This window comes from Amycolatopsis xylanica (genome assembly GCF_900107045.1).
In the GTDB taxonomy this organism is placed as follows: domain Bacteria; phylum Actinomycetota; class Actinomycetes; order Mycobacteriales; family Pseudonocardiaceae; genus Amycolatopsis; species Amycolatopsis xylanica.
In genome coordinates this window covers 1-57251 of record NZ_FNON01000005.1, presented here as the reverse complement: position 1 = coordinate 57251, position 57251 = coordinate 1, and the positions used below count along the sequence as shown (strand labels likewise).

General features: G+C 69.2%; 50 protein-coding genes (1 of these 50 running past the window's edge). 19 read left to right on the top strand and 31 right to left on the bottom strand.

The annotated features are described in order from the left end of the window. A protein-coding gene (locus BLV57_RS23200; protein ID WP_091292095.1) for an FAD-binding protein crosses the window boundary here: on the bottom strand, positions 1-973 show its 5' portion. Its footprint begins 623 nt before the window's first position; the window shows 973 of its 1596 coding nt (coding positions 1-973); its start codon is at positions 971-973; its stop codon lies off the left edge, out of view. A gap of 100 nt (positions 974-1073) precedes the next feature. On the opposite strand from BLV57_RS23200, the gene kstD reads away from it, so the two are divergent. The 5 genes from kstD to BLV57_RS23175 are packed head-to-tail and all read left to right on the top strand — an operon-like array spanning position 1074 to position 5978. Beyond that, positions 1074-2723, top strand: coding sequence for a 3-oxosteroid 1-dehydrogenase (gene kstD, locus BLV57_RS23195; RefSeq protein ID WP_091292093.1), 1650 nt, complete (start codon positions 1074-1076; stop codon positions 2721-2723). Continuing rightward, a complete protein-coding gene (locus tag BLV57_RS23190; protein ID WP_091292092.1) occupies positions 2716-3834 on the top strand; it encodes a 3-ketosteroid-9-alpha-monooxygenase, oxygenase component in 1119 nt (372 codons plus the stop codon). Before kstD ends, BLV57_RS23190 begins: the two co-directional genes overlap by 8 nt. After that, complete coding sequence (locus tag BLV57_RS23185) at positions 3831-4094, top strand: hypothetical protein (protein ID WP_091292090.1); 264 nt, start codon at positions 3831-3833, stop codon at positions 4092-4094. The genes BLV57_RS23190 and BLV57_RS23185 overlap by 4 nt, the downstream gene beginning before the upstream one ends. Then, positions 4087-5100: a ferredoxin--NADP reductase gene (locus tag BLV57_RS23180; RefSeq protein WP_091292089.1), complete on the top strand. Its 1014-nt coding sequence runs from the start codon at positions 4087-4089 to the stop codon at positions 5098-5100. The genes BLV57_RS23185 and BLV57_RS23180 overlap by 8 nt, the downstream gene beginning before the upstream one ends. Positions 5101-5108: 8 nt before the next feature. Beyond that, positions 5109-5978: a MaoC/PaaZ C-terminal domain-containing protein gene (locus tag BLV57_RS23175; protein WP_091292087.1), complete on the top strand. Its 870-nt coding sequence runs from the start codon at positions 5109-5111 to the stop codon at positions 5976-5978. Between the two features lie 265 nt (positions 5979-6243). Here the strand turns inward: BLV57_RS23175 and BLV57_RS23170 are convergent, their stop codons facing one another. From BLV57_RS23170 to BLV57_RS23135, 8 genes are all read right to left on the bottom strand, one after another. Continuing rightward, entirely contained in the window at positions 6244-6783 is a 540-nt protein-coding gene (locus BLV57_RS23170) for a DUF5134 domain-containing protein (protein ID WP_091292086.1), read from the bottom strand. A 15-nt stretch (positions 6784-6798) separates the two neighbouring features. Continuing rightward, positions 6799-7023, bottom strand: coding sequence for a hypothetical protein (locus tag BLV57_RS23165; RefSeq protein WP_091292084.1), 225 nt, complete (start codon positions 7021-7023; stop codon positions 6799-6801). Between the two features lie 135 nt (positions 7024-7158). Continuing rightward, complete coding sequence (locus tag BLV57_RS23160) at positions 7159-8328, bottom strand: lipid-transfer protein (RefSeq protein ID WP_091292083.1); 1170 nt, start codon at positions 8326-8328, stop codon at positions 7159-7161. After that, positions 8325-8723, bottom strand: coding sequence for a MaoC family dehydratase (locus BLV57_RS23155; RefSeq protein WP_091292081.1), 399 nt, complete (start codon positions 8721-8723; stop codon positions 8325-8327). The genes BLV57_RS23160 and BLV57_RS23155 overlap by 4 nt, the downstream gene beginning before the upstream one ends. Then, entirely contained in the window at positions 8720-9622 is a 903-nt protein-coding gene (locus BLV57_RS23150) for a bifunctional MaoC family dehydratase N-terminal/OB-fold nucleic acid binding domain-containing protein (protein ID WP_091292080.1), read from the bottom strand. Before BLV57_RS23150 ends, BLV57_RS23155 begins: the two co-directional genes overlap by 4 nt. Further along, a complete protein-coding gene (locus tag BLV57_RS23145; RefSeq protein ID WP_091293127.1) occupies positions 9619-10791 on the bottom strand; it encodes an acyl-CoA dehydrogenase family protein in 1173 nt (390 codons plus the stop codon). Before BLV57_RS23145 ends, BLV57_RS23150 begins: the two co-directional genes overlap by 4 nt. Before the next feature lie 2 nt (positions 10792-10793). Beyond that, positions 10794-11837, bottom strand: coding sequence for an acyl-CoA dehydrogenase family protein (locus tag BLV57_RS23140; RefSeq protein ID WP_091292078.1), 1044 nt, complete (start codon positions 11835-11837; stop codon positions 10794-10796). A 74-nt stretch (positions 11838-11911) separates the two neighbouring features. Then, complete coding sequence (locus BLV57_RS23135) at positions 11912-13309, bottom strand: WS/DGAT/MGAT family O-acyltransferase (RefSeq protein WP_091292076.1); 1398 nt, start codon at positions 13307-13309, stop codon at positions 11912-11914. Between the two features lie 160 nt (positions 13310-13469). Between BLV57_RS23135 and BLV57_RS23130 the strand changes: the two genes are divergently transcribed. Further along, the gene (locus BLV57_RS23130) at positions 13470-14702 is read left to right on the top strand and encodes an alpha/beta hydrolase (protein WP_091292075.1); all 1233 of its coding nucleotides are present in this window, start codon (positions 13470-13472) and stop codon (positions 14700-14702) included. 62 nt (positions 14703-14764) lie between these two features. On the opposite strand, the gene BLV57_RS23125 is transcribed toward BLV57_RS23130, so the two are convergent. Beyond that, positions 14765-17425 carry a DEAD/DEAH box helicase gene (locus BLV57_RS23125; protein WP_091292073.1) on the bottom strand — a complete coding sequence of 887 codons (2661 nt, stop codon included), beginning with the start codon at positions 17423-17425 and terminating at the stop codon, positions 14765-14767. A 41-nt stretch (positions 17426-17466) separates the two neighbouring features. Continuing rightward, positions 17467-19482, bottom strand: a complete 2016-nt coding sequence (locus BLV57_RS23120; RefSeq protein ID WP_091292072.1) for an acyl-CoA dehydrogenase family protein — start codon at positions 19480-19482, stop codon at positions 17467-17469. Between the two features lie 144 nt (positions 19483-19626). Here BLV57_RS23120 and kstR point away from each other — a divergent pair, with 144 nt between their 5' ends. After that, positions 19627-20271 carry a cholesterol catabolism transcriptional regulator KstR gene (gene kstR / locus BLV57_RS23115; protein WP_176968767.1) on the top strand — a complete coding sequence of 215 codons (645 nt, stop codon included), beginning with the start codon at positions 19627-19629 and terminating at the stop codon, positions 20269-20271. A gap of 49 nt (positions 20272-20320) precedes the next feature. Here the strand turns inward: kstR and BLV57_RS23110 are convergent, their stop codons facing one another. The 3 genes from BLV57_RS23110 to BLV57_RS23100 all read right to left on the bottom strand — a co-directional run bounded on the left by BLV57_RS23110 (position 20321) and on the right by BLV57_RS23100 (position 25785). Beyond that, positions 20321-20659 carry a hypothetical protein gene (locus BLV57_RS23110; protein ID WP_143047127.1) on the bottom strand — a complete coding sequence of 113 codons (339 nt, stop codon included), beginning with the start codon at positions 20657-20659 and terminating at the stop codon, positions 20321-20323. A gap of 32 nt (positions 20660-20691) precedes the next feature. After that, positions 20692-24732 carry a polymorphic toxin-type HINT domain-containing protein gene (locus tag BLV57_RS23105; RefSeq protein ID WP_245757477.1) on the bottom strand — a complete coding sequence of 1347 codons (4041 nt, stop codon included), beginning with the start codon at positions 24730-24732 and terminating at the stop codon, positions 20692-20694. A 270-nt stretch (positions 24733-25002) separates the two neighbouring features. Further along, the gene (locus BLV57_RS23100; RefSeq protein ID WP_176968766.1) at positions 25003-25785 is read right to left on the bottom strand and encodes a winged helix-turn-helix transcriptional regulator; all 783 of its coding nucleotides are present in this window, start codon (positions 25783-25785) and stop codon (positions 25003-25005) included. Between the two features lie 131 nt (positions 25786-25916). Here BLV57_RS23100 and BLV57_RS23095 point away from each other — a divergent pair, with 131 nt between their 5' ends. Both BLV57_RS23095 and BLV57_RS42925 read left to right on the top strand, forming a co-directional pair. Continuing rightward, entirely contained in the window at positions 25917-26723 is an 807-nt protein-coding gene (locus BLV57_RS23095; RefSeq protein ID WP_176968815.1) for an alpha/beta fold hydrolase, read from the top strand. 100 nt (positions 26724-26823) lie between these two features. Then, entirely contained in the window at positions 26824-27141 is a 318-nt protein-coding gene (locus tag BLV57_RS42925) for a hypothetical protein (protein WP_143047126.1), read from the top strand. 65 nt (positions 27142-27206) lie between these two features. On the opposite strand, the gene BLV57_RS23090 is transcribed toward BLV57_RS42925, so the two are convergent. Next, entirely contained in the window at positions 27207-27827 is a 621-nt protein-coding gene (locus BLV57_RS23090) for an RICIN domain-containing protein (protein WP_091292066.1), read from the bottom strand. Between the two features lie 186 nt (positions 27828-28013). On the opposite strand from BLV57_RS23090, the gene BLV57_RS23085 reads away from it, so the two are divergent. Further along, the gene (locus BLV57_RS23085) at positions 28014-28919 is read left to right on the top strand and encodes an ArsR/SmtB family transcription factor (protein ID WP_245757476.1); all 906 of its coding nucleotides are present in this window, start codon (positions 28014-28016) and stop codon (positions 28917-28919) included. Here BLV57_RS23085 and BLV57_RS23080 read toward each other — a convergent pair. Both BLV57_RS23080 and BLV57_RS23075 read right to left on the bottom strand, forming a co-directional pair. Then, a complete protein-coding gene (locus BLV57_RS23080) occupies positions 28908-29900 on the bottom strand; it encodes a TIGR03557 family F420-dependent LLM class oxidoreductase (RefSeq protein ID WP_091292063.1) in 993 nt (330 codons plus the stop codon). The genes BLV57_RS23085 and BLV57_RS23080 overlap by 12 nt on opposite strands. A gap of 10 nt (positions 29901-29910) precedes the next feature. Next, positions 29911-30741 (bottom strand): LLM class F420-dependent oxidoreductase, encoded by an 831-nt coding sequence (locus BLV57_RS23075; RefSeq protein ID WP_091292061.1) that lies wholly within the window; start codon positions 30739-30741, stop codon positions 29911-29913. 76 nt (positions 30742-30817) lie between these two features. Between BLV57_RS23075 and BLV57_RS23070 the strand changes: the two genes are divergently transcribed. Further along, entirely contained in the window at positions 30818-31498 is a 681-nt protein-coding gene (locus BLV57_RS23070) for a class I SAM-dependent methyltransferase (protein WP_091292059.1), read from the top strand. On the opposite strand, the gene icmF is transcribed toward BLV57_RS23070, so the two are convergent. The 3 genes from icmF to BLV57_RS43390 form a co-directional block, all read right to left on the bottom strand. After that, entirely contained in the window at positions 31495-34731 is a 3237-nt protein-coding gene (gene icmF / locus BLV57_RS23065) for a fused isobutyryl-CoA mutase/GTPase IcmF (RefSeq protein WP_091292057.1), read from the bottom strand. The genes BLV57_RS23070 and icmF overlap by 4 nt on opposite strands. Positions 34732-34806: 75 nt before the next feature. Beyond that, positions 34807-35847 (bottom strand): DUF6183 family protein, encoded by a 1041-nt coding sequence (locus BLV57_RS23060; protein WP_143047125.1) that lies wholly within the window; start codon positions 35845-35847, stop codon positions 34807-34809. 64 nt (positions 35848-35911) lie between these two features. Continuing rightward, positions 35912-40060 (bottom strand): polymorphic toxin-type HINT domain-containing protein, encoded by a 4149-nt coding sequence (locus BLV57_RS43390; protein ID WP_091292053.1) that lies wholly within the window; start codon positions 40058-40060, stop codon positions 35912-35914. A 317-nt stretch (positions 40061-40377) separates the two neighbouring features. On the opposite strand from BLV57_RS43390, the gene BLV57_RS23050 reads away from it, so the two are divergent. Then, positions 40378-40842, top strand: coding sequence for a GatB/YqeY domain-containing protein (locus BLV57_RS23050; RefSeq protein WP_091292052.1), 465 nt, complete (start codon positions 40378-40380; stop codon positions 40840-40842). A gap of 252 nt (positions 40843-41094) precedes the next feature. Here the strand turns inward: BLV57_RS23050 and BLV57_RS23045 are convergent, their stop codons facing one another. Beyond that, positions 41095-41679 carry a nitroreductase family protein gene (locus BLV57_RS23045; protein WP_091292050.1) on the bottom strand — a complete coding sequence of 195 codons (585 nt, stop codon included), beginning with the start codon at positions 41677-41679 and terminating at the stop codon, positions 41095-41097. Positions 41680-41731: 52 nt separating this feature from the next. Between BLV57_RS23045 and BLV57_RS23040 the strand changes: the two genes are divergently transcribed. After that, positions 41732-41941, top strand: a complete 210-nt coding sequence (locus BLV57_RS23040) for a hypothetical protein (RefSeq protein ID WP_091292048.1) — start codon at positions 41732-41734, stop codon at positions 41939-41941. A 371-nt stretch (positions 41942-42312) separates the two neighbouring features. On the opposite strand, the gene BLV57_RS23035 is transcribed toward BLV57_RS23040, so the two are convergent. Genes BLV57_RS23035 through BLV57_RS23020 form a run of 4 tightly spaced genes read right to left on the bottom strand, consistent with a single transcriptional unit; the run spans position 42313 to position 47278 of the window. Next, positions 42313-42924 carry a GTP-binding protein gene (locus BLV57_RS23035; RefSeq protein ID WP_176968765.1) on the bottom strand — a complete coding sequence of 204 codons (612 nt, stop codon included), beginning with the start codon at positions 42922-42924 and terminating at the stop codon, positions 42313-42315. Next, positions 42905-43561, bottom strand: a complete 657-nt coding sequence (locus BLV57_RS23030) for a DUF742 domain-containing protein (RefSeq protein WP_245757475.1) — start codon at positions 43559-43561, stop codon at positions 42905-42907. The genes BLV57_RS23035 and BLV57_RS23030 overlap by 20 nt, the downstream gene beginning before the upstream one ends. A 7-nt stretch (positions 43562-43568) precedes the next feature. Beyond that, complete coding sequence (locus BLV57_RS23025) at positions 43569-44021, bottom strand: roadblock/LC7 domain-containing protein (protein ID WP_091292047.1); 453 nt, start codon at positions 44019-44021, stop codon at positions 43569-43571. Beyond that, positions 44018-47278, bottom strand: coding sequence for a nitrate- and nitrite sensing domain-containing protein (locus BLV57_RS23020; RefSeq protein WP_091292045.1), 3261 nt, complete (start codon positions 47276-47278; stop codon positions 44018-44020). The genes BLV57_RS23025 and BLV57_RS23020 overlap by 4 nt, the downstream gene beginning before the upstream one ends. 998 nt (positions 47279-48276) lie before the next feature. On the opposite strand from BLV57_RS23020, the gene BLV57_RS23015 reads away from it, so the two are divergent. Beyond that, positions 48277-48705, top strand: coding sequence for a DUF485 domain-containing protein (locus BLV57_RS23015; RefSeq protein ID WP_218134868.1), 429 nt, complete (start codon positions 48277-48279; stop codon positions 48703-48705). Beyond that, positions 48702-50312 (top strand): solute symporter family protein, encoded by a 1611-nt coding sequence (locus BLV57_RS23010; RefSeq protein ID WP_091292044.1) that lies wholly within the window; start codon positions 48702-48704, stop codon positions 50310-50312. Before BLV57_RS23015 ends, BLV57_RS23010 begins: the two co-directional genes overlap by 4 nt. A 48-nt stretch (positions 50313-50360) precedes the next feature. On the opposite strand, the gene BLV57_RS23005 is transcribed toward BLV57_RS23010, so the two are convergent. Beyond that, the gene (locus BLV57_RS23005) at positions 50361-50936 is read right to left on the bottom strand and encodes a TetR/AcrR family transcriptional regulator (protein WP_091292042.1); all 576 of its coding nucleotides are present in this window, start codon (positions 50934-50936) and stop codon (positions 50361-50363) included. A 148-nt stretch (positions 50937-51084) separates the two neighbouring features. Between BLV57_RS23005 and BLV57_RS23000 the strand changes: the two genes are divergently transcribed. Further along, entirely contained in the window at positions 51085-52503 is a 1419-nt protein-coding gene (locus tag BLV57_RS23000) for an MFS transporter (protein WP_091292040.1), read from the top strand. On the opposite strand, the gene BLV57_RS22995 is transcribed toward BLV57_RS23000, so the two are convergent. The 5 genes from BLV57_RS22995 to BLV57_RS43385 form a co-directional block, all read right to left on the bottom strand. Further along, positions 52481-52822: a DUF3817 domain-containing protein gene (locus BLV57_RS22995; RefSeq protein ID WP_091292039.1), complete on the bottom strand. Its 342-nt coding sequence runs from the start codon at positions 52820-52822 to the stop codon at positions 52481-52483. The two genes, BLV57_RS23000 and BLV57_RS22995, sit on opposite strands and share 23 nt — an antisense overlap. Next, the gene (locus BLV57_RS22990) at positions 52819-53196 is read right to left on the bottom strand and encodes a hypothetical protein (RefSeq protein WP_091293115.1); all 378 of its coding nucleotides are present in this window, start codon (positions 53194-53196) and stop codon (positions 52819-52821) included. Before BLV57_RS22990 ends, BLV57_RS22995 begins: the two co-directional genes overlap by 4 nt. A gap of 84 nt (positions 53197-53280) precedes the next feature. Then, positions 53281-54123 carry a lysozyme family protein gene (locus BLV57_RS22985; protein WP_091292037.1) on the bottom strand — a complete coding sequence of 281 codons (843 nt, stop codon included), beginning with the start codon at positions 54121-54123 and terminating at the stop codon, positions 53281-53283. Positions 54124-54244: 121 nt separating this feature from the next. Beyond that, positions 54245-54727, bottom strand: coding sequence for a transcriptional regulator (locus BLV57_RS22980; protein WP_091292036.1), 483 nt, complete (start codon positions 54725-54727; stop codon positions 54245-54247). A gap of 338 nt (positions 54728-55065) precedes the next feature. Then, a complete protein-coding gene (locus BLV57_RS43385) occupies positions 55066-55233 on the bottom strand; it encodes a hypothetical protein (protein WP_176968764.1) in 168 nt (55 codons plus the stop codon). Between the two features lie 131 nt (positions 55234-55364). On the opposite strand from BLV57_RS43385, the gene BLV57_RS22975 reads away from it, so the two are divergent. From BLV57_RS22975 to BLV57_RS44420, 3 genes are all read left to right on the top strand, one after another. Next, positions 55365-56144 (top strand): crotonase/enoyl-CoA hydratase family protein, encoded by a 780-nt coding sequence (locus BLV57_RS22975; RefSeq protein ID WP_091292034.1) that lies wholly within the window; start codon positions 55365-55367, stop codon positions 56142-56144. Positions 56145-56373: 229 nt separating this feature from the next. Continuing rightward, positions 56374-56889: a GNAT family N-acetyltransferase gene (locus tag BLV57_RS22970; protein ID WP_091292032.1), complete on the top strand. Its 516-nt coding sequence runs from the start codon at positions 56374-56376 to the stop codon at positions 56887-56889. A gap of 112 nt (positions 56890-57001) precedes the next feature. Next, positions 57002-57251, top strand: a 250-nt coding sequence (locus BLV57_RS44420; protein WP_143047124.1) for a helix-turn-helix domain-containing protein, incomplete at its 3' end; no start/stop codon positions are given.

The window sequence follows — 57251 nt, the reverse complement described above, 5'->3', positions numbered from 1 at the left end:
GTATCCCGCCGAGGAACGCGCTCGGCGGCGTCACGAACCGCCACGCCGAGATCCGGTCCAGCCACGCTGTCGACCCGCCCGCCTCGACGCCGAGCCGGATCCCCGACCCGTCGTCCGCCGAGGTCCCGAGCGCCAGCCCGCCCCGGTACAGCGGCGCGTGCTCCCGCACCATCTCCCGGTTCGCGATGAACCCGCCCGCCGCCAGCACCACGCCGCGCCGCGCGTGGACCCGCACCGACCTGGCATAACGCCGCTCCAGCGCGACCGCGCGCCGATGCAGCGCCTTCCGCAGGGCGGGCACGTACAGCCCCGGCTTGGCCGAGTACTTCCCGAACAGCCGATGCGCGCGCCGCACCCACGCGGGCGCGTCACGCAGCGTCGACACGACCACCCCGACGACGACCCCGTCCTCGACCAGCAGCTCGCGCGCCTCCGACTGCGCCAGCACCTGGATACCCTTGCGTCGCGCGGACTGAGCGAGCCGCGCGTACAGCAGCTTCCCCGAGGTCCCGGGCCCCTTGGCCCGATGCCCGCGCGGTGCGGGCTTCGCCGCGTCGCGGAAACCACCCGCGGCCTCACTGCCCGAGTAGTAGAGGTAGAAGTCGTCGCTCGGGTAAGACGTCTTGTACGGGCAGAGGCTGCCCTCGAACGGCACGCCGTTCTGCTCCAACCAGGTGATCATGCCGGCGCTCTGCGCGCAGAACCGGCGTAGCGTCGCCTCGGACACCACGTCCCCGACTTCCAGCCGGAGGTAGTCGTACATCGCCTCGACGGAATCCTCGACACCGGCGTCTCGCTGCTGGGCCGTGCCGCCGCCCGCGTAGACCACGCCGCCGCTGACCGCGCTGGCGCCGCCGCCGGAGAACCGGTCGAGCACCAGCACCTCGGCGCCTGCGTCGGCGGCCTCGATGGCCGCGCAGGCGCCCGCGGCACCGAATCCGACAATGACCACGTCAGCGCTCAAGTCAGCCACAGCCGCCAGCCTAGAACTGAAACACGTTCTCGTCTATGGTGGCTCGCATGAGTGTCACGCTGCAGAGTTACCTACTGCAACGCGTTCCAGGATGGCCCGCATGAACGTCGATGTGATCGTCGTCGGCAGCGGTGCGGCGGGGATGACCGCCGCGCTCACCGCCGCGCGGCTCGGCCTCGACGTCATCGTGCTGGAGAAGGCGGCGAAGTTCGGCGGCTCGACGGCGCGCTCCGGCGGCGGTGTCTGGATTCCCGGCAACGAGGCGTTGACGAAGCCGGACACGCCCGAGGACGCTCGCGCCTACCTCGAGGCGATCGTCGGCGACGTCGTCCCGGCGGAGCGCCGCGAAACGTTCCTCGAACGTGGGCCCGAGGTCGTCCGGTTCCTCCACGAGCACACCCCGCTGCGGCTGCGGTGGGTGCCGGACTACTGCGACTATCACCCCGAAGCACCCGGCGGCCGGGCGCACGGGCGATCCGCCGAGCCCATCCCCCTCGACGGCCACGTCCTCGGCGCCGAACTGGCGAATCTCGAGCCGCCGTACAGCGCCGCTCCATTAGGTGTGCCCATCACCCAGGCCGACTTCCGCTGGCTGAGCCTCATCGCGCGGCATCCGCGTGGTGTGCTCCGGCTGTTCTCCCTCGCTTGGCGCGGACTGGTCGGCCGGGTGCGCGGACAGCGGCTGTTGTCGATGGGGCAAGCGCTTGCGGCGGGCTTGCGCGCGGGTTTGCAACGCGCGGACGTCCCGGTCCGGCTCAACACTCCGCTCACCGATCTGCTGGTCGAAGACGGCCGGGTCGTCGGGGTGCTCACCGGTGACGAGGAGATCCGCGCGCGGCGGGGCGTCATCCTCGCCAGCGGCGGTTTCGAGCACAACGAGGAGATGCGGACCAAGTACCAGCGCGCGCCGATCGGCACCGAGTGGACGGTCGGCGCGAAGGCCAACACCGGCGACGGCATCAACGCCGGGCTCAAGCTCGGCGCGGCCGTCGACCTGATGGACGACGCCTGGTGGGGCCCGTCGATCCCGCTGCCGAGCGGCCCGTGGTTCGCGCTGGCCGAGCGGTCGCGGCCCGGTTCGCTGATGGTCGACGGGCACGGCGTGCGGTTCGTCAACGAGTCGGCGCCGTACGTCGAGGCCGTGCACGCGATGTACGGCGAAGGTGACGGCCCCGGCGAGCACGTGCCCGCGTGGCTGGTGTTCGACCAGCGCTACCTCAACCGGTACATGTTCACCGGCATCGGCCCCCGCCAGCCGCTGCCCGGCCGCTGGTTCAAGGCGGGCATCGTCGCGAAGTCGGGCACGATCGCCGGGCTCGCCGAGCGCATCGACGTGCCGGCCACGGCGCTGGCCGCGACCGTCAACCGCTTCAACGCGTTCGCCCGCGAAGGCGTTGACAAGGACTTTCACCGCGGCCGCAGCGCCTACGACCACTACTACGGCGATCCGCGGAACAAGCCCAACCCAAGCCTCGGGCCGCTGGAGGTCGCGCCGTTCTACGCGGTCAAGATCGTGCCGGGCGACCTCGGCACCAAGGGCGGGCTGCGCACGGACATCCAGGCACGCGTGCTGCGCGAGGACGGCACCGTGATCGAAGGCCTGTACGCGGCGGGCAACGCGAGCGCGCCGGTGATGGGCCGCACCTACGCGGGTCCCGGCGCGACGCTCGGGCCCGCCATGGTGTTCGGCTACCTTGCGGCCGAGCACCTCGCGCACCAAGATCGGAGCTCGGAGGTCACCGATGACTGAAGTCCGCATGATCGACGCAGGCGCTCCCCCGGCGCGGTTCGCGCGCGGCTGGCACTGCCTGGGGCTCGCGGACACCTTCAAGGACGGGAAACCGCACGCGGTCACCGCCTTCGGCACCAAGCTCGTGGTGTTCCAGAGCTCCGACGGGAAGCTGAACGTGCTCGACGGGTACTGCCGTCACATGGGCGGCGACCTCACCCAGGGCACGATCAAGGGCGACGAGGTCGCCTGCCCGTTCCACGACTGGCGCTGGAACGGCAAGGGCAAGTGCGCCTCGATCCCTTACGCCAAGCGGGTTCCGCTGCGCGCGCGGACCAAGGCGTGGCTGAGCATGGAGGAGAACAAGCAGCTCTTCGTGTGGAACGACCCCGAGGGCAACCCGCCCGGCGAGGGTGTCGTGATCCCGCGGATCGACGGGATCTTCACCGACGAGTGGAGCAACTGGACCTGGGACACGGTGCTGATCGAGGGCTCCAACTGCCGCGAGATCATCGACAACATGGTCGACATGGCGCACTTCTACTACGTGCACCTGGCCTTCCCGACCTATTTCAAGAACATCTTCGAAGGTCACATCGCGACGCAGTACCTCAACACCAAGGGCCGCCCGGATGTCGGCGTCCAGTCGAACTACGGCGGCGAGGAGAACCTGCTGCGCTCGGAGGCCTCGTACTTCGGCCCCGCGTACATGATCAATACGCTGGTGAACAACTTCAAGGGCTACGAGGTCGAGAACGTCCTGATCAACTGCCACTACCCCGTCACCGAGAATTCCTTTGTGCTGCAATGGGGTGTGAGCGTCAAGAAGCTGCCAGGCCTCACCGACGAGCAGGCCGACAAGCTCGCGGGCAAGTTCGCGAAAAGCATCGGCGGCGGATTCCTGCAGGACGTGGAGATCTGGCGCAACAAGACTCGCATCGACAATCCCTTGCTGTGCGAGGAAGACGGCCCGGTGTATCAGCTGCGCCGCTGGTACGAGCAGTTCTATGTGGACGTCGCGGACATCAGCGAGGACATGACGCGCCGCTTCGAGTTCGAAGTGGACACCACCAAGGCGAACGAGGTCTGGGAGAAGGAAGTCGCCGAGAACCTGGCTAGGCAGCGGGCGTGACCACCGAGGCGCGGGAGTTCCTGACGGCCGGGCTGCGCCCGGTCGACTGCGACACATGCGGAACCTGTGTGCTGGTCAAGAAGAACAGCGCCCAGCACACGAGCATCCAGTGGACGACGGACGCGGCGTCGACCTGCTCGGTGTTCGCCGAGCGCAAGGCGGCGGGCGAGAACACCGCGTTGCTCGACACCTGCGAGCGGCTCACCGACAGTATCGTGCGCGCGGTCAAGAACGGTCTCGTGGAGGTCGCCGGTGACTGAGTTCCACAAGCTCAAGGTGTCCCGGGTGATCACCGAGACCCGGGACGCGCACTCGATCGTCTTCGACGTGCCCGCTTCCTTGGAGCATGCTTTCCGTTACCGACCAGGGCAATTCCTAACCTTGCGAGTGCCGAGCGACCGGACGGGCTCTGTCGCGCGGTGCTATTCGCTGTCGAGCGCACCCTTCGAAGGCATGCTCAAGGTGACGGTCAAACGCACCGCGGGCGGCTTCGGCTCGAACTGGATCTGCGACCAGCTGCGCGAAGGCGCCGAGATCGACGTGCTGCCGCCGTCGGGCGTCTTCACGCCCAAATCGCTGGACGGCGACTTCCTGCTGCTGGCGGGCGGCAGCGGCATCACCCCGGTGATGTCGATCCTCAAGTCCGCTTTGGACGGTGGCGCCGGGCGCATCGTGCTCGTCTACGCCAACCGCGACGAGCAGTCCGTGATCTTCGCCGACGAACTCGCCTCGCTCGCGCACCAGCACGCGGACCGGTTCGTGGTCATCCACTGGCTGGAGACCGTCCAGGGCATGCCGGGTGTGCGCAGTCTGCGCACGCTGACCGCGCCGTACGCGGGGTTCGAGGCGTTCATCTGCGGCCCGGAGCCGTTCATGCTGGCCGCCAAGGAGGCGCTCGGGTCCGAGCACGGCCGCATGCACATCGAGAAGTTCCTGTCACTGACCGGGAATCCGTTCGAGTCGGCCGAGGTCGAGGTCGTCGAGTCCGGCGAGACGACCACACTGGACGTCGAACTGGACGGCGCCCAGCACACGTTCACCTGGCCACGTCAGCAGAAACTGCTCGACTTCCTGCTGTCGAAAGGCCTCGACGCGCCGTACTCGTGCCGCGAGGGCCAGTGCAGCGCGTGCGCCTGCCGGATCGTGGCGGGCGAGGTGAAGATGCTGAACAATGAGGTGCTGGACGGTGAGGACATCGCCGACGGCCTGGTGCTCGCCTGCCAGTCGCTGCCCCTGACCGACGACGTCTCGGTCACCTACGAATGAGGTCGTGAATGCCGGTCGATCCCGCACTCGCCATCGGCGCCGCGCTGCCCGAGGTCACCTTCGCCTGGACCGCGGCCGACGTCCAGCTCTACCACCTCGCGCTCGGCGCGGGCGCGGACCCGGTCAACCCGCGCGAGCTGCGCTACACCTACGAGCAGGATCTCCAGGTGCTGCCGACGTTCGCCACCGTGGCGGCGAACCTGCGCGTGTTCGACCCGCCGTCGGTGTCCTTCCCCGGCGTCGACATCGACCTCGCGAAAGTGTTGCACGGCAAGCAGGAGGTCGTCGCCCACCGCCCGATCCCGACCTCGGGCAAGGCCGTCGCCAAGTCCCGCATCGCCGACGTCTTCGACAAGGGCAAGGCCGCGGTCATCATCCAGGAGACCGCCGTCACCTCGTCGGACGGCGATCCACTGTGGACGGCCAGGTCCAGCATCTTCGCCCGCGGCGAAGGCGGTTTCGGTGGCGACCGCGGCCCGTCGGACAAGGTCGAGCCGCCCACCCGCGAGCCGGACGCGGTCATCGACACCCCGACCTTGCCCCAGCAGGCCTTGCTCTACCGCCTCTGCGGCGATCGCAACCCACTGCACGCCGACCCCGCGTTCGCCCGCGCCGCGGGGTTCGAAACGCCGATCCTGCACGGCCTGTGCACGTACGGGATCGTGGCGAAAACGGTCACCGACGCGTTCCTGGACGGCGACACCTCCCGCGTCGGCTCGTTCTCGACCAAGTTCGCGGGCGTCGTCTACCCCGGCGAAACCCTGCGCACCCGCGTCTGGCAAGAACCCGGCCGCCTCGTGATCACGACCTCGGCACCCGAACGCGACGACGCCCCCGTCCTCTCCGACACCGTGCTGACTGAGCGAAACGGGATTTAGCGGGCTTTATGCCGGTCCGGGATAAAGCCCGCTAAATCCCGGACCTGGGGTGTCCCAGGACTTGGGCGTCACCCGGGCAGTCGCTTGCGGGTGATCATCTGGACACGTAGCGTGAACAGAGGCCCTGTCTAGCGGAAGGATGACGCGATGAGGGACGGATGTGGGTGCGGAGACAGCTGCGCCGGCTCGAGCTGCGGCTGCGGGTGCAGCTGCGGCTAGCGTGACGCGGGGGTGGCTTTCGTGGCGGTGAGCCGCGGAAGCCATCTCACAGCGCGGCCAGGAGCATGTAACCCATCCCGATCCCCATCACGGTCCGGCAGGCCGCGCGCGAAACCGTTCCGGCGGGCCGATCCGCCGCCTTGAGCAGGAACAGCCCCGACTTCAGCGCGTCGCCCGCGAAGTAGACAGCCGCCGCGATCGCGACCACCGTGAACAGGACTCCGGGCGAGGTGTCCATTGTGGACATGTTCAGCCATGGCCCGTGCTCGGCGGTGACGTGGGGCATGGCCACCAGCAGGTACAGCATGACCACGGCCGAGATGGCGTGATGCGCGCAGCCGTGTGCGCCGCGCAGCCAGGCGACCAGGAACCACCCCGAGGCCAGCAGGAACAACGCCTGCCAGCCCGCCGCCGGGATGGGCCCGCCGATGGGCGAGAGCATGGCGACCATCGCCACCGTGAACAGGAGTTCGGCCACGTCGCCCTGCCGGGTCGCGTGGCCGAGGCGGGCGTAGTCGAGACTGGCGAGCCGCCGCACGCAGGGCCACGTGATGGCCAGGAACACCGCGGTCAAGATCCATGCCATCACCCGGCCGCCCCGCTACGAGACTTCGGCGGGGAAGAGGCGGTCCAGCGCGCCGTCCTTGACGTCGGACACCAGCGCGTGCAGCTGGGTCAGGCTCATCTGGATGCGGGCGCCGTGGTCGTCGACGAGCACCACCCTGCGCGCCTCGTCGGCGTCGTGGTCGAGGAACAGGTCAGGGCAGCCACGATCGCCCGCACCGCAGAAGGTGAAGACGTGCTCCAGTGGCTTTCGACCTGGCATAAGGGGCCTCACTCTGTGTCGCCGGCTGTTCCTCCAACCGTGACAGCCGGATCCGGCGACCACCAGCCCGCAAAGAGGTGATCCCTATACCCCACAAGGACTATCTTCATCCGAACCGGAAAATAAGCAACCGGATTACCCCTGGGACAACACGAGTCCACTGGTGGGCACGCCGGTCCCGGCGGTGACCACCACGCGCCCGGCGCCCGGGACCTGGTTCACCGAGGTGCCCCGGATCTGGCGGACGCCCTCGGCGATCCCGTTCATGCCGTGGATGTACGCCTCGCCGAGCTGGCCGCCGTGGGGGTTCAGCGGCAGCTCACCGTCGAGTTCGAGCGCTCCGCCGGCGATGTAGTCCTTCGCCTCGCCGCGGCCGCAGAAGCCGAGTTCCTCGAGCTGCATCAGCACATACGGGGTGAAATGGTCGTACAGCACGGCCGCATCCATATCGGACGGTCGCAGCCCGGACTGCGCCCAGAGCTGCCCGCCGACCACCCCCATCTCGGGCAGCGCCGCGAGCGAGTCGCGGTAGTAGCTGGTCATGATGTACTGGTCCGGACCACTGCCCTGCGCGGCGGCCGCGATGACCGCGGGCTTCTGCGCGAGGTCGCGTGCGCGTTCGGCGGAGGTGACCACCAGCGCGACGCCGCCGTCGCTCTCCTGGCAGCAGTCGAGCAGGTGCAGCGGCTCGGCGACCCAGCGGGAGGCCTGGTGCTGTTCGAGGGTGATCGGCTTGCCGTGGAACCAGGCTTTCGGGTTGGTCGCCGCGTGCTTGCGGTCGAGCACCGCGACCCGGCCGAAGTCCTCGCTCGTCGCGCCGTACTCGTGCATGTACCGGCGCGCCAGCATGGCGACGGTCGCGGCGGGCGTCGCGATGCCGACCGGATAGTGGTAGGCGTTGTCCACACCCGCCGAGTTCACCTGGCCAGCCGCGGCGGACGACACCTGGCCGAACCGCTGGCCGGAGCGTTCGTTGAACGCCCGGTACGCCACGACGACGTCCGCGACCCCGGTCGCCACGGCCAGCGCCGCCTGCTGCACGGTCGCCGCGGCCGCGCCGCCGCCGTAGTGGATGCGGCTGAAGAACTTGAGTTCCGGGATTCCCAGTTCACGCGCGACGGCGATCTCGCTGTTGCCGTCCATCGTGAACGAGACCAGACCGTCCACATCGGACGGTGTGAGCCCGGCGTCGGTCAAGGCCGCCAGCACGCATTCCGCGGCCAGCCGCAGTTCGCTGCGCCCCGAGTCCTTGGAGAACTCCGTCGCGCCGATCCCGGCGATGGCCGCCGCACCCGAGAGCTTCACGAGCCACCTCCTGGCAGGGTGACACCGACGGTCCCGGTGACATGCTCACCGAGACTGTCCTTGGCGGACACCGCGATCACCACGTCCTGACCGTCCTTTTCGATCACCTTGCCGGAGAAGGTCAAGGTGTCGTAGGCGTAGCACGGCACGCCCAGCCGGATCTTGACCGAGCGCACGAGCGCCTCCGGGCCCGCCCAGTCGGTGACGAACCGCTGCACCAGCCCAGTGTCGGTGAGGATGTTGAGGAAGATGTCCTGGGAACCACGGGCGATCGCCGAGTCACGGTCGTGGTGCACGTCTTGGAAGTCACGCGTGGCCAGCGCGGTGCTGACCACGAAGGTCGGCGTGGCCTCGATGGTCAGCGGGGGCAGCTCGGTGCCGACTTCGACGGTCATCGCGTCCTCCAGGCTGGCAGGGTCAGCTCGTCGTCGATCTCCAGGAACACGGCTTCGACCTCTTGTCCGATCCGGACCGTTTCGGGGTCGGCGCCGACCAGCTCGCCGAGCACCCGGACGCCTTCTTCGAGTTCCACCAGCGCGACCACGAACGGCAGCTTCTTGCCGGGCACGGGTGGATGGTGATGCACGACGTAGCTGTAAATCGAGCCTTTGCCGCTGGCGACGACGTAATCGGGCTTGAGGTCCAGATCGCCCGACGGCGGCATCGGGCCGGGCGGGTGCCGCAAGGTGTCGCCCCAGCGCTGGATCCTGAGCTCGCCTTCGCGCAACCCCGACCAGAAGAACTCGCTGTCCTTGCTGATCACGGGGCGCAGCACGGTGTCCGGTTTGGACACCTCCGGTGGCCGGAACTTGAGCACCCGGAACATCATCTCGGCCACCGGCTCGTCACCGACGCGCCATGTGGTGCGGGTGGTCACGAACCAGCCCTCGCCGAGCGCGGTCTTCTTCGGGCCGACCACCGACTCGAGCGCGGTCGTCGCCGAGACGTGCTCGCCGTGGCGCAGATACCGGTGATAGGTCTGCTCGGAGTTGGTGGCCACCACCGAGGTGAACCCGGCGTCGTCCATGATGGACATCATCGCGCCGAGCGGATCGTCCTCGGCCCTGGCGCCGTGCAGGCCGTTCATCGTCCACACCTGCGCCATCGCGGGCGGCGCGACCAGTCCACCGTGGACGGAGCGCGCCGCGAACTCCGGGTCCGTGTAGACCGGGTTGGTGTCGCCCATGGCCTCGACCCAGTTGTTCACCATCGACTGGTTCACCGGATCACGGGCGAACCTCGGTGAGGATTCCCCCTGCGCGGCGACGCGGGCGACTTCTTCTTCGATGGTCATCGCGGCACCCTCGGCAATCCCAGTCCGGCCATGGCGATCAACTCGCGCTGGATCTCGTTGACCCCGCCGCCGAAGGTCAGCACGAGGTTGCGCTTGGCGATGCGGTCCAGCCATTCGGCCAGCTCGGCCGTCTCGGGATCGGCGAAATCACCGTGGCGCGCCACGATCTCCTCGAGCAGGCGGCCGATGCGCTGCATGCGTTCCGAGCCGAAGATCTTCGTCGCCGACGCGTCCGCGACATCGACCGGGGTGCCCGTCGCGGCCGAGGCGACCTGCCAGTTCAGCAGCTCGTTGACCCGCGCGGTCGCCAGTGTCTCGGCGAGCGCGCGCCGCACGTCCGGCAGCTCCAGCAACGGTGTGCCGTCGGTGGTCTTGCGGCCCTCGGCCCACTCGTGGACGCGGTCGTAGAACCCGCTGATCCGCCCGGCCGGGCCGAGCATGACCCGCTCGTGGTTGAGCTGCGTGGTGATCAGCCGCCAGCCCTCGTTTTCCTTGCCCACCAGCATTCCGGCGGGCACGCGCACATCGGAGTAGTAGGTCGCGTTGACGTGGTGTGCGCCGTCGCACGTGATGATCGGCGTCCACGAGTACCCCGGATCACTCGTGTCGGCGATCAGGATCGAGATGCCCTTGTGCTTGGGCGCGGCCGGATCGGTGCGCACGGCGAGCCAGATGTAGTCGGCGTCGTGCCCGCCGGTGGTGAAGATCTTCTGGCCGTTGACGACGTACTCGTCGCCGTCACGCACCGCCGAGGTCTTCAGCGAGGCGAGGTCCGTGCCCGCGTCCGGCTCGGTGTAGCCGATGGCGAAATGCACCTCGCCCGCCAGGATTTTGGGCAGGAAGAAGGCTTTCTGCTCTTCGGTGCCGAACGCCTGCAGCGTCGGGCCGACGGTCTGCAGCGTCACCGACGGCAGCTGGACGTCGGCGCGCGCGGCCTCGTCGACGAACAAGTGCTGCTCGATCTCGCCGAACCCGCGGCCGCCGTACTCCTTCGGCCAGCCGACGCCGAGCCAGCCGTCCCGGCCCATCCGCCGCACGATCTCGCGGTGCACGTCGCCGTGCCGCTCGCGCCGCATCGCCTCGCGCTCCTCGGCGCTCACCAGCCCCGCGAAGTAGGCGCGCAGTTCGTCACGCAGTTCCCGTTGTGTCGCCGTCAAATCCACATGCATGGTCACACCAACTCGCCGATGCGGTCGAGACGGTGCGAGGCACCGCCGACGAACCGGGACAGGTCTTTGATCCCGGAGTAGTACCGGTGCAGCGGATACGTCACGTCGACGCCGAGCCCGCCGTGCAGATGCTGACAGGCCGCGAGCGCCTTCGGAGCCTCTTCGGCGAGCCAGTACGCGGCCACCTCGAGGTCCGCGTCGGCGTCCAGGCCTTCGGAAAGCCGCCAGATCGCCGAAAGCGCGGCGAGGTGCACCGTGCGGGACGCGATGTAGACGTCGGCGATCTGCTGCGCCACCGCTTGGAATCTGGCCAGCGGCTTGCCGAACTGCTCCCGCGTGCCGACGTGGGCCGTGGTGAGTTCCAGCGCCCCGGCGAGCAGCCCGTCCCCGAGCGCCACCGCGCCCGCGAGCGCGAACCGGTGCACCGCCGCGAGCGCGCCGTCGGCGAGCAGGTCGGCTTCCGTGACGTGGACGTCGGTGAGCACGACCGTGCATTCCGGACTCTCACTCGCGTTGCGGGTCGGCACCAGCGTGACCCCGCTCGCGCGCGGGTGGACGACGAAGACCGCGGTGCCGCCCGCCATGGTCACCGGGATCAGCATCGCGGTGGCCGTCTCGGCGTACGGCACGGCCGTTTTCGTGCCGGAGATCGACCAGGCTCCGTCGGACGGCACGGCCGTCGTCGATGGGTGCGTGGTCATCGGAGCCGACGGTTCGTGCAGCGCGGCCGTGGCCACCGCGGCGCCGGAAGCGAGGGCGGGCAACAGGTCCGCGCGCTGACGCGGGCTGCCCAGCTTGTCGATCGGCAGCACCCCGAGCGCCAGCGCGGCCAGCGCAGGCACCTGCGCGGCGGCCCGGCCGACCTCGGTCAGCACGAGCGCCACCTCGGCGAGGCCGAGCCCGTCGCCGTCCAGCTCGGCCGGGAGCGCGAGCGCGAGCAGGCCGGACTCGGCGAGCGCCTGCCATGGCCGCTCGAGGTCCCGGCGCAGGACGGTGGCGGCCAGGCGGGTGATCTCCGCCTGGGTCGCGTCCGGCTTGAAGTCCACACTGGCTCCCTCGGGCTAGACTGGAACGTGTTCTAGTCTTATCCGTTGAGAGTGCTTACGGCAAGTCCGGCTTGTCAACCAGGCAGTGCGTTGAGGAGTTCCTTCATCGCGAGCGGGATGGCGTCCGCGAGCGGCCACAGGTCTGGAACGAGTTCTCGCGCGCCGAGCAGGCCGACGTCGACCCTGCCCGCGTTGGACAGCACGGTCACGTTCAGCCCGGCGCCGTGGAAGACCGGGCCGAGCGGGAACAACCCGGTGATCCGCGCGCCGAGCAGGTAGAGCGGCATCGGCGGGCCGGGCACGTTGGAGATCACCAGGTTGTGCACCACCGGGTGCTTCTCGGCCAGCCGCAGCGCCGAATACGCGCGCACGGCGAGCCCGAACATGGTCGCGGCCGAGAACTGCGCCCAGTCCTGCAGCATGTCGGCGTCGATGCTGCGATGGTGGTCCTTCGACAGCCGGTTGCGCTCGGCGAGCGCGAACACCCGCGCCGCCGGATCGGCCAGATGCGTCGGCAGCGAGGCGAAGAAGGCCGAGACCTTGTTGCTGCCGTGCTCGCGCTCGCTCCGCTCCCGCACCGAGACCGGGACGCTGGCGATCAGCGGATCGGCGGGCAGCTCACCCCGGTCGCTCAGGTACTGCCGCAGCGCGCCCGCGCACAGCGCCAGCACGACGTCGTTCACGGTCACCCCGAACGCGTTCTTGACCTTCTTCACGTCGTCGAGGTCCACGGTCGCGTACGCGACGCTCCGGTGCCCGGTGATGGTCCCGTTGAACGAGGTCCGCGGCGCGGTGAAGGGCGCGGGCATCGCCTTGCCCTTCAGCGCTTTACCCACCCAGGCCGGCACGATCCCCAGCAGGTCGGGCAGCAGGCGTGCCGCTTCGAACGGCAGCTTCGCCGCCGAGCGGACGCTGTCGCGCAGCAACGCCAAGCCGTGCGGCACGCCGGGCGTCTCGGGCTGCTCGATCTCCGGCAACGGCGCGTCGGGCTCCAGCCCGGCCAGGTAGGTGATCAGGTTCGCGCCGCTCACCCCGTCGACGCTCGCGTGATGCATCTTGATCAGCACGGCGATGCCGCCGTCCTCGATCCCCTCGATGACGTACATCTGCCACAGCGGGCGGCCGCGGTCGAGCGGCTGCCCCGCGATGTGCGCGCACAGGTCGGCCAGCTCGGCGCGGTCGCCCGGCGCGGGGACGCCGATCCGGTGCACATGGTGGTCGAGGTCGAACTCGTCGTCCTCCACCCACACCGGGTGCCGGAAGTTCCAGAACGGGTCGTGCAGCTTGCGCCGGAACGCCGGGATCTGCGCGACCCGCGCGGCCAGCTGGTCCTTGAACTTCTCGAAGGCGTACCCGCCGGGCATCGTGGAGCCGTCGAGCGTCACCAGCCCGCACACGTGCAGCACCTGCGCGGAGGTCTCCAGGTACAGGAAGCTCGCGTCCAGGCCGCTCAACCGCTGTTCTCTGACCACGGCACCCAGCGTAGGCGAACCAGTACACCTGTCCGGGAGAGGTCTTCGGGGTGAAGCTCGCGGCCATTCGAGTACGCCGAGTGACGGTCCCGCTCACCGAGCGCCCGCACGGTGGTGATCGCGCTGGATCCGGCCAGTGATCGGCTTGTAGCCTTTCGTCATGAAGCCGAACTTCGTCACCCGCCGGGCGATCCAACTCGGCCTCACCGCCAACGCGCTGCGCCCGATCCCCGGCGAGCCCTTGGCGTTCCCCGCCTTCTTCGCGGGCTGGCTGACCGGCGAACTGGCGCCCCAGCTGCTCGCGCTCACCGCCGTCGACACGGCGGCCCACCTCGCCCGCCACGGCGCCCGCACCCGCGGCGACAAGATCGGCCTGGCGATGGCGGGCCTCACCGCGGCGGGCCTGGCCGCCCTCATCACCGGCTCCCGCCGCGCGGGCGAGGTGATGGACGCGGCCCTTGCGGAAGGCCTCGGCCCCGACTACCTCGACGGCCTCGAGCCCGCCACCGACCTCGGGACCACCCTCGCCCAGCTCGCGCTCCCGTTCCGCGTCCGCAACGCCAACGTCCGCCGTCACCACGACGTCGCCTACGCCCCCGGCGGCCGCCGCTTCATGCTCGACGTCTACTACCCCCGCGAGCCCGTCGAGGGCAGGCCGGTGCTGCTGCAGGTGCACGGCGGCGCGTGGGTGATCGGCAACAAGGAGCAGCAAGGCCTGCCCCTGATGATGCACATGGCCGAACGCGGCTGGATCTGCGTCGCGATCAACTACCCCCTCTCCCCGGCGGCCCGCTGGCCCCAGCACATCATCGCCGCCAAGCGCGCGATCGGCTGGATCCGCGAGAACATCCACACCTACGGCGGCGACCCGTCCTTCCTCGCCGTGACCGGCGGTTCCGCGGGTGGCCACCTCGCCGCCCTGCTCGCGCTGACCCAGAACGACGCGGCACTGCAGCCCGGCTTCGCCGACCAGGACACCAGTGTCCAGGCCTGCGTCCCCCACTACGGCGTCTACGACTTCGCGGCCACCACGGGCGAGCGTTCCTCCACGGCCAGGCTCAAGAACCTCATCTCCCGCTACGTCTTCGAAACCGGCCACGACCCCGTCGAGCACCTCGACGCCTACGTCGCGGCCTCACCCCTGGATCGCATCACCGACAAGGCACCCCCGTTCTTCGTCGTCCACGGCGAGCGCGACTCCCTCGTCCCGGTCCGCGAAGCCCGCGAGTTCGTCCGCCGCCTCCGCGCGGCCTCCCAGAACCCGGTCGCCTACGCCGAGATCCCCGGCGCTCAGCACGCCTTCGACATCTTCCCCTCCATCCGCAGCGCCGCCGTCGTGCGCGGGGTGGAGCGGTTCCTTTCGTGGAGCCACCACACCTGGCGCAAGCCCTAGCCGGAGGTCGTGAGTGGCACGGCCGGTTCTAACCGGCCAAAACACTCACGACCTCCGCGGGGCTAGCGGGAGCCGAGGCGGACGAGGTCGGCGAGTTCGTCGTTGGAGAGTTCGGAGATCCAGGTTTCGCCCGAGCCGACCACGGACTCGGCGAGGCCGCGTTTGGCTTCGACCATCTCGGCTATGCGTTCTTCGAGGGTTCCCTCCGTGATGAGGCGGTGGACGAGGACGGGGTGGTCTTGGCCGATGCGGAAGGCACGGTCGGTGGCCTGGTCTTCGACGGCCGGGTTCCACCAGCGGTCGAAGTGGATGACCTGGGTGGCCTTGGTCAGGTTGAGGCCGACGCCGCCCGCCTTGAGCGACAACAGGAAGACCGGGAACTCGCCTGCCTGGAACCGGCGGACCATGTCGTCACGCTCGGCCGGGCTGCTCGCGCCGGTGAGCATCGCGGACGGGATGCCCCGGTCGGCAAGGCGGGTCTCCAGCAGGTGCAGGAGCTGGACGTACTGGCTGAACACCAGGACGCTTTCGCCTTCGTCGAGGATGATGTCCAGCAGCTCGTCGAAGGCGGCGAGCTTGCCGGACCGGCCGGTGACCGGGCCCTGCTCCTTGAGGAACTGGGCCGGATGGTTGCAGATCTGCTTGAGCGCGGTGAGCAGCTTGAACACCTCGCCGCGGCGTTCTATCCCGCTCATGTCCTGGATCGCTTCCATGCTTTCGCGGACCACGGCCTCGTACAGCGTCGCCTGCTCGGCCGACAGCGGGACGTAGGTGTCGGTCTCGGTCTTGCTCGGCAGTTCCGGCGCGATGTCCGGGTCGGTTTTCTTGCGCCGCAACAGGAACGGGCGGACCAGGGTGGCCAGGCGCTCGGTGGCCGCCTTGTCGCGGTTCCGCTCGATGGGTTTGGCGACCGTCCGGCGGAAATGGTCGAGCGTGCCGAGCAGGCCCGGCGTCGTCCAGTCCAGTATCGACCACAGCTCGGCCAGCCGGTTCTCCATCGGGGTGCCGGTCAACGCGACCCGCGCGTCCGATTCGATGCGGCGCAACGCCTTCGCCGTCGCGGACTTCGGGTTCTTCACGTGCTGGGCCTCGTCCGCGGCGACGAGCCCCCACTTGAGCGCGGCGAGCGCCTTGTCACGCCGCGCCACGCCGTACGTCGCGAGCACGATCTCACCTGGGGACAGGTCGTCCAGGTTGCGGGCGCCACCGTGGAACCGGCGCACCGGCACCGAAGGCGCGAACCTGGCGATCTCACGCTCCCAGTTGCCCAGCAGCGAGGTCGGGCAGACCACGAGCGTCGGACCGGCGGCGAGCGCTTCGCGGTGCAGGTGCAGCGCGATCAGCTGGACCGTCTTGCCCAGGCCCATGTCGTCGGCGAGGCAGGCGCCGAGCCCGAGCTCGGTCATCTTGGCGAGCCAGGTGAGGCCCGCGCGCTGATACGGGCGCAGTGTCGCCAGCAACCGCGGCGACGGCTCCACCGGATCGTCCATTGTGGACGTGATGCGCTCGGCCAGCCCGGTCAGCACCGGCGACGGCGCGAACGCGATCTCCTCGCCTTCGAGCTCCAGCTTCCCGGTGAGCGCCGCGCCCAGCGCCTCTGATCCGGTCAGTGCCCGCTTCGGGCGCCTGAGCTTGGCGAGCAGCGCGCCGTCCGCCTTGATCCACTTGCCGCGGAGCCGGACGATCGGCCGCTTGGCCTCCGCCAGCATCGAGACCTCGTCCTCGGTCAGCACCTCGTCGCCCAGGCTCACCTGCCACTTGAACTCCAGCAGATCCTTCAGCGTGAACGTGGCCGCGGAATCCGGCCTGGGCGACTCCACCCCCGCCTTCGCCTTCATCCGGGTGAACAACGCCTCGGGCCAGAGCACGGTGATGCCGATTTCGTCGAGCGCGCGCCCGCCATAGGCCAGCAGGTGCGACACCTCGTCGTCGGTCAGCGCGAACTCGTCCGGCTCGTCCTGGACCCGGCCCAGCGGCGGCCAGACCCGGGCGCCGCGCCGGACGCCCAGCAGCAGCTGCGTCTCCACCTGGCCGCCGAACCGGCGGCCCACCTCGTCCGGCATGCGGCGGATCTCCGGCGCGTCGGCGACGAGGCTCGAGTCCGCGAGGCTGCGGAGCATGGGCACGGCCCAGACCTTGAAGCCGGGCATGCCGTCCGCGTCGAACGCCTCCCTCGGCTCGACGCGCAGCAGCAGCTCGGCGCCGCCCGGCGGGCCCGCGATGCCGTCCGGGGACAGCCCGCGCGCCAGCACGTCGGCCGTCGCGTCCCACAACGCGCGGACCAGCGCCTCGGGCGAGTGCAGCCGCGGCCGCTTCAGCCCCGACAGCGCGAGCGCGTGCGCCTCCGGCGGCAGCGCGGCGGCCAGCTCACGCAGGCGCGCCTCATCGTCCGCGTCGAGCGGGCCGGCACGCCAGCCATCGCCATCGGGCGGGCGCGCGGGGATCAGCCGCCCCCGCGAGACGAGGTCGACGCCAGCCGTGACGGCGGCCGACCAGGCGGCCACTGTCGGGCTCGCCCGCGGATCGGCCGTCAGCAGCCGGGGAATGGCGCTCGCCATCGAGACGACTCTCGCCTCGACCTTGGTGCGTACCGGCGCTCTCCCCGCTGTCACCAGCAGTTCGATCGGGGTGTCGCCGTGTGCGTCTCCCCACAGCGCGAGTACGCCGTCCCGCGGGGGCTCGGAGGGAACGTAGGTGGCCTGGGTGTGCTCGGTGATTTCCATGCACAGGACGCTAGACCCGGGCACCGACAGTTTTGGATCGGCTACTGCCTGGGCAAGCCGAGCAGGCGTTCGGCGGCCAGTGTCAGCAGGACCTGGGTCGTGCCGCCCGCGATGCTCAAACACCGGCTGAGCAGGAATTCGTGTTGTGCGGCCGAGGTTTTCTCGTCCACGGCCACCGCGCCGGGTCCGCGCAGGTCCAGCGCGGCCTCGGCGACAGCCTGCCGATGCTGGACGCCGAGCAGCTTCCGCACGCTCGACGCGGGGCCGGGATCCTGTCCTGCCAAGGCAAGCAGCGTCATCCGGAGGTCGAGCAACGACCCGGCGAGACCCTCCGCGATCAGCCCGCCCAGCCGGTCCGAAGTCACCTGATCAGGTGAAAAAACCTGACCCAGCAAGGTTTCCACGCCTTCGCCGACCGCCGGTCCCCCGCCGATCGCGACCCGCTCGTTGGCCAGCGTGGTCCGCGCGAGCCGCCAGCCGCCGTTCACCTCGCCGACCACGCAGTCGTCCGGCACGAAGACGTCGTCGAGGAACACCTCGTTGAACCGCGCGACGCCGGTGATCTCCCGCAGCGGCCGGATGTCGATGCCCGGCGAGCGCATGTCGACGAGGAAGTACGTGATTCCCTTGTGCTTGGCTGCTTCCTGGTCGGTCCTGGCCAGGCAGATCGCCCAGTCCGCCTCGCGCGCGAGCGACGTCCACACCTTCTGCCCGGACAGCCGCCAGCCACCGTCGGCGCGAATCGCCTTGGTACGCAAGGAAGCGAGGTCCGAACCGGCGTCCGGCTCACTGAACAGCTGGCACCAGGTGAGCTCACCGGTCAGCGTCGGCCCCGCGAACCTGTCCCGTTGCGCGGCGGTTCCGTGCTCCAGGATGGTCGGCACCGCCCACGCGCCGATCACGAGATCCGGCCGCCGGACGCCCGCGCGGGCGAGTTCCGCGTCGACGGCCAGCTGACGCGCCGGCGAAGCGTCGAGCCCGTACGGCTTCGGCCAGTGCGGCATGAGCAGCCCGGTCTCGGCCAGCTTGCGCCGCTGCTCGCCGGGCTCCAGCGCCGCGATTTCCTCGGCGACCGCACGGAATTCGCCGGTATCGCCGACGTCGACGGTCAAAGTGCGCCGCTCACCGGCCAGCGCGAGCTCAGCCGCGCGAACCCGCCAGCGTGTCGAGCCGCCGAGCCACTGCCGCAGCGACACCGCGCGCCGCAGATACCGGTGTGCCTCGTGCTCCCATGTGAAGCCGATGCCGCCGAGCACCTGGATGCAGTCCTTGGCGTTCTCGACCGCCGCGTCGAGCACCGAGGCGCCCGCGACAGCGGCGGCGAACGCGTGCTGGCCGGGGTTTTCGTCGGCCGCGCGCGCCGCGTCCCAAGCCAGCGCGGACGCCGCCTCGGCCCGGCAGAGCATCTCGGCGCACAGGTGCTTGACCGCCTGGAACGACCCGATCGGACGCCCGAACTGCTCACGCACCTTGGCGTATTCGGCGGCCGTGCGCACGCACCAGTGCGCCACCCCCGACGCCTCGGCGGCGGCCAGCGTCACAGCGAGTTCCTCGACACCCGTGATCACTGATTCGGGTGACACGACGAAGTCCGTCAGCTCGCCCTGGCCGAAGTCACGGGAAAGATCGAACGACTCGACCGCTGCCACCGGCGGCCCGAGGAACCACACGCGCCGGCCGTCCACTTCGGCCGGAAGCAGGCTGGCCGCCGACGGCCCACCATCCAGCACCAATCCCGTGCGCCCGGAGACCGTCAACCCGCCATCGGCGGACCTCGTGCCAACCAGCTCGCCGTCGAGCGCGACCCCGACCGGCCCCTCGAGCACGCGCCCGGCCAGCAGATTCCCGAGCGCCGTGCCCAGCACCGGCCCGGGAGCCAGCGCGGCCGCGACCGCCTCGATCCCGACGGCGACGTCGGCGACGCCACCGGGTTCACCCGGCAGCGCGAGACCGAACAGTCCGATGTCGACCAGCTCGCGGAAGGTTCCGCCCCGTCCGGCCCACGCCGTGACCGACTCGGCCAGCGCACGCTGCTCCTCGGTGATCGCGATCGGCACGCTGATCCTCCTTCGCCGCGATAGAGGATCATTGTAGAACGTGTTTCAGTTTTCGCGCGAGTGTCCCTGAGCTTGAACCGTGGAAGAAGTTAGGTACGCTACCGACTGAAAGAGGAACAAGTTCCGGATCAGGGAGACCCCACGATGGCAGGCAAGGCCAAGGCGCCCGCACCGGCCAAGAGCCGCGCCACCGCACTGGGCACGATGAACAGCGAAGAGCTCGGTTCCGCCGCCCAGCGCGACCGCAGGCGCCGGATCATCGACGCGACGCTGGCGCTGGCCGCGAAGGGCGGCTACGACGCCGTCCAGATGCGCGCGGTCGCCGAGAAGGCCGACGTCGCGCTCGGCACCCTCTACCGTTACTTCCCCTCGAAGATCCACCTGCTCGTCTCCGGCCTCGCGCGCGAGTTCGAGCGCGCGCAGGAGAAGATCGAGCGCTCGGCGATCCCCGGCGAGACGCCCAGCGAACGCCTGATCTTCGTGCTCGGCCGCAACACCCGCCTCATGCAGCGCGACCCGCACCTCACCGAGGCGATGGTCCGCGCCTTCATGTTCGCCGACACCACGGCCGCCGCCGAGGTCGAGCAGGTCGGCCGCCTGATGGAGAACATGTTCGCCAAGGCGATGGGCATCGACGAGCCCACCGAGGCCGACCGCGACATCTTCCACCTCATCGCCGACGTCTGGATGGCGAACCTGGTCGCCTGGGTGACGCGCCGCGCGACCGCGAGCGACGTCGCGAACCGGCTCGAGCTGTCCGTCCACTTGCTACTCGACAAGGACAAGTGAGGGGCGCTTTCACGCTTGAAAGCACCCCTCACCTCGCCCAGGCTCGGCCTCACCCCGAGGTCGAGATGTTCGCCGGATCCGGCCAGCTCGACGGCATGTCATCGCCGTACCAGGCGTACTCCAGCGCGGCCAGCTTGCCGTCGTTCACCCAGACGAGCACTTCACCCAGCAGATCGCCGGATTCGTCGTTCACCAGGGCGCGAACCGGGATCGGCCCGGAACGGGCAGTACCACCCCGCGCGGCGGGAACCCTCAGGTCCACACTGACCGACCCGTGGTCCCAGAGTGCCGTGACCTCGGCTTCGTCAACCTGAGCCAGCAGCTGCTCATGCCCGTCGAAACGTTCCGAAAGAACGCGGTGCAGCACATCGCGTTCAGCTTGGCTCAACGGGCGAGGATCGATCGAGATCGACATCAGCCCTAACCTCCCGGGAACTTGCCTGCGATGAACGCCGTGCCCAGCCTCGGAATGCCGTTGACGACCGCGCCCCTGATCGTAACCACTTCACCTTCGATGGTCCGGAGGACCTCGAACGCCCCGCTGGCCGGCAGATCGTCGATCGTGTGCAGGCTGTCCACGATCCGCTTCAGCGCCTGCTCTCGCCCTCCGGCCTTCGCGACCAGGTCGGCGAAGCCGTGTTTCTCCGCATCGATGACGTGCGTGAGTTTCTGCTCGGTGTTGTTGAGATTCCAAGCCTGTTCGGCGATGTCGCAGTTGTGCACCAAAAGCTGGGCGTCGGTGATGTAGTAGTTGTGATCGCCCTCGACCTCGAAGTTGTAGACCGTGGTGGACACGGTCCGAGCGGTGATCGTGGCGATGACCGGCCTGTCACCGGTGCGGGACAGCAGCTCGTCACCCGGCCGGAGCGCGCCTGCCTCGGTCCACCCCCGGCCGGGCACCCAGAACGGATGCTGCCGGGTGACCTCGAGCGTCGTGGTTCCCGCGACGATGGTGAGCAGCTCGTCCGCATGGCGCTGGAAAAGCCCGATCACCTTCCGCTGCTGGGACCGCCCGGTGCGCAGATCCTTCGCCCAGACCTGATCGCCCAGCGCGATGCGTTCGATCGGTTTCTCGCCGTCGGCCGTCGCGATCGGAGTACCGGCCGGGAAACACTTGCAGGTCTTGGCCCGCCGTACCCAGTCCATGAACTTGTCGAACTTCTCGAGCACTTTCCGGCCTGCGGCCGAAGCCTCGAGGAATTTGACCAACCCGGCCGCGACCTTGCCGATCGCCGCGCTGACCGCGGGAAGTTTCGCGACGAGCACGAGGAGGGAACCGACGTTGACGACGGTCCACAAGCAGGCCGCGACGTCGCCTTCACCGAAACACTTCTTGGCGTCCGTGACACCGATGACGTCCAGTAGTACCTGGCCACCGTTTTCGATGAGCCAGTCGATGATGCCTTTCTTCGCGTCGGCGACGGCCTGCCGATACTCGTCGAGCGCCGCCTGCCCGCCCATCTCCAGGATTTCGGCTTCGTCTTCCGCGCTCAAGGGCGGCACAGTCACGCCGTCCGAGTTCGCGGCGTCCTGCTTGCGTTTTTCCTCGGCGGCCTTCCGCGCGGCTTCTTCAGCACGATCAGCCGCCTTACCGGCGTCGATCGCGCTGTTCATCGCGTTCTTCGCCGCCACCGCGGCGTTGTCCGCATGGTGCTGGGCGCTGTCGGCGGCCGTCTGGGCTGCCGCCGCATCGGTCTCAGCACGGTCTGCGGCGCCACGAGCCGCGGCGGCGTCCGCCTCGGCCCGGCTGGCGGCCGAACGTGCGGCGGCCGCGTCGTTTTCAGCCGCGGAAGCCGCGCGACCCGCGATCGCGGCGTCGCTGTTCGCGGCGTTGGCCGCCTTCCACGCCAGGATGGCGTCTTGGCGAGCCTGGGCGTCCGCTTGATTCGCCCTGGCCGCCGCCGCACGGGCAGCGGCTCCGTCGGCAGCGGCTTCGGCGGCGGCCTGCTGGGCTTCGGCGGCCGAACGAGCGGCGTCCGCGGACGACTTGGCAGCAGCGGCCGCCGCGTCGAAGGCGGGTTTGACCTCGGCCGCGGCCCGGGACGCGGCCTCAGCGGCCAGCCTGGACGCCTCCAGCGCCTCAGCCGCACGCTGCTGAGCGGCGGCGGCCTGTTCGGCACCGACCGCCTTGGCCTGATTCGCGACCAGGATCACGAAATCGGCGTCGATGTCAGCCCCGGAGAACGGCGCGACCACCCGGATGGCCGTGTTCGCCGGGTCCGTGATCGCCTGTGACGACGCCCGTGCGGCCAGCGAAGCCTCCACCGCCAGCTTCGCCTGGGTGGCGGCGGAAACGGCTTCGGCCGACGCGGCATCCGACTCCTCACGCGTGCGTTCAGCCGAACGCAGCGACTGCACGGCTTCGGAAGCGGCCCGTTCCGCCAGTTCGACGGCCGAACGTGCGGCCTCCGCGGCTTGCGATTCGCTCGCCGTCGCGTCGGCGGCGGCGGAGTTCGATCGCTGTGCCGCTGCGTGGGTCGCCGCCGCTTCAGCCTCGGCCTTGTTCGCCGCCGCGTTCGCGCGAGCGGCCGCCGCGGCCGCTTGCTGCGCCGCGGCACGGGCTCGTGCGGCGGCGCGAGTGGCTTCGGTTGCCGCCGCGCGGGCGCCTGCCGCCGCTCCGGTCGCCGTGTTCGCCGCGCCACGAGCCGCGCCCGCCGCGCCCTTCGCCACGTCCGCGTCGACATGAGCCTGAGCCGCCGCATCGCGCGCTTCGGTTTCATGGCCGCTGCCTCGACTGGCGGCGGCCATCGCGTCCATCGCCGCCGCCCGCGCCTCAGCCGCGCGCTGATCGCGTTCGGCCTGGTAGGCACGATCGCGAGCCTGAGCGGCATTGCGCTCTTCATTGCGCGCGCCGGTCTCCGCGCCGGCCGCGATACCGTCTTGCTGCTCGGCGTGCTGACGTGCGCCGGCAGCGATGCTCGCTTGGAACTCGGCCTCACCCCGCATGGCGCGCGCGACGCTCGCCTGCTGCTCGGCGCGGCCGCGGGCCGCCGCGGCGTTCGCCCGTTCCCGCTCGGCCGTGGCACGTGCCGCGGCCGCCTTCGCCGCTTCCTTCTCGGCCGTGAGACGTGCGGCGCGCGTCCGCTCCGCCGCCGCCCATGCCTGCGCTTCCGCGGCTTCGGCGGCCTGCCTCGCTGTCTTCGTCCTCGCGGCCGCGTCCTTCGCCGCTTCAGCCTGAACCCTCGCGGCTTCCGCGATCCGGCCGGCCGCGCGCGCGTGTTCTTCCGCGTGGAGACGCCATTGCCGTGCTTCCTCGGCGTGCCTCTCGGCTTCTTCCTGCGCGTTACGGGCCTGATCGGTGAACGCCGTGGCGTCGATCGCGTGCTGGGCGGTCTCGGAAGCCGACACCGCCGCCCGTGCCGCGTCCGCCATGCCCGCGGCCATCTGCGCCCACTGCGTGCCGTAGGTCAGCCCGGTCTCGACCAGCACGTTCGCTTGGACCTGCGCCGACGCCGATGCCTGTTGCGCATCCGACGCGGCTTGCCGCGCGTACCCGAGCTGACGGGCGACCTCCGTTTTGACCTCGTCGAAGGCGTTGACCGGGTGCTGCCCGCCCGCCTTGTTCGCGGCGAGGATCTGCGCCGCCTTGCGTGCCTCGGCCGCGGCCGAGATCAACGCGTTCGCGGAGCGCTCGAGTGCGCGCACACCATTTCCGTGTGCCACAAGCAGGTTCCGGCGGGCTTCGTTGGCACGAGCAGACCGCTTGGCGAGGTCGGAGAGTGCCTCGGCGGCCTTGTCCCGCGCTTCCTGGTCCTTCAGATATTGCTCACGAGCGTCGGCGTCGGCCTTGGCGGCGGTCAGATAGCCGCTCTTCAAGAACTCCGCGATCGCGGCGTCACCGGCGGCCAGCGCGAGTTGCGCGGCCTTGCGCACTTCCGGGCCGCCGGCACCGACCAGCATCTGCACCCGCGCGCGGTTCTCGTCAGCCCGCTGCTGAGCCGTTTGCCCTGACTCGGCGTCGCGCTGTTCGGCTATCCGCCTGCCGTAAGCCAGGAACTGGGCTCGGTCGACATCCGTCCCCGCCAGCACGCGTTCGACTTCGGCCTTCAGGTACGGCCCGCCGGTTCCCCGCAGCGGCTCGATCGCCGCACGATTCCGCCGAGCCGTTTCGGCTTTGCGTTCGTCCGCTTTCTTTTTCGCCGCGTCCAGGCCGGTGTCGAGGAATACCATGATCGCGGGGCCACCCGCGGCCAACGCGGCCGTCGCCGCTTCCCGCACCTCGACGTCCTCAGCCAGCTCCGCGTTGTCCGCGACGATCTGCCGGAACCGAGGATCACCCCACAACGGGACGCCTGCGGTGCCATCCCATTCCCGGTAAGGATCAGGCGGCATCGGCCGCGGCGCCGTCGGCTCGGCGTCCGAGACAACGGCGGCCCGGACATCCGCCGGAACAGCCGAGGCCGGCTGAGCCAGCCCGGCGAACACGGCGAACGCCAGCGACGTCACCAAGGCTCTTCGCATGACTTTCCTACCCACGACAAAATCCCCCATCGTTTGTGTCGCTGGTCAGACGCCAGCTGGGACGCGCTACGCCCAGAAACCCCGCGATTGCGTCATGCGGAGCATTCATTTCCCCAGTCCCCAGCGAGGCCCTGACCCCAGACACCTCACGTGACCCGACCGTAACCACTCGCAACCAACCAAGGCAAGAGCGGTCAATATCACACAATCACGCGCGCCAGATCGGTAACGTCCCAACCATGCGTGATGCGAGTCACAAACAACTGCCGCTCACCCCCGACGACTTCTCGCGCTGACGGCGGGATCCGGGTGTTCGGCGTTCGGTGACTCAGTGCTAGGTGAAACGGGGCCCGGCGACACGGGATCCGGCGGCCCGGGGTCCTGTGGCGCCGGATACCGCACGGCTGCGGGAAAGCAGCGCAGCAGTGCGGCGAGCCGCGCGGTATCGCCCGCCACCTCGGCGTCTGCCCGCTCGACGGCGTCGTGCAGCGCCGCACCGGCGAACACCAGATCGCGCAATGTCGCCGCCTCCGCCGCGGTCAGCCACGCCTCGGGTTCGGCGTGCTCACCGCGGTCCAACTCAAGGCGCCCGCCCGCAACGGTGATGCGGAACCGATCGCCCGCGACGTCCAGCTGGCAGCGCAGCGACAGCTCACCCGCCAGTGCCGGATCGAAGGTCGCGCGCAGGGCGAACAGCAGCGCGTCGACGCTCAGTTCCGCCGCGCCGTCCTCGGGCAGCGGTGCGCGGCTGCCCCAGTGGGCGAGCGCGCGGAGCACGGGCTCCAGTTCCTGCCCGCGCTCCGTGAGTTCATACACGGCGGCAGGCGCAGGCGGTCCCAGGCGCCTTCGCCGCACCAGGCCGTCGGCTTCGAGCTCGCGCAACCGCTGCGCGAGGACGTTCTGGCTCATCTGCGGCAGCCCGCGGTGCAGGTCGGAGTAGCGCTTCGGGCCGAAGACCAGCTCCCGCACGACGAGTAACGCCCACCGCTCGCCGACCGCATTCAGCGCTCGCGCGATGCCGCAGGGGTCGTCGAACAGCCGCTTCTTGCTCATGCACCCGATTGTACTTGCACAACAGGTGTGAACGCTCCTAAATTAGGAGTATGAACGTGGCCTGGTCCTTGGTCGACCTGCTCCGACGGTGACGACCACGCATCGAGAAATGGAGAGAAGCAGTGAACGAGATGACACTTCGTGTGACGTCCGCCGACGGTACGAGGATCGCCTACGACCGGAAAGGCACTGGCCCGGCGGTGATCCTCGTCGGCGGCACCCTGGACGACGGCGCTGAGAACGCGCCGCTGGCCCCGCTCCTTGCCAACCATTTCACGGTCTACAACTACGCACGACGCGGCCGGGGCGACAGCGGCAATACACCGCCGTACGCCGTGGCGCGGGAGGTGGAAGACCTCGACGCGCTGATTGCGACAGCCGGCGGCTCGGCTCACGTGTACGGCGCCTCATCCGGCGGCGCCCTCGCGCTGGAGGCAGCAGCGGCAGGTTCGGCGATCGACAAGATCGCGGTGTGGGATGTGCCGTACGTGATCGGGGACGACCTGTGGCCGAGGTTCAACCAGTACATCGCGGACACCCACGAGGCATCCAAAGCCGGCCGGGACGAGGAGCTCCTGGAACTGTTCATGAGGCTTACCGGCGGACCCGACGCGGACATCGCGGCTGGCAAACAGCACCCGCTCTGGGCCTCGTCCGTCGCGCTCGCCCACACGCTCGTCAAGGACGCCATGGTCCTCAATGACTACAAGATCCCCACAAACCGACTTGCCCGCATCACTCAGCCGGTCCTGGTGACCACCGAGGGTCCGACCACCCAGCCCCAGTTCGCAGGCCTCCCGACCGACTTCTTCGACCGCGCCGCGAAAGCGATAATCGCTGCCATCCCCCAGACCGAACGACACACGCTCGACGGGCAGGGACACGTCGTCGACCCCGAACTCATGGCCGGTGTACTGAAGACGTTCTTCAACCAGTAACCCGTCGACTGATCAGGGGGTCGCTTCGGAACGCAGGCCCATCGGCCCCGTCAGCATCGGTCGGTGAGCGGCGACTCCTGAGTTCCGGCAGTCCACCCGCTTGGCTGTCACCGTGTTTCCACCAACTACGCGCCGAAGCGCTCGCCGCGTTCGACCGGATCATCGCGCACCCCTCGACGCGGCCGAGGACTTCGAGCAGGATGCCGTCTGGCGAGCCGACGCGGTCGCGCCCGAGATTCTCGCGTCATTCCTGCAGCTGGGCGGAAACACATCGAAGTTCAAATATCCCGTCCGCGACGAGTTCCTGACCGCGAAGGGGAACTTCTGCGCCTGGTTCAAGTCAGGCTCTTTCCATCACGACACCACCACAGGCGAAACCACCAACTTCTTCCTGAGGTGCTCTGCGGCCGGCAGCTGACCACATAAGCACGGAGGCCCCTTACCGCTCGGTAAGGGGCCTCCGCTTTGTTTCAGCTCAGCGAATCAGAACCAGAGCTGGTTCTCGCCGCCCCAGAAGTCCCACAGCTGAACCGGGGTGCCCGGCTCGTAAAGGTGGTTGCCATCCGCGTCGAGGACACGGCCGCTCCAGCCGTTTTCGATGACCTTCTGGCCCTGCTCGTCCTGGCTGGCCGCCCACTTCTGGTTGTCCCAGCCGTTGAAGTCCCACAGCTGGACCTTGGTGCCGTTCTCGTCGATCTGGTCGAGGTCGGCCTCGAGGTAGCGGTTGCTCGCGCCATTGCGGAAGTAGAAGTACCCGTCCGCGTCGACCGAGACGTAGAACCACTGGTTACGCGCGTACGCGTCGCAACCCCACAGCGAGATCGGAGTGCCGTTCTCGTTGATAGAACCCGTGTCGGCGTCGAGGCAGAAGCCGTTGGCGACCGACTGGATGAGGTACGGCTGCGGGTCCTCATTGGATGCCGTACGGGCATCCTTGCGCGCGCCCGGAACGTTGACCGGGGTGAGCTTCAGTCCCGCGATCGACGTGACCCGCTGGCCGTGGTCCTTCGGTGCGTCGGCCGCGCTCGCCGACGGCGCGGCCAGCAGGCCGAGCACGGCGGCAGACGTCGCGGCGGCAGCAACGAGCCCCTTGAGATTACGCATTCATGCCCCTTTGTTTCCCCAGCAGACCCGGGCAGCCACGAGCGGGCTCCCCGGAGAAGATCCCCCCATCAGGGCCTTCGACGGCGATCATCCCTTCGGGGGACAAATCAGTCGACCCGATTGAGCGTGCAGGCAAAAACGCAGGTCAGAGCAGGTAACGAAGCATGATGCTCGTACGACTAACGGGTGAGGCGAGCAATCCTGGGGGATTCGATGTTGCACATCCGGCTCACGTGGCATGACCTGACGCGGATCGGTCTCGCGCCGTGCGCCGACCCGTTCGGCGAGATCGTGGCGAGTCTCGATCTGCTGCGCCGAAGATCCGGCGTCGGCGCGTTCGGCTGGTGGAGACAGCGGGTCCGCACCCGCCTGCCCGCGTCGATGCCCCTGCTGCTCTGGCTCTCGCGCACCGCTCCGGAGCTGCTGATGCCCGCGGCGGGCCGTCATGACTTCGAAGCCGGGCTGACCGCGCTCAAGGAACTCGGCACGATCGAGGAAGCGCTTACCGGCTCGCAGCTCGAAGCGCGGGATCCCATCCAAGCCTTGCGTGACTACTACGAAATCGCGGTCGCGCCGCACTGGGAGACGATCCGCTCGCAGGTCGAGGCCGACCGCGAGATGCGCGCACAGATCCTGCTGGAGAACGGCGTCGACGCGCTGCTCACCAGCCTGCCGTGGCTGCAGTGGAGCTATCCGGTGCCGGAAGGCCCTGAACTGGGCCGCGGGCTTTCACTGGTCCCCGCCTACTTCGCCGCGGCGCCCACGATGATCGGGGCCGGGCCGAACCCGCCGCGCCTGCTCTACCCCGCCGCGCGGCTCGGCACGCCGGCCGCGAAGCCCCGTCAGGTCCGGGTTCCCGTGCCGTCCAAGGCACTCGCCGCGCTTCTCGGGCCGACGCGCGCGGAGGCGTTGCTGATCCTCGCCGTCGGCTGTGGCACGTCCGAGCTGGCCGAGCGGCTCGGCGTGAGCCCGTCGGCGGTCAGCAAGCACACGGCGGTGCTCCGGGAAGCGGGGCTGATCACCACGCACCGCGACCGGAACACCGTCCTGCACTCGCTGACGCCGCTGGGCGACGCGTTGCTACGCAGTTAGCTTCGGCAGCACTTCGCGGCCGAACGTCTCGATCCACTGGTCCTGGTTGCGGCCGACGTTGTGCACGTAGATCCGGTTGAACCCGGCGTCGACGTACTTCTGCAGCGACGCGCGGTGCACGTCGGGGTCGGACGAGACGACCATGCGGCCCTCGAAGTCCTCCTTGCGCACCAGCTTGGCCATCTGCGCGAAGTCGAACGGCGAGCGGATGTCGGCCTTCGGGAACTTCATGCCGCCGTTGGGCCACTGGTCCATCGCGTTGGCCCAGGCCTCCTCGTCGGTCTCGGCCCACGAGAGGTGCACCTGCAGCAGCTTCGGCATCTCGTCGGGGTCCTTGCCCGCCTTGCGCGCGCCCTGCTCGAAGTTCTCGACGATGCCGGCCAGCTTCTCGATCGAGGCGCCGGGCGTGATCAGGCCGTCGGCCAGCTCGCCGGTCTTGCGCGAGGTGTACGGGCCGGCCGAGGCGATGTAGATGGGCGGCGGCGGTCCCTCCGGCAGCGTCCACAGGCGCGTGGTGTGCAGCTTGAAGAACTCGCCGCTGTGCTTGACGTCCTTGCCGGTGAACAGCTTCCGGATGATCTCCAGCGCCTCGAACATGCGCCGGACCCGCTCCGGGGCCTCCGGCCAGTAGCCGCCGATGATGTGCTCGTTGAGCGCCTCACCGGAGCCGATGCCGAGCCAGGTGCGGCCGGGATAGGTCGCCTCCAGTGTCGCGGCGGCCTGCGCCACGATCGCCGGGTGCAGCCGGAAGGACGGGCAGGTCACGCCCGGCCCCAGGTCACCGGTGGTGTTCTCGGCCAGCGAGGCGAGCACGCTCCACACGAACGAGGCCTCGTTCTGCTGCGGCACCCACGGCTGGAAGTGGTCGGCGGCCATCTGCCCGGAGAACCCGTGCTCCTCGCCCAGTTTCGCCAGGCGGATCGACTCCCTCGGCGAGAACTGCTCCAGCGCCGCCGCCAGTCCGATCTGTACTTCAGTCACGAGCTTCCTTTCAGCGGTACCGCTCGACGAGCTTGGCCAGTTCGTCGAGCTTGGTGAGGGTCTCGGCCTCCGGCTTGGTGCCGAGCAGGAGCGTGATGCGCTCCACCCCTGCTTCAACATAGCCCTCGAGCACGTCCAGGTTCTTCGTACCGACGCCGAACACCGAGACCGGGAAGTCGCCTGCGTGCTCGTGGAGCAGGTCCAGCTGCGCCTGGATCTGCGAGCGCTCGCCCACCCCGTTCGGGGTCCACACGTCGCCGTACCGCTTGAGCCGGTTGAGCGCGGCGGGCGTGTTGCCGCCGACGTAGATCGGCGGATGCGGCTTCTGCACCGGCTTCGGCCACGCGCCCATCGGCCCGAACTCGACGTACTTGCCGTGGAACTCCGGCGCGTCCTTGGTCCAGATCTCCTTCAGCGCGGCCAGCTGCTCGTCGAGCTTGGCGCCCCGCGTGCGCGGGTCGGTGCCGTGGTCGGCCATCTCCTCGCGGTTCCAGCCCGCGCCGACGCCGAACAGGAAACGGCCGCCGGAGACCAGGTCGAGGCTCGCGACCTCCTTGGCCGTGTGAATGGTGTCGCGCTGCATCACCAGCGCGATCCCGGTGCCGAGCAGGAGGTTCTCGGTCGCGACCGCGGCGGCGGTCAGGGAGACGAACGGATCGAGCGTGCGGTAATAAACTCGCGGCAGCTCGCCACCGCCTGGATAGGGCGTCTCCCTGCTGAGCGGGATGTGCGAGTGCTCGGCGACGAAGAGCGATTCGAAACCACGCTCTTCCAACGCCTTGCCCAGCAGATCGGGCCGGATTCCTTCATCGGTCACGAAAGTCGCTACGCCGAACTTCATACTCAAGATCTACCCCACGGGGCTGGCGGGTATTCCCCGACACTCCGGACCGGGGACGACAACGCGGGGGGCGCGCATGACGGAGACGCACTTCGAAGCGATGTACCAGGCAGGAGACACCCTGCCGTGGGACATCGGCGGGCCGCAGCCCGTGGTGACCAGGCTGGCCGAGGAGGGGCGGTTCGCCGGCGCGGTGCTGGACGTCGGCTGCGGACTCGGCGGCAACGCGCTGTTCCTGGCCGCGCGCGGGCTCGACGTGACGGCGGTCGACATCGCGCCCCGCGCGATCGAGCTGGCTTCGGAACAGGCGGCCGCCCAGGGCGTGGACGTCGCGTTCGACGTCGCCGATGTGACCGATTTGGCCGGTTTCCCGAGCCGGTTCGACACCGTGCTGGACAGCGCGCTCTATCACTGCCTGACCGAGCAGGCGCGGGCCGACTGCCTGGTCGCGCTGCACCGGGTCACCCGGCCGGGCGCGACGCTGCACATCGTCTGCTTCTCCGACCGGCTCCCGCCGTCGCTGCCCGCCGGGATGCGGATCAGCGAGCGGAACCTGCGCGAAACCGTCAGCGGCGGCTGGGAGATCACCGATCTCGCCGAGACGCTGTACTCGACCGCGCAGACACTGGCGGAACTGCGCGCCCGGATCGCTCCCTTGCACGACGAGCTGCCGCCGGACGCGCTGGACACGCTGACCACCGACAGCGCGGGCAAGGTGCTACTGCCCGCGTGGCGGCTCAGCGCGGCCCGGCGCTAGACGTTGCGGCGGTACTGGCCGCCGACCTCGAAGAACGCCTCGGTGATCTGACCGAGCGAGCACACCCTGGCCGCGTCCATCAGCACCCCGAACAGGTTGCCGCCCCGCGTCGCCGCCTCGCGCAGCGTCTTGAGCGCCTGCTGCGCGTCGGCGGTGTGGCGGTGCTGGAAGTCGTGCAGCCTGGCCAGCTGCGACTCCTTCTCGTCCTCGGTCGCGCGGGCGAGCTCGACCTCCAGCTCGTGGGCGTCCGGGTCGTCGTTGCGGAACGTGTTGACGCCGACGATCGGCAGCGAGCCGTCGTGCTTGAGGCGTTCGTAGAGGATCGACTCGTCCTGGATCTTGCCGCGCTGGTAGCCGGTCTCCATCGCGCCGAGCACGCCGCCGCGCTCGGAAATCCGGTCGAACTCGACCAGCACGGCCTCTTCGACCAGGTCGGTCAGCTCGTCGATGATGAACGAGCCCTGCAGCGGGTTCTCGTTCTTCGACAGGCCCCATTCCTTGTTGATGATCATCTGGATGGCCATCGCGCGGCGCACCGACGAGGCACTCGGCGTGGTGATCGCCTCGTCGAAGGCGTTGGTGTGCAACGAATTCGCGTTGTCGTACAGCGCGCAGAGCGCCTGCAGCGTGGTGCGGATGTCGTTGAAGTTCATCTCCTGCGCGTGCAGCGAGCGCCCGGAGGTCTGCACGTGGTACTTGAGCTTCTGCGAGCGGTCGTTGGCGCCGTAGCGCTCGCGCATGGCGACCGCCCAGATCCGGCGGGCGACCCGGCCGAGCACCGAGTACTCGGCGTCCATGCCGTTGGAGAAGAAGAACGACAGGTTCGGCGCGAAGTCGTCGATGTCCATGCCGCGCGCGAGGTAGGACTCGACGTAGGTGAACCCGTTCGACAGCGTGAACGCGAGCTGCGAGATCGGGTTCGCGCCCGCCTCGGCGATGTGATAGCCGGAGATCGAGACGGAGTAGAAGTTGCGGACCCCGTGCTCGATGAACCATTCCTGGATGTCGGCCATCATCCGCAGGCTGAACTCGGTCGAGAAGATGCAGGTGTTCTGGCCCTGGTCCTCCTTGAGGATGTCGGCCTGCACCGTGCCACGCACGTTGCGCAGCGCCCACTCGCGCAGCTCGGCGGCTTCTTCGTGGCTGGGCTCGCGGCCGTGCTCCGCCTTGAACGCCTCAACGCGCTGGTCGATCGCGGTGTTGAGGAAGAAGGCGAGGATCGTCGGCGCGGGACCGTTGATGGTCATCGAGACCGAGGTGTTCGGCGACGTGAGGTCGAAGCCGTCGTAGAGCACCTTCATGTCTTCCAGCGTCGCGATGGAGACGCCGGAGGTGCCGACCTTGCCGTAGATGTCGGGGCGGGTGTGCGGGTCGTGGCCGTACAGCGTCACCGAGTCGAACGCGGTCGAGAGGCGCTTCGCGTCCGAGTCGGCCGAGAGCAGCTTGAACCGGCGGTTGGTGCGGAACGCGTCGCCCTCACCCGCGAACATGCGCGCCGGGTCCTCGCCCTCGCGCTTGAACGGGAAAACGCCTGCGGTGTAAGGGAAGTAGCCAGGCAGGTGTTCGCGGCGCAGGAACGACAGCAGCTCACCGGACTCGGTGTAGCGCGGCAGCGCGACGCGGGGGATCTTGTTGCCGGACAACGTCTCGCGCCACAGCGCGGTGTGCAGCTCCTTGTCACGGATCTTCACGACCAGCTCTTCGGCCTGGTAAGACTCGGCCAGCGCGCGGAACCGCTCCAGCAGCCTGGTCGACTCACCGTCCACATCGGACGCGGCGGCCGCGAGCAGCCCGTCGATGGCGTCGGTGTCGGCGTCGACGGCCGCCAGCGCCTGGCGAGCGGCGTCGAGGTGCTCGACCTGGCGGACCGCGGCGACCTGCGCCTCGGTCTCCCGGTGGTACGCGCGCACGGTCTCGGCGATGTCCGCGAGGTAGCGCGCCCGGCTCGACGGGATGATCGTGCTGGCGTCGGTGGACACCTTGCCCTCGACATGCGGCAGCACACCGGCCGAAACGGACAGTCCGCGTTCGGCGAGCGTGTCGCGCAGGTTCTGGTACAGCGCGGTCACGCCGTCGTCGTTGAACTTCGCCGCGCTGGTGCCGTACACCGGCATCTCCTCGGGCGCGGACCCGAACGCCTCGCGGTTGCGGACCAGCTGGCGCGCCACGTCGCGGCGCGCGTCCTCGGCGCCGCGGCGCTCGAACTTGTTGATCGCCACCGCGTCGGTGAAGTCGAGCATGTCGATCTTCTCCAGCTGCGACGCGGCGCCGAACTCGGGCGTCATCACGTACAGCGACTGGTCCACGTAGTCGACGATGCCGGCGTCGCCCTGGCCGATACCCGGCGTCTCGACGATCACCAGGTCGAATCCGGCGGCCTTGCAGGCGAGCACCGACTCGCTCAGCCCGACCGGGATCTCGCCGCTGGTGGTGCGGGTGGCGAGCGAGCGGAAGAAGACCGGGCTGCCGTCGAGGCAGTTCATCCGGATGCGGTCGCCGAGCAGCGCGCCGCCGCCCTTGCGCCGCGACGGGTCGACCGCGAGCACCGCGATCCGCAGCTTGTCCTCCTGGTCGAGGCGGAACCGGCGGATCAGCTCGTCGGTCAGCGACGACTTGCCCGAACCACCCGTTCCGGTGATGCCGAGCACCGGGACGGTCTTGAGCTTGGCGGCCTCGCGGATCATGTCGAGCGCCTGCTCGGGCAGCGTGCCGGTCTGCAGCTGCGTGATGGCGCGCGCGAGCGACGGGATGTCGCCGAGCATCAGCTTGTCGACCGCCACGCCGCCCTGCGCGGACAGGTCGACGTCGCACTCCCGGATCATCAGGTTGATCATCCCCGGCAGGCCCATCTCGTAGCCGTCCTCCGGCGAGAAGATGCGCGCGACACCCCGCGAGTGCAGCAGGTCGATCTCCTCGCGGACGATGACGCCGCCACCGCCGCCGTAGACCTTGATGTGGCCCGCGCCGCGCTCGGCGAGCAGCTCGACCAGGTAACTGAAGTATTCGACGTGCCCGCCCTGATAGGCGCTGATCGCGACGCCCTGGACGTCCTCGGCGATCGCGGCCGTGGCGACCTCGTCGACCGACCGGTTGTGCCCCAGGTGCACCACCTCCGCGCCCTGCGACTGCAGGATGCGGCGCATGATGTTGATCGAAGCGTCGTGCCCGTCGAAGAGACTCGACGCGGTGACGAACCGGACGGGGTTCACGGGACGGTGCAACTCTGCGGCCATCCCTCCAAAATACTAGGACTTCCGACTATTCCCAACCCGTAGCAACCCGTGATTGCGCTCACGCGCCCCCAGAAATCAGTCCGTGTCGGTCGCGGCCAGCACGGCCAGTGTCCGCTCGTCCACCCGGAGTGCGGCGAAACCGAACTCCGGGATGTCCTGTTCGAACCACGGCGTCACCGCCTGGAACCGCCACCAGCGCAGCCGCCCCGCGAGCGCGGCGACTTCCTCGACCGGCTCGTCCGGATCGGCACCGGCCAGCGCGGCCACCGACTCCCACAGCGCGGCGCGGCCATAGGCGCCACCCCGCGCCGACGAGTAGGAACCGCCGTTCGCCGCGGCGCAGAAGAGCGTGGTGACGACCTCGTCGAAGGTCGCCGTACGGAAGACCAGGCCGTCGGGCTCGAGCCCGCGGAGGCTCTCCAACGGGAGCCCTGCCAGTGTCGAGGCGCCGAAAATGTCCCCGATCGGGTAGGCGAACTCGAACACCTCGGCTTCGGCCCGCCCGTTCGACCGCTCCAGCCAGCCGCGCACCGCCGACGTCATCCGCTCGCGCTGCCCGCTCGCCGTGATCCGGGTCGCGACCTGCGGTGACCCGGCCGTCAGCACGGCCTTCTCCTCAGCCTTCGTCAGGAAGTAGTCGGCGGAGTAGGAGCCGCCGCCCCGGATGTCGTAGTCCTGGAGATCGAAGTCCCGTTCCGAGGAATCGAGTCGCAGCGGAAGCGCCGCCAACGGGTGGTTCAGCTCGTGCCTGAGGTCCTCCCCCACCTCGCCCGGATCGATACCCCGCGTGACCATTTCCTGAAGCAAGCAGGCGTAAAGCTCTGCGTTCGCCTCGTCGGCGACCGCCTCCGCGAGGAGGCCGAGCAGCACCTCCCGCGGCTGCGCGAACGCCAGCCGCGCGGCCGTCAGCCAAGCCGGTTCCGCGCCGGCGAGCGCCGCCTCGATCGCGGCGCGCGCGTGCTCCGCGCCGCGAGTCATGGCCAGCACCCGTCCGATGACTTCCGCTTCCTCGCGGCTCGCTTCGGCGACGAGAGCAAGCAGCCTGGACACCGGCCAGCCGATCAGTTCCGGGTAATCCAGATTCCCGAACGCGTCCACGGGAAGTGTTCCAGTCACGCCATCACCTTAAAGCCTGGACGGCTACCCGGAATGGTTCCCGGGTAGCCGTCGAGCCGAAATGTCAGAAGTCCAAGAAGGACGTCTTGATGTAGTAACCGTCCTTCATGGACGGATCCTTGATCAACTCGGTCTCCATCCGGCGGGGACTCACGAAACTGTTCGTCTCCTTCACCCAGATACGGCCGATCTTGCTGGTGTCCACCCCCGGGTCGAAGTGGTAGTGGATCACCGTCGTCTGCTTCGTGCCGCTGAGAAAGTTCGCGACCTTGTCCTTGTTGCGATCGAGATTGGCCTGCGTCCAGTGCTCCGCGGTGGGCAGGTCGACGAACGTCGACGCCTTGGGTTTGCCGCGATTCCTCAGATAATCGTCGTCCTTGGCGACGTGGCGGTCGATCGTGTGCCCACGCTCCGGCGACTCGTGGTAGTTCAGGTCGCAGTTGTGGACCAGCAGCTGCGCGTCGGTGATGTAGTAGTTGTGGTCCCCCGCGACCTCGAAGTTGTAGACCGTGGTGCCGGTCATCGAACTCGTGATCGCGGTGATGGGCTGTTCGGCGCCGGAGAGCGTGCTGAGCCTGTCCCCGACGCGGAGTTCGCCCGCGTCGATCCAGCCCTTGCCGACCACCCAGAACGGATGCTGCGGGGTGACCCGCAGTGAGGTCCCGGTCGTGGTGATCGTGAGGATCTGGTCCGCGTGTTTGTTGAACAGCCCCACCACACTGCGCAGCTGCGATCGCCCGGTGGCGAGATCACGGGCCCAGACCTGGTCGCCGACGGCGATCAGTTCGATCGGCTTCGCGCCATGGTCCGTGGCGACCGTCGTGCCCGCGGGGAAACAGTTGCAAGGCTTACCGGGTGGTGCCTTGGGGCCGGTCTTGAGACCCCAGCGGCCACCCGCGCCGATCACGAACTCGGCGAGCGCGCTCATCAGCAGGAATGTCTGCGGGTCGCCGATGCCCGCCGGGTCAGGGCCCCCGTTGCCGAAGGCGACCACCTGCATCTGGAATTTCGCGCTGCACAGGCTGGACTGGGCCCGGCAGGCGTCGACCAGCAGGTTGAAGACCCCGAACCGCGGGTCCTTGAACGGGTGATCGGTGGGGAAGTAGCGCTCGGGGTCGGTCCCGACCTGCCGCTTCAGCGCCTCGATGAGCTCACGCAGGCCAGGAGCGTCGGCACCGAGCGCGACACCGTTGAGGTAGAAGATCCCGGTCTCGGGGTCCTGCCAGGTGACCAGGCCGTTGCCGTGGTCGGTCAGCGCGCCGAGCTCGTCGTCCAGCGGCAGACCGGGACCGTTTGGCGGGTCCGCGTTCTGCTGGTCCTGGTTCCGCTTCTCCTGCGCGGCCTTGCGAGTCGCCTCCTCGGCCCGGTCGGCCGCCTTGCTGGCCTCGACCGCCATGTCGCGGGCCCGCTGGGCCGACGAGGCGACGTTGTCGGCGTGCTGCTGCGCGCTCGCGGCGGCACTTTCCGCCTTGGTCGCGTCGTTCTCCGCGTTCGTCGCCGCGCTCCTGGCCGCGGCAGCTTCGGCTTCGGCGTTGGACGCCGCCGAGCGTGCCGCGGCGGCGTCGCGCCCGGCCGCGGCCGCGGACCGGCCGGCCACCGCCGCGTCGTTGTTGGCCGCGTTGGCCGCCTTCCGCGCCAGCACGGCGTCGGCGTGTGCTTGCGCGTCGGCTTGGTTCGCGCGCTGGGCGGAGGCGCGCGCCGCCGCGCCGTCCGTCGCGGCGTCCGCCGCCGCCTGCTGGGCGTCCGCCGCCCACTTCGCCGCGTCCGCCGAGGACTTGGCCGCCTCCGCCGCCGCGTCGAACGCGGGCTTGATCTCACCGGAGGCCCTGGTCGCGGCGTCCGCCGCCGTCTTCGCCGCGGCCACGGCCTCGGCTGCCCGGTTCACCGCGGCCTGCGCCTGTTCGGCGCCGACCGTCCTCGCCTGGTTCGCCACCGTGATGACGAAGTCGGCGGCGAGGTCGGTCCCGGTGAACGGCGTCGCCACGGTGATCGCCGTGTTCGCGGGATCGGTGATGGCTTGTGAAGACGCTCGCGCCGCCAGCGAGGCCTGAACCGCCAAGCTCGCTTGAGTAGCGGCCGAAACCGCTTCGGCCGCGGCCTCGTCAGCCTCGGTCTTCGTTCGCTCAGCGGCGGTCAGCGCCTGCACCGACTCGGAAGCGGCCTGCCCGGCGAGCGCGCTCGCGGCTTGCGAAGCCTCAGCCGCCTGCGCTTCGCCCGCGGTCGCCTCTTCGGAAGCCGCGTTCGCCTGCAGCGCGGCGGCGTGTGTGGCCGCCGCTTCGGCCTCGGCCTGGTTTGCCGCCGCGTTGGCCCGTGCCGCGGCCGCGGCCGCCTGCTGCGCCGCCGCCCGTGCCCGTGCCGCCGCGCGCGTCGCTTCGGTCGCCGCCGCCCGCGAGGCCACCGCGGCGCCGGTCGCCGTGTTGGCCGCGCCCCGAGCCGCGGTCGCGGCTCCCCTGGCCGTGTTCGCCTCGGTGCGCGCCTGGTCGGCCGCGGCACGGGCGGGTGCCTCGTAATAACCGCCCCGCGCGGCCGCCGCGGCGGCTTCGTTCGCGGCAGCACGCGCCTCGGTGTCACGCTGCGCACGCTCGGCCTCGAACGCGCGGTCCCGTGCCCGCGTCGCGTTGTCCGCCTCGGTGTTCGCGTCGCGATCCAGCCCGGCCGCGATGCTGTCCTGAGCCTCGGCGCGCTGACGTGCGCCCAGTGCGATTCCCGCCTGGCGATCGGCTTCGCCACGCGCCGAGTGGGCGACCGCGGCCTGCTGCTCGGCGCGGCTGCGTGCCGCCGCGGCCTTGGCCCGTTCCCGCTCGGCCGTCGCCCGTGCGGCGGCCGCGGTCGCGGCTTCCCGCTCCGCGGTGATCCGCGCGTTGCGGGTCCGTTCCGCGGCAGCCCATGCCCGCGCCTCGGCGGCTTCCGCTGCCTGCCTCGCCGCCTTCGTGCGGACGGCGGCGTCCTTGGCGGCGTCGGCCTGCACCCGCGCGGCTTCGGCGATCGACGCCGCGGCCTTCGCGTGTTCTTGCGCGTGCAGTCGCCACTGCTCCGCTTCTTTGGCATGCCGTTCGGCCAGCTCTTGGGCGTTGGTCGCTTGGTCTGTGAAGGCGGTCGCGTCGACGGCGTGCGAAGCGGTCTCCGACGCCTTGGCCGCCGCCAGCGCGGCACCGGCCATGCCCGCGGCCATCTGCGCCCACTCGACGCCATAGGTCAGCCCGGTCTCGACCAGTACGTTCGCCTCGACCTGGGCACGCACCGAGGCGGTCTGCGCGTCGGCCGACGCCTGGTTCGCCAGTGCGAGCTGCCTGCCGACCTCGGCCTTGACCGCGTTGAACGCGTCAGCCGGATGCTGGCCGCCCGCCTTGTTGGCCATCAGGATCTGCTCGGCCTTGCGGGCTTCGGTGCCCGCGGACACCAGCGCGTTGGCGGCCCGTTCCAGCGCGTTGACGCCGTTGCCGTGCACCACCAGCAGATTCCGGCGGGCCTGCGAGGCACGCGCGGACTTCTTCGCCAGCTCGGAAAGCTCCTCCGCGGCCTTGTCGCGGGCTTCCTGGTCTTTGATCGCCTGCTCACGAGCGTCCGCGTCGGCCTTCGCCGCCACCAGGTATCCAGTGTTCAGGAACTCCGCGATGGCGGCGTCGCCCGCGTCCAGTGCCGCCTGCGCCGCGGCTTTGACCTTCGGCCCTGCCGCACCCACGAGCATCGTCACGCGCGCGCGGTTCTCCGTCGCGCGAGCCTGCGCGCCCTGGCTGGTCGCAGCGTCCCGCTGTTGCGCGATTCCCTTGCCGTAAGCCAGGAAAGCGGCCCGATCGCTGTCGGTGCCCGCGAGCACCCGCGTGACCTCGGCGTTGAAGTACGGACCGCCGGTTCCCGCCAGCGGCTCGATCTCGGCACGGTCGCGGCGAGCCTGCTCCGCCTTGCGGGCGGCCGCCAGCGCCTGAGCCTGGTTCAGGCCGGTGTCGAGGAAGGCCCTGATCGCGGCGCTGTCCCCGGCGGCCAGCGCGGCGGCCGCCGCGTCGCGGACTTCGAAGTCCTCCGCCAGCTCCGCATTGTCGGCGACAATCTGCCGAAATCGAGGATCACTGAGAAAACCGGCCGGCAGACCGGTCTTGCCGTCCCATTCGGGATAAGGCTCCGACCAAGCGGGCTGCACCCCGGGCGGCGGCGGGTCGGCCTGCACGGCCGCTTGTGCCGGCGGATGCAGCAATCCCGCGAAAACCGCTGTCACAAGGGAAAAAACCACTGCTCTTCGAGCGCGTGGCACACTCATCGAACCCCCAGATTTAATGAATGGTGATTAAGCCTCAAAGGCCTTACCGAATCGTCGACGGCGATTTCGGTGAAGAAGAACGCAGGCAGCACAAACCAACGCGCATCCGCGCGTCACCCACTTGACGAAAATTCCCACCTAAAACCCCAGTGTCACGAACCTATTCGACGAAGCACGGGGGCGCAATTGTGAACCACGTCACTCCGGCGCCCGTTCGGCGCGCACCAGTGCTAATTGGCGAGCGCACCAGGGGCCCGGGTGCCAAGATTGCCGCCATGACCACGCTCAAAGCACAACTGCACGACGACCTCACGACCGCCATCAAGGCACGCGACGAGCTCCGGTCCGCCACGCTCAGGCTCACCCTTTCGGCGATCAGCTACCAGGAGACGGCGGGCACCGAGCCCCGCGTCCTCTCCGACGACGACGTCCTCAAGGTGATCGCCCGCGAGGTGAAGAAGCGCCGCGAGGCCTCGACCGCCTTCGAGAAGGGCGGCCGCGCCGAGTCCGCCGCCCGCGAGCTGGCCGAGGCCGAGGTGCTGTCGGCCTACCTGCCGAAGCAGCTCTCGGACGACGAGCTGACCGCCATCGTCGCCGCCGCGGTGGCCCAGGCCAAGGCCGACGGCGCGGAGGGCGGCAAGGCCATGGGCGCGGTCATGAAGGTCGTGAAGCCACAGGTGGGCGACCGGGCCGACGGCGCACGCGTGGCCGCCGAGGTCAAGCGCCTCCTGCTCGGCTAAGTCGTGAGTGTTTTGGCCGGTCCTAACCCATGCCTGGCAGTTAGGGTCGGCTGAACGTTGTGAACGGGGCGTTCACAACGCTGAACGACGCAAACGCCCCGCTCACTACGTCCACCCCCACGCTGGCTGGTGATCGGGTCGCCGACGGTGGCCAGGCCTTCGCGAAACCCGAGTTTGGGCCACTGAATGGCCCAAACTCGGGTTTCGCATGCTCACGCGTCGATCGACAACGCAAGCCACACTTACGAGCCCTCACCAGTGCCCAAAGCGGACCACGTCGTCAAAGGCGCGGCGCGCGACCTTGCGCACCGAGGACCCGGGCGAAGCCTCGGTTTCCGCGGCGTGGCCGAGCGCGACGACACCGATCGGCTCGTGGTCTTCCGGCACGCCGAAGTCCGCGCGCAGCTTCTTCACGGCTTCAGGCCCGATGCCGGTGTAGACCGCGCCGAGGCCTTCGTCGACGACGGTCTGCAGGATCAGCAGCGTCGCCATGCCGGTGTCGATGTCCCAGAACGGCACCGGCCAGCGGGCTTCGTCGCGGTCGGTCCAACCCTTGTCTTCACGGGCGTAGCGGTCGAGATACACGTTCTTGACCGACAGCGGAATGATCACGACCGGCGCGGTCTTCACGGTTTCGTGCGTCCACGCCGCGCCGTACTCCCAGAACCGCTTCAGCTCATCGCCCTGCAGGACGAGAAAGCCTTGGCCTTGCGAGAAACCGGCGGACGGCCCGCGTAAGGCGTTGCGCAAGATGCGCTGGAGGCTCTCGTCCGAGACCGGCTCGTCGGTGAACTCACGCACCATGCGACGACGGCGCACCACATCCTGGAATTCCACGGTGACCCCCTAGATCGAAATAACCACTCGACCGTAACCGCAAGATGGAGGCGTGAACACCTTCGACGCACAGGCGGTTTGGCCAAGGCTGTCCGCCGAGCTACGCGCGGAGATCGACGACTTGGTCGTCGCGCGGCGGAACATCCAGGCGATCGTGGCCTTTCGAGACCGCTCGGGCATCGAGCCCAGGCCGGGGATCGCCAACGCAGCGGAGCTCCTCCAGTACCGGCTCGACGCGCTACTCGGCCAAGAAGGGGCGTGAGTGGTATGGCCGGATTATTGAGAGAAGCCCAGCCCGACGTGTTCTGTGCTGGCCGGCGTGAGCTTCCTGGCCAAGCTCGATGAGGTGCCGACCTCGGCCAAGCGGTGAAGCGAGAGGGCCATTCGGTGCTTAGTAAACACTCGGGGGCACCCTCGCTGCGCGACCAGACTCGATGAGATGCGTGCGAGTGGTGACTTTGCTGCATCTAGCGGAGCGGTGTTACCACTCGCGCTTGCCTCTAGGACCTGGACAGGGCTCCACAGCTGCGCTCGGCGCAGCAAGGACCCCTCACCTGCGCACGTCAGGCCGGGTCGTGAGTGGTATGGCCGGTTAGAACCGGCCATACCACTCACGAGCACCACTCACGAGGGTCAGCGGGCGTTGGCCGCCCGGAGCGCGATCCACTGGCGCATCGCGTACTCGACGAGGGTGATCAGCGTCTGCTTGGTCGACTCGCGGTCGCGGGCGTCGCAGCGCACGATCGGGATGCTCGGGTCGATCGAGAGTGCCTCGCGCACGTCGTTGATGTCGTGCTGGAGGATCCCGTCGAAGCAGTTCACGCCGACGATGTACGGGAGGCCGCGGTCCTCGAAGAAGTCGACCGGGGCGAACGAGTCGGCGAGGCGGCGGGTGTCGGCGAGGACCACCGCGCCGATGGCGCCGCGGACCAGGTCGTCCCACATGAACCAGAAACGCTGCTGGCCGGGGGTGCCGAACAGGTACAGGATCAGGTCGGCGTCGAGCGAGACGCGGCCGAAGTCCATGGCGACCGTGGTGGTCGACTTCTTCGGGGTGGCGTCCAGGTTGTCGATGCCGGTGCTCGCGTCCGTCATCATCGCCTCGGTGGTGAGCGGGACGATCTCCGACACAGAGCCGACGAAGGTCGTCTTGCCCGCACCGAAGCCGCCCGCCACGACGATCTTCGCCGATGTCATGGTCGGCGGCGCGGTTTCCCGCGGTGCCTTAAAGCCGACGGAGTCCACTCAAAACCCTTTCCATCAACACCAAGTGTGCTTCGGCGCCGTCATTGCCGGAGAGCGTCTTGTGCACGGTGACCAGTCCCGCGTCCGCCGCGTCGCTGATCAGCACTCGCGCCACGCCCAGCGGTATGCGCATGGCCGCCGCGATCTCGGCGACCGAACGCGGGGTCCGGCACTCTTCCATGATCGAGAGGCTCTCGATCTGCTGCATCGCGGCGTCGGAGAAGACCCCGACCGCGACTTCTTCCTTCGCGGAGACCAGGGTCTCCAGCTCCAACGCGTGATTCGCCTTGGTGCGGCCACCCGTCAGAGCGTACGGCCGGACGATCGCCGTCTCTTCGGCCGGATGGAGGAGATCGTCCTGCGCCGACGCGGGGTATTCGGCATAACTGGCGTAGTCGGCGTACTCCTGCGGAGCCGGGTCGAAGAGCCCGCCCGTGTCCGGCGGCGAGACTACTGAGGTCACGCGGTCTCCTTGGTCGGTCGGTTCCTGCGATGACCCCTGCTGGCCGGAGTCCTTGTCCTTCCTTCGCTGCTTCCGACGGCCACGGCCGGAGTCCAGCGTGAAGCCGTTGAGGACGTCGGCGAACGTGCCGTCGTCGCCAACCGGCCTCTCTGGGTATCCGGATCCCGTGCTCATCGAGGCATCATCCCACCGGTTCACCAATGAGTGAGCCACCCGCGCCCTGGAGTTGCGCACGCAATTCCGGAGTGAGGATCTGCCCGACCCGATCGACCAGCATCGTCATCTCGTAGGCCACCTGCCCGATGTCGCAGTTGGGGGCGGCGAGCACCGCGAGACAGGAGCCGTCGCTGATCGACATCAGCACCATGATGCCGAGCTCCATCTCGACGACCGTCTCGTTGACCGCACCCGCTTCGAAGCAGCGCGCGGCGCCCTGGGTGAGGCTGACGATGCCCGACGCGACGGCGGCGAGCTGGTCGGCGCGGTCGAGCGGGAGCCGGTTCGACGAGGTCAGCAGCAGGCCGTCCGCGGAGACGACGACCGCGTGCGCGACACCGGGCACGCGCTCGGCGAAGTCATTGACCAGCCATCCGAACTGGTTCTGCTGAGGCTGTGCCGCGTTCGGCGAGGTCATTCACCCTCCAGGTTTTCTGGGTTGGCTTCGGCCGGATGAGCTGTCCGGTGGCGTCCGCGCCGGATGCCCTGCTGGAAACTGCTCAGCCGTCCGCGCACATCCTGTGCGTCACGTTCTCGTCTGGGACCGGCGGGCGCCGCCGGTGCGGTGGCGCTGCCGGGGAGCAGCTGCTCCCCGCGCCGCCGCCTCGGCAGGCCCGCAGGGGTGAAGGTAGACGGTGCGCTCTGTGACACCGCCTGCACGGTCCGCCAGCCGTCGTCGGAGCCGAACGCCCACTCCGCCGTGGCGGTCAGTTCCGAGGCGTCCTCGGGGGCGGGCGGCGCCGCGGCGGGCACCGGCTTGGCCTGCCGCTGCGGCAACGGCGGCAGCGCCGCCTTCTCCTGCTTCGGAGCTTCGGGGGCCTTCGGAGCAGGGGAAGCCTTCTCCTCGGCGGCCTTGGGCGCTGAAGGCTCAGCGGGCTTCGCCGACGCGGACGTCTGCTTGCGGCCCCGGCTCACGCCCTGCTGGAAGCTCGACAGCCTGCCGCGCACGTCCGCCGGGTCACGGACCGGCAGGTCCGCGTTCTTGGCGGCGGCGGCCGGCTTCTCGGGATGCTCGGCGCTGCCCGGCATGAGCTTCTCGCCGCGCTGACGGCGCGGGAGACCGGCCTCGGTGAACGTCGACGGCGCCGTCTGCGTCACGGCCTGCACCTTGCGCCAGTTCTCGTCGCTGGCGAGGTCCCAGTTGGTCTTCTCCTTGGGCGTCTCGCCCTCGGCCTGCTTCTCCGCCTGCGGCGGCTTGGGCTCGCGGAACCACGCCGAGAGCATCTCGTCGAAGATCGGCGTCGTCTCGGACGTGCCCGGCTTCGCCTGCTTGGGCGGCTCGGCGGGCGCGGCCTGTTTCGCCGACTGGCTCCACCACTCGCCGAGCGCGGTGCCGTTGGCGACGAACAGTTCCTTGCCGCTGGGCAGCTGCCCGCTTTCCGAGACCGTCTCCGGCTCGGGAGCCTTGGGCGGCTTCGGCGGCTCGGCGGGCCGCTGCGGCGGGACCGTCGGCCTCGGCTGGTCGTCGCCGGAGCTGATCGGGCTGAACAGCGCGGTTCCCGAGATCTCCATGTCGGACGGCGGCCGCTCGTTCAGCGCGGCGACGTCCTCCGCGGACGGCCAGCCGGCCTCGGGCAGCGACGGCGACGGCCGGGTGCCGTTGGCCGGGCGCTGCCGCCTCGGCAGCGCGCTCGGCTGCGGCAGCGCCTGGCCGGGCTGCTGGTGCTGCTGCGGGGACGCCGGGATCGGGCCGGTGTGCTGCAGGTCGCCGCCGTACGGGGTCATCACCAGCTCGGGCGGCACGGAGACAGTCGCGCGGACACCGACGATGTCCTTGCCGCCGTGCAGCGAGACTCCGATGCGGTGACGGCTGGCCAGCCGCCCGACCACGAACAGGCCCATCCGGCGCGAGGTGGCCAGGTCGACCGAAGCGGCTTCGGTCAGCCGCGAGTTGGCCTCGGTGACCTCGGCCTCGTTCATGCCGATGCCCTTGTCGAGGATGTCGATCGAGAGCGAGCGGTCGTCGGCGATCCGCACGGCGACGGTCACTTTGGTCTCCGGCGCGGAGAACGCGGTCGCGTTGTCCAGCAGCTCGGCGATCAGCCGGGTCAGGTCGCCCGCCGCGTAGCCGACGATCTTCGCGGTCGGCGGCGGCTGCACGACCACCCGCTGGTACTGCTCGATCTCCGAGACCGCGCCGCGCACGATGTCGGTGGTGGTGACCGGCTGACCGGACCGGCGCGTCGACTCGGAGCCGGACAGCACCATCAGGTTCTCGTTGTTGCGCCGCATCCGCGTCGCGAGGTGGTCGAGCTGGAACAGCGTCGCGAGCTGGTCGGCGTCCTCCTCGTCCCGCTCGAGCCGCTCGATGAGCTGCAGCTGGCGCTGGACCAGGCTCTGGCTGCGGCGCGACAGGTTGACGAACACGCTGCTGTAGCCGGTGCGCATCGCGGCCTGCTCGGCGGCGAGGTGGATGGCCTGGTGGTGCACCGCGTCGAAGGCCCTGGCGACCTCGCCGATCTCGTCGTTCGCGGTGACCGGCACCGGCTCGACCTCGGTGTTCTGCGGCCTGCCCTCCTGGATGTTGCGCACGGCCTCCGGCAGCTGCGTGTTCGCGACGTCGAGCGCGCTGTTGCGCAGGATCTTCAGCGAGCGCAGCAGCTGGCGGGTGATCACGAAGACCACCGCGGCGGCGAGCACGAGCGCGCCGAAGAGCAGGACCGCGAGCAGCCCGGCGCCACTGCTGGAGCTTTCGACGAGCGCGGCCGAGGCGACGGCCGTCTGGTCGCCGAGCCGCTGCGAGACCTCGCCCAGCCTGCCGAGGATGGCCGCCGAGCTCTCGTTCCACGACTGCGCCGGTATCTTGCGGAAGGCCTGCTCCGGCGGCACGCCCGACTCGCCGAGCGCCGTCTTGATCAGCGTGTCGCGGGTGTCGGAGCCGCCGCCCGCCACCGTGCTGTCGTAGTCCTGGCGCTGCTCCTGGGACGCGGCGGCGCGGAAGTCGTCGATGTTGTCGACGAACCGCACCTGCGCGGACCGGACCTGGTTGAGCTCGGTCGGGGCGAGCGTGCCCCGCGCGATGCCGTAGTCGACCAGGCCCTGGATGAGCGAGACCTGCTCCTTGGCGACCTGCAGGTCGTGCTGCGCGCTCGGCGTGCCGCCGATGGCGTCGTCGCTGATCCTGGCGGTCAGCGCGGTGTCGAGGTTGAGCAGCGAGCCGATGATCAAGGTGTACTCGCCGATCGACTGGACCGGCGACAGCTTGCCCGCCCCGCCCTGCTCGCGCACGTCGGCCAGCCTGGCGACCTGGACGCCCGCCTCGTTCTTGATGCCGCCGATGCCCGGGTCGAGCGTGGCCGCCTTGCCCGCGGCGAGGGTGAACGGGACGACCAGGCGGTCGACCTCGCCGCGGGTGGCGGTGAGCTCGGGCGACACGCCGTTGCCCGCCGTCAGCACGGCCGCGGTCTGCGTGCGCTCGCGCTGCAGCCCGTCGGTCAGCGTCCGGATGGCGGAGTTCAGCGCCACCAGCCTGTCGATACGCTGATAGCTGTCGGACTTGCCGACCTGGTTGGCGATCGTGGTGACGCCGAGCACCAGCGCGATCAAAATCGGGACCAGCGTGACGGCGGAGAGCTTGACCGGCAGGCTCCAGTCCCGCCAGCGCAGCACCGCACGCCAGTCAGCCATCTTCCGTGGTTTGCGCGGCTGCCTGCCCAGCAGCTTCCCCACAGGCACTTGGCCTTCTCCTGCAACGGTCACCTATGTGACTCCCTGTCCGGCGTCGTCGATCCGGTTCGGCCGCTCGCGGTGTTCGCCAACCGCATCCGATCATCCCTGCCGATCCGCGTCCAGCAGCCCACGTCGTGAGGCCGCGTAAGTCAAGTTCCGCCGACGGACATCTGCGATCCCCCGGCAGGCGCCGGATTCGCATCATGCGATCTGCACCCTCATGGAGATCAGGTTTTCCGCGCCTTTCGATCACAGCTGTCGGCTTGGCGAAAGAATCGTACACCAAACGGTGACAAGTCAATTTCGCTCGCGACACGGTGTATGACCAGCGCAAATGACACGAAACAGAAGGCCACGGTGAACGCTTTTCGTCACCCCGCGTGGCCATGATGCTTTTCAGTGACCACCCGCACTGATTTTCTCGACGGCCATGTCACCCGATTAGCCTACACAGAGTAGCCAAAGCCTCTTCAGGGTGCACCCTGCGTGCACCCGATCGTGGGGTCAAGCCCAAATGTGTGCCCGATGTTGTGGCATTGCCAAGATCGACCTCGGGACAACCTCATCCACTTGGGGCTTTCTCACGCGGTCGAGCGAACCGGCAGGGCTCCTCCACCAACGTAGGCCAGCCTCGCCTGGCCGCCAAACGCGGATGACCCCAACAGAAGTCACTTAACCGGAAACTACCAACAGTAACGACTGGCAGGCTGCCAACAACCCACTGATCAGGCTTTTGTCCAATAGGCACCCATTTCGCGACAGCGAGTTACGATTCGCGTCACCAATTCGAGTGATAAGACCGTTACCGTCGAAACAGCGTTACTTCCGCGACTTTCGGACCGGAAAACGAATACCGTGTCAGAACCCCAGGGTCCGACGTGTTCCCCCATTCCGATGCGTAGTTACTATGTGCGCTCCGAACGCCCATCAGGCAACGCGGCGCACACGAATGCGGGGCGCCGGCGTCACCCACATGGACGCGTACCTTTGCCGGAGGACCACCCATGCAGGACATCGCGCACTCCCCCGCCCTCATCCCTTCGGCGCGACGGCGCCCGGTGACCCCGCCGCGGCAGCTGCCCCCGATGTTCGTGCGCGGGAACCTGGCACCGGAACCGGAGGTCGCGGGCCAGAGCTTCGACGAGATCCGCGACAGCCCCGAGTTCGTCTCGCTCCGCTCGCGGCTGCGGCGGTTCGTGTTCCCGATGAGCCTGGCGTTCTTCACCTGGTACCTCACCTACGTGCTGCTGGCGGCCTACGCGCACGAGTTCATGAGCCTGAAGGTCATCGGCGAGGTCAACCTGGCTATCGTGCTGGGCCTGGGACAGTTCGCGAGCACCGCGGTGATCACGGCCGTCTACGTCAGGTTCGCGAACCGCCGGATCGACCCGCAGGTGGACGAGGTCCGCGCGCGGGCGGAGGGAGCACAGTGACCACGGCGACCACGACTACGACGACTCTCGCGGCCACGGACACCTCGAGCGGCAACCCGTTCGTCAACACCGCGGTGTTCGCCCTGTTCGTCGCGATCACGCTCTACGTGGTCTACCGCGCGAGCACCCGCAACTCGACCACCGCCGACTACTACGCGGCGGGCAGTGTCTTCTCCGGCAGGCAGAACGGGATCGCGCTGTCCGGCGACTTCCTGTCGGCCGCCTCGTTCCTCGGCATCGCGGGCGCCATCGCGATCCACGGCTACGACGGGTTCCTCTACTCGATCGGGTTCCTGGTCGCCTGGCTGGTCGACCTGCTGCTGATCGCGGAGCTGCTGCGCAACACCGGCAAGTTCACCATGGGCGACGTGCTGGCGTTCCGGATGAAACAACGCCCGGTCCGCGCGGCGGCGGCGACGTCGACGCTGGTCATCTCCTTCTTCTACATGCTCGCGCAGATGGCGGGCGCCGGCGGGCTGGTCGCGCTGCTGCTCAACATCCACTCGCGACTCGGCCAGGCGCTGGTGATCGCGGTGGTCGGCATCATCATGGTGCTGTACGTGCTGGTCGGCGGCATGAAGGGCACCACGTGGGTGCAGATCATCAAGGCCAGCATCCTGCTCGTGTCCGGCACGCTGATCACCGTGTTCCTGTTCGGCAAGTTCGGCTTCAGCTTCTCGAACCTGCTCGCGGCCGCGGCGGAGAAGAGCCCGCTCGGGGAGAAACTGCTCGAGCCCGGCGGTCAGTACGGCGCCACCGGAACGACCAAATTGGACTTCGTGTCCTTGGCGCTGGCCCTGGTGCTCGGCGCGGCCGCGCTCCCCCACGTGCTGATGCGGTTCTACACGGTGCCGAACTCCAAGGAGGCGCGCCGCTCGGTCGTCTGGGCGACGGCGTGCATGTTCCTCTTCTATCTCTGCACCCTCGTGATCGGCTTCGGCGCGGCGGCGATCGTCGGCCCCGAAGAGATCAAGGCGGCGCCGGGCGGGGAGAACTCCGCCGCGCCGCTGCTGGCCCTGCACATCGGCGGCACGCTGCTGCTCGGCATCATCTCGGCGGTCGCCTTCGCGACGATCCTCGCGGTGATCGCCGGGCTGACGATCACCGCGTCGGCCTCCTTCGCGCACGACGTCTACGCCAACATCTTCAAGCACGGCAAGGCGGAAGCGGCGGCGGAGGTGAAGGTCGCGCGGATCACCGCGGTCGTGGTCGGCGTGCTGGCGATCGCGGGCGGCATCCTGGCGAGCGGCCAGAACATCGCGTTCCTGGTGGCGCTGGCGTTCGCGGTCGCCGCTTCGGCGAACCTGTCGACGCTGCTGTATTCGTTGTTCTGGAAGCGGTTCAACACGACCGGGACGTTGTGCGGCATCTACGGCGGCCTGATCGCGTGCCTGGTGCTGGTGTTCTTCTCGCCGGTGGTGTCGGGAACGCCGGACTCGATCGTGCAGTCGGTCGACTTCCACTGGTTCCCGCTCAAGAACCCTGGCCTGATCTCGATCCCGTTCTCGTTCCTGTGCGGCTACATCGGCACCCTGCTCGGCCCGAAGGCCGACGCGGCCAAGCACGCCGAGATGGAGGTCCGCTCCCTCACCGGGATCGGCTCCTAGCAACCCGGGATAAAGCGGGCTTTACTCCACAACGGGATAGAGCCCGCTTTATCCCGTCTTGACGCGGAGCCCGTCGACGACGATCGCCATCAGGCGCTCGGCGTCGCCGGGTGGGGCGTGCTGGCCCGCGACGCCGACGCCGTGCGCGAGCCGGAGCACGTCGACGCCGGTGATGTCGGTGCGGATGTCACCGGATTTCTGCGCCGCCTCCACCAGCGCGCCCGCCGCGCCGTACAAGTTGGTCCGGCAGAGCTGGAAGGTGTCCGAGTTCGCGTCGATCGACGCCTTGAGGCTCGCCGCGAGGCCGCTGCGGCTGAGCACGTACGTCACGTGCTCGGCGGTCCAGCGCACGAGCGCGTCGAACGGCGGCCGCTCCGCGAGCAGCTGGTGCGCGCGCTCGCTCAGCTCGGTGATCTCACCGCGGTAGACCGCCTCGATGAGCGCGATCCTGGTCGGGAAATGCCGGTACAGCGTCCCGGCGCCGACGCCGGCGCGCTTGGCGATGTCGTCCAGCGGGGCCTCGGGGCCGTGCTCGGCGAAGGCCTGCTTGGCGGCCGCCATGACCGCGTCGTAGTTGCGGCGCGCGTCCGCGCGCATGGGACGGGCGGGATCGGTTGCCGTCATGGGACACCTCCTCATCCAGGATAACCGGAGAAACTCTCCGAATTCACTTGCGTAAGTGGAGACACTCTCCATATGCTCTCATGGACGAAGCGGAGAGCTTCTCCACTTGAGTACACAGAGCACCACAGTGAGTACTGGGGAGTATTCCTTGACCGAGCAGTCCCTGTTGTCACCCCCCGCGCCACCGGAGACCCGGCGGCGCCCCGCACTCATCCTGGCGATCATCCTGACCTGCCAGCTCATGCTGATCCTCGACGCCACGGTGATGAACGTGGCACTCCCGCCCATCCAGGCGGAACTCGGCTTCTCGCGCACCGGCCTGTCGTGGGTGATGAACGCCTACAGCCTGGTCTTCGGCGGCTTCCTGCTGCTCGGCGGCCGTGCGGGCGACCTGTTCGGCAGGCGCCGCATGTTCGTCATCGGCACCAGCGTCTTCACCGTAGCCTCGCTCGCGGGCGGCCTGGCCACCTCGGCAGAGCTGCTGATCGTCGCCCGGATCGCCCAAGGCGTCGGCGCCGCGATGGCCGGCCCGAGCACGCTCGCCCTGATCGCCACCACGTTCACCGAGCCCAAGGCCCGGATGCGCGCGCTGGCGCTGTTCTCGGCGATGGCCAGCGGTGGTTTCGCCATCGGCCTGATCCTCGGCGGCCTGCTGACGCAGTGGTTCACCTGGCGGGCGGTGCTGTTCATCAACGTGCCGTTCGGCGCCGCGATCGCTTTGCTGGCACCGAAATTCGTGCCGGAGCCGGAACGCAGGCGGGCGCATCTCGACCTGCCCGGCGCGATCACCGGCACCGCGGGTGTCGCGTCCTTGGTCTACGGCTTCATCCGCGCCGCGCAGGAAGGCTGGGGTGACGCGCTCACGATCGTGGCGCTCGCCGCCGGCCTCACCCTGATCGCGACGTTCCTGACCATCGAACGCCGGGCCCGCCAGCCGCTGATGCCGCTGCGGCTGTTCGCCGACCGCAACCGCGCCGCGGCCTACGCGAACTTCTTCTTCGGGCCGATGGCGATGATGTCGATGTTCTTCTTCCTGACCCAGTTCCTGCAGGACGTGAGCCACTTCAGCGCGCTGGCCACCGGCTTCGCCTTCCTCCCGATGGCGGCCGTGCTGTTCACCGTGACCAGGCTCGTCTCACGGCTGCTGCCGAAACTCGGCCCGAAGAAGATGGCGGCGGCAGGCACCGCCGCCATGGTCGTCGGCCTGACGTGGCTGACCCAGCTCACGCCGGAAAGCCACTACGCGACGGGCATGCTCGCCCCGATGATCCTGATGGGCTTCGGCGCGGGATTCGCGTTCTCGCCGCTGAACATCCTGATCATGGGCACCGTCCCGGCCGAGGACGCGGGCGCGGCGGGCGGTGTGCTGCAGACGCTTCAGCAGGGCGGCGCGACGCTCGGGCTCGCCATCCTGGTCACCGTGTTCGGCGAAGCCACGCGCGGCATCGGCGGCGGCCCGGAGACGATCCTCGTCACCGGGATGACCACGGCGTTCATCGCGTCCGCGCTGATCGCCGCCTGCACCTTCGCGGTGGCGATGACGTTCAGAGCTTCTGACCGGCCTTGACCCGGTGGGTGACCCGGCGTTCGACGAGGAACGAGACGAACGGGACACAGCCTGCCAGCAGCACGAGCACGGTGCCCTTGATCGACCAGCGTGCCTTGATCGCCAGATCGATGGTCAGCGCCAGGTAGATCATGTACAGCACGCCGTGGATCGGTGAGTAGATCGCCGACGGCTCCGGGTTGGCGAAGCCGTACCGGAGCACCATCACGAAGCACAGCCCGAGCAGGCCGACACCGGTCACGTAGGCGGCCGCGCGGAACCGGGTCAGCGGTCCGGCCAGCGAGGCGAGCGGGGTGGTGTCGTCAGTGCGGGTGGTCATGGCTTGTCCGGGGACCTCTCGTGATCGCGAGCGTTCAGCTCGGCGAGGTAGCGGTTGTAGGCGGCGAGCTCGTCGTCCTCGCCCGCCACGGGGGCGGGCGCCGGTTTCCGCGGCGGCGGGGCCGGCGCCTCCTCCGGCTCTTCCCCGGCTTCTTCCTCAGCACGGATGCGCAGCTTGCGGATCCGGTAGAACATGAAGGCCGGGAACAACCCGAACAGCGGCCACTGCAGCACATAGCCGAGGTTCTGGAAGGTGCCGTTCGCGGAGGAGTACCGCTCCCACTGCCACCAGGCGAGCCCGCAGCAGAGCACCAGGCTCAGCAAGGACACCCCGACGATGGCGAGGCGGCGACCGGTGACCGAACTGACTGGCACGGTCACGACGCTAGCACTCGTCCCGAAGTGAGCTGCGGCTCAGTGGTCGTGAGTGGTACGGCCGATTAGAACCGGCCAAAACACTCACGACACCTTTACGGCCTGGGCGGCTTTCGCGTAGCCGTCGGCGAGGCCGAAGACCTTCTTCGCGTACTCGTTGGAGTTGTTGTAGGACAGAATGCCCTGCCACCAGCCGCCGGCGCTGGACATGTCGCGCCCGTTCGCGCACAGGTAGCGGGCCGCGGCGTAGGCGGCGTCGTCGATCTGCTGCGGGTCGCCGACACCGTCGCGGTTGCCGTCGGAGTTCCACTTCGCCCAGGTGCCGGGGATGAACTGCATCGGGCCGACGGCGCGGTCGGTCACCGGGTCGCCGTCGAGCCTGCCGCCGTCGGTGTCGCCGATGGCCTTGACGCCCGCGGAGCCGTCGAGCGGGACGCCGATGATGGGCTTGCTGGGCCTGCCGTCGGCGCCGAGCACCGCGCCGCCGTACTGGCCGTGGTTGGACTCGATGCGCCCGATCCCGGCGAGTGTCGCCCACGAGATCTTGCAGCCGGGCTGCGCGGCGCGCTGGGCGAGTTCGGCGTTGCCATAGGCGATGAGCGCCCTGGCGGGCACGCCCGTCAGCGGGGCGGCCTTGTTCGCCCATTCGGCGAGCAGGTTCTTGCCCTGGGCCTGCTGGGGTGAGGTCTCCTGCGTCGCGCCACCGCCCAAGGTGGCGTTGACCGGGGCGACCGAGCCCGGCTCGACCTGGGCCGCCGCGACCTGCAGTGCCGGGATGTCCGTGGTGGTGGGGCTGGCGACCGGGTCACTCGCCTTCGCGACGAGCCAGACACCGCCGCCCGCGACCGCCAGCACGACGGCGGTCACGCCGAGCCTGATCAGAACGGCCGTGCCCTGCTTCGAACCTGTTTGCGGGGTCGTGCGCACGAACCAGTTCCTCCAGCGTGACGGCGTTGGTGTGTTAACGAGCCCGCGCAGGTTAGCGTTACGCGGGCTGTCCAAACGTCGTCGCCGCGCCGGTTCCACCCGGCCGTGTGAGGTTCTCCCGCTATGCGGACTTCTGTTGACGCGCGAGGCGCGCCACGCACCAGGCCGGGGCGCTGCCACGGCGGAGGTGCTGGAGCACGGTCATCGGCCCGAGCCTGCGGCTCAGGTCCGACGGGCTGAGCCCGGCCGCGCGGTAGTCGAGCGCGCGCTGGTCCAGCGGGCTGATGCCCGCGTCCCACCACAGCTCGGCCTCGGAAACCCCACCGACCATCTGCCACCAGCCGGCGGCGGCCGTGAGGAGTTCGTCCGGCACGCCGGGAAGCCGCTTGCGCATGGCCTCCAGGTAGCCGGGATCGGCGTTGTCCACCTGTGCCCACCGGGCGGACCCGGTGCGTTCACGCTGGCCCGGAATACCGGGTGCGGGGCGGGGAACATCGGCAAGCCACGCGGACGCGATGCGGTCCACTTCTTGCTCCTCGGCGGTCTGCTCGCGCTCGGCCGCCCACTGCCGGATCAACGCATCCACTCCGGGATCTCCGGTCATCCCTGCCTCCTTCATCGCCCCGACTGACGAAGTTCATGACTGAACAAGCCACAACGATCTTGCTGTTGAACCCTGCGCCTGGTGCCGAGATCCACGGCCTCCCCGTGGACGGCATCAGCTGATCACGCAATGTGAGCACCGTAGGGCTGAGCAGGTCTACTCCGCCAGACTTTCCAAGCTACGAATTCGTCTACCAGCGGCTTATCGGCCTCAATCCACCCGGATGGTCGAGTGTGGACACCGGATCTCGCAATCCGTAACGCTAGGTGACGGTAAAATCGGGCGCACAGCGTTACAACCGGCATCGCCCCGCGGTGCCGGTCGATGCTTGCTTGGGGTCAGGCGAACAGATCCTTCACGAAAGTGACGACGGCTTCGGCCCCGCTGCGGAGCCAGCCGAGCACGTTGTGCACGGCGTCGGCGGACTCATGCGGCCGGGTGATCAAGAAGAAGAGCACGAGCGCGACAACACCGACGACCAGGATCTTCTTGATTTGGGGCGACATAGCTCCATCCGATCACGTCTCACCGATCACACTGCGGTGTCGTACCGATGACTCTATGTGGCCATCACTGTCGTGTCTACTCTAGAAGAATTACGGGAGTCCGGGCACGCAGACACGCTTAAGGATCATTCATGAACGATCTGGTTCTCGTTCAGCGGGACGGACCGGTGACAACGGTGCTGCTCAACCGGCCCGAGGTCCGCAACGCGGTCGACGGCCCGACCGCGCTGGCGCTCGCCGACGCGTTCCGCGCCTTCGACGCGGACAGCGACGCTTCTGTCGCAGTACTCGGAGGAGTGGGTGACGCCTTCTGTGCCGGCGCCGATCTCAAGGGCATCGGCACCGCACGGGCCAACCGCCTCGACCCCGACGGCGACGGCCCGATGGGCCCCACCCGGATGACGCTCACCAAGCCGGTCATCGCCGCCGTGCACGGGCACGCGGTCGCGGGCGGCCTGGAACTGGCGCTGTGGTGCGATCTGCGCGTCGCCGACGAGTCGGCCGTGTTCGGCGTGTTCTGCCGCCGCTGGGGCGTTCCGCTCATCGACGGCGGCACGGTCCGCCTGCCGAGGCTGATCGGCCAGTCCCGCGCGATGGACATGATCCTCACCGGCAGGCCGGTCGACGCGGCCGAAGCACTCGCCATGGGCTTGGCCAACCGGGTCGTCCCGGTCGGCGAATCCCTTACCAGCGCCCAAGAATTGGCCCGCCAGCTCGCCGCGTTCCCCCAGGCCTGCCTGCGCGGCGACCGCGCATCCGTGCTCGCGCAGCACGGCCGTCCGGGCGAAGAGGCGCTGCGCACGGAGTTCGAGATCGCGCTCGGCTCGACCGGCCTCGCGGCCGAGGCCGTCGACGGCGCGGGCCGGTTCGCCTCGGGCGCCGGGCGGCACGGCTCCTTCGACCCGAGCTGAAGGGCTCTCCCCTCGCTGCGCGACCAAGCTCGGATCAGGGGACTGTGCCCGCGCGAGTGGTACCTCCGGCCAGCACAGGTGAGTGAAGGAGGCGCTCGCCCAGCCGCCCACACGACACGTTTGGCTATCCGCTCAAACTAGAACCGCCCGCAACGCTCACGACCCCTCGAGCCCAGGGCACGAAATAAATGGCGGGCGTGCGCGATCACGGAGAACTAGGGTCGCCCGCATGCCAGACCCCGTGACGCTGCGCCCGACCCGCGAATCCGACATGCCGCTGCTCGAACGGCTGACCAACGACCCCGACGGCGCGGGCTCGTTCCAGTGGCTCGGCTGGCACGATCCCGGCCTGATGTTGCGCCGCTGGAAGGAAAACGGCCTACTCGGCCCCGAGCACGGCCAGCTGATGATCGGCCAAGGCGACACCGCGCACGGTTTCGTGTCGTGGCACAAGATTCCGACCGGTCATTGGGCCTACTGCTGGAACATCGGCCTGATCATCCAGCCCGAATCACGCGGCCAGGGCATCGGCACCGAGGCCCAGCGCCTCCTCGTGCGCTACCTCTTCGCCCACACCCTGGTCCACCGCGTCGAGGCCGACACCGAGACCGAGAACATCGCCGAGCAGCGCGCTCTCGAGAAAGCCGGCTTCACCCGCGAAGGCATCCAGCGCGGCTGGGACTTCCGAGACGGCCAGTACCGCGACAGCTACCGCTACAGCTTCCTCCGCTCGGACCTCCCCTGATCCCCGCACGGCCACCGAAAGCCCGAAAGCCACTTTCGTCAGGTCTGATAGCCCGAAAGCCACTTGGTCTCAATCGGTTGTTGCAAGTAGTGGTGGCTGATAGGAGATCGTCATGCCAGGACCCCGGTTGACGTGCGAGGAACGGGAAAAGATCCAGAACGGTCTGGATCAGGGACTTACCCAGGATGTGATTGCGAGAGTCCTGGGTAGGTCACCCTCGACGATTTCACGGGAAGTGCGCCGAGGTGGTGGGCCGCGGTGCTCCAGGCCCGGCGCCACGATCACTGGCCGGCCTCGCCGCTACCGGGCCGACCGAGCCCAGCGTCTGGCCCTCGAACGCGGCCGGCGCCCGAAAGCCCACC

What these genes read in the sequence shown, in the direction of transcription:
- kstD (WP_091292093.1), top strand. Translation starts at nt 1,074, where the DNA reads ATGAACGTCGATGTGATCGTCGTCGGCAGCGGTGCGGCGGGGATGACC.
- BLV57_RS23190 (WP_091292092.1), top strand. Translation starts at nt 2,716, where the DNA reads ATGACTGAAGTCCGCATGATCGACGCAGGCGCTCCCCCGGCGCGGTTC.
- BLV57_RS23175 (WP_091292087.1), top strand. Translation starts at nt 5,109, where the DNA reads ATGCCGGTCGATCCCGCACTCGCCATCGGCGCCGCGCTGCCCGAGGTC.
- BLV57_RS23170 (WP_091292086.1), bottom strand. Translation starts at nt 6,783, where the DNA reads ATGGCATGGATCTTGACCGCGGTGTTCCTGGCCATCACGTGGCCCTGC.
- BLV57_RS23165 (WP_091292084.1), bottom strand. Translation starts at nt 7,023, where the DNA reads ATGCCAGGTCGAAAGCCACTGGAGCACGTCTTCACCTTCTGCGGTGCG.
- BLV57_RS23155 (WP_091292081.1), bottom strand. Translation starts at nt 8,723, where the DNA reads ATGACCGTCGAAGTCGGCACCGAGCTGCCCCCGCTGACCATCGAGGCC.
- BLV57_RS23150 (WP_091292080.1), bottom strand. Translation starts at nt 9,622, where the DNA reads ATGACCATCGAAGAAGAAGTCGCCCGCGTCGCCGCGCAGGGGGAATCC.
- BLV57_RS23145 (WP_091293127.1), bottom strand. Translation starts at nt 10,791, where the DNA reads ATGCATGTGGATTTGACGGCGACACAACGGGAACTGCGTGACGAACTG.
- BLV57_RS23130 (WP_091292075.1), top strand. Translation starts at nt 13,470, where the DNA reads ATGAAGCCGAACTTCGTCACCCGCCGGGCGATCCAACTCGGCCTCACC.
- BLV57_RS23125 (WP_091292073.1), bottom strand. Translation starts at nt 17,425, where the DNA reads ATGGAAATCACCGAGCACACCCAGGCCACCTACGTTCCCTCCGAGCCC.
- kstR (WP_176968767.1), top strand. Translation starts at nt 19,627, where the DNA reads ATGGCAGGCAAGGCCAAGGCGCCCGCACCGGCCAAGAGCCGCGCCACC.
- BLV57_RS23105 (WP_245757477.1), bottom strand. Translation starts at nt 24,732, where the DNA reads ATGCGAAGAGCCTTGGTGACGTCGCTGGCGTTCGCCGTGTTCGCCGGG.
- BLV57_RS23100 (WP_176968766.1), bottom strand. Translation starts at nt 25,785, where the DNA reads ATGAGCAAGAAGCGGCTGTTCGACGACCCCTGCGGCATCGCGCGAGCG.
- BLV57_RS23095 (WP_176968815.1), top strand. Translation starts at nt 25,917, where the DNA reads ATGACACTTCGTGTGACGTCCGCCGACGGTACGAGGATCGCCTACGAC.
- BLV57_RS23090 (WP_091292066.1), bottom strand. Translation starts at nt 27,827, where the DNA reads ATGCGTAATCTCAAGGGGCTCGTTGCTGCCGCCGCGACGTCTGCCGCC.
- BLV57_RS23075 (WP_091292061.1), bottom strand. Translation starts at nt 30,741, where the DNA reads ATGAAGTTCGGCGTAGCGACTTTCGTGACCGATGAAGGAATCCGGCCC.
- BLV57_RS23070 (WP_091292059.1), top strand. Translation starts at nt 30,818, where the DNA reads ATGACGGAGACGCACTTCGAAGCGATGTACCAGGCAGGAGACACCCTG.
- icmF (WP_091292057.1), bottom strand. Translation starts at nt 34,731, where the DNA reads ATGGCCGCAGAGTTGCACCGTCCCGTGAACCCCGTCCGGTTCGTCACC.
- BLV57_RS23050 (WP_091292052.1), top strand. Translation starts at nt 40,378, where the DNA reads ATGACCACGCTCAAAGCACAACTGCACGACGACCTCACGACCGCCATC.
- BLV57_RS23030 (WP_245757475.1), bottom strand. Translation starts at nt 43,561, where the DNA reads ATGAGCACGGGATCCGGATACCCAGAGAGGCCGGTTGGCGACGACGGC.
- BLV57_RS23025 (WP_091292047.1), bottom strand. Translation starts at nt 44,021, where the DNA reads ATGACCTCGCCGAACGCGGCACAGCCTCAGCAGAACCAGTTCGGATGG.
- BLV57_RS23015 (WP_218134868.1), top strand. Translation starts at nt 48,277, where the DNA reads ATGCAGGACATCGCGCACTCCCCCGCCCTCATCCCTTCGGCGCGACGG.
- BLV57_RS23005 (WP_091292042.1), bottom strand. Translation starts at nt 50,936, where the DNA reads ATGACGGCAACCGATCCCGCCCGTCCCATGCGCGCGGACGCGCGCCGC.
- BLV57_RS22995 (WP_091292039.1), bottom strand. Translation starts at nt 52,822, where the DNA reads ATGACCACCCGCACTGACGACACCACCCCGCTCGCCTCGCTGGCCGGA.
- BLV57_RS22980 (WP_091292036.1), bottom strand. Translation starts at nt 54,727, where the DNA reads ATGACCGGAGATCCCGGAGTGGATGCGTTGATCCGGCAGTGGGCGGCC.
- BLV57_RS43385 (WP_176968764.1), bottom strand. Translation starts at nt 55,233, where the DNA reads ATGTCGCCCCAAATCAAGAAGATCCTGGTCGTCGGTGTTGTCGCGCTC.
- BLV57_RS22975 (WP_091292034.1), top strand. Translation starts at nt 55,365, where the DNA reads ATGAACGATCTGGTTCTCGTTCAGCGGGACGGACCGGTGACAACGGTG.
- BLV57_RS22970 (WP_091292032.1), top strand. Translation starts at nt 56,374, where the DNA reads ATGCCAGACCCCGTGACGCTGCGCCCGACCCGCGAATCCGACATGCCG.